This window comes from Lysobacter sp., from assembly GCF_035655815.1.
Lineage (GTDB): Bacteria > Pseudomonadota > Gammaproteobacteria > Xanthomonadales > Xanthomonadaceae > Lysobacter_J.
This window is the reverse complement of record NZ_DASRTS010000007.1, coordinates 56,186-108,460: the sequence shown is the minus strand read 5'-3', so window position 1 is coordinate 108,460 and position 52,275 is coordinate 56,186. Positions and strand designations below refer to the sequence as shown.

Annotated in this window: 51 protein-coding genes, 1 tRNA gene, 2 pseudogenes and 1 riboswitch (1 of these 55 running past the window's edge); of the genes and pseudogenes, 25 read left to right on the top strand and 29 right to left on the bottom strand. The window is 67.4% G+C overall.

Annotated elements, in window-relative coordinates; genetic code table 11:
• The 3 genes from VFE83_RS01445 to VFE83_RS01435 form a co-directional block, all read left to right on the top strand.
• Positions 1 to 400: demethoxyubiquinone hydroxylase family protein (locus tag VFE83_RS01445; protein WP_324903080.1), on the top strand; the 400-nt coding region annotated here is incomplete at its 5' end.
• A 149-nt stretch (positions 401 to 549) separates the two neighbouring features.
• On the top strand, positions 550 to 990 hold the full coding sequence (locus VFE83_RS01440) for a hypothetical protein (protein WP_324903079.1): 441 nt from the start codon (positions 550 to 552) through the stop codon (positions 988 to 990).
• 664 nt (positions 991 to 1,654) lie between these two features.
• Positions 1,655 to 2,140, top strand: coding sequence for a hypothetical protein (locus tag VFE83_RS01435; RefSeq protein WP_324903078.1), 486 nt, complete (start codon positions 1,655 to 1,657; stop codon positions 2,138 to 2,140).
• A 75-nt stretch (positions 2,141 to 2,215) separates the two neighbouring features.
• On the opposite strand, the gene VFE83_RS01430 is transcribed toward VFE83_RS01435, so the two are convergent.
• From VFE83_RS01430 to VFE83_RS01405, 6 genes and pseudogenes are all read right to left on the bottom strand, one after another.
• A complete protein-coding gene (locus VFE83_RS01430) occupies positions 2,216 to 3,805 on the bottom strand; it encodes a PepSY-associated TM helix domain-containing protein (RefSeq protein ID WP_324903077.1) in 1,590 nt (529 codons plus the stop codon).
• A 10-nt stretch (positions 3,806 to 3,815) separates the two neighbouring features.
• Positions 3,816 to 4,115, bottom strand: coding sequence for a hypothetical protein (locus VFE83_RS01425; RefSeq protein ID WP_324903076.1), 300 nt, complete (start codon positions 4,113 to 4,115; stop codon positions 3,816 to 3,818).
• Positions 4,112 to 4,393 carry a hypothetical protein gene (locus VFE83_RS01420; RefSeq protein ID WP_324903075.1) on the bottom strand — a complete coding sequence of 94 codons (282 nt, stop codon included), beginning with the start codon at positions 4,391 to 4,393 and terminating at the stop codon, positions 4,112 to 4,114. The genes VFE83_RS01425 and VFE83_RS01420 overlap by 4 nt, the downstream gene beginning before the upstream one ends.
• Entirely contained in the window at positions 4,390 to 5,346 is a 957-nt protein-coding gene (locus VFE83_RS01415) for an alpha/beta hydrolase (RefSeq protein WP_324903074.1), read from the bottom strand. The genes VFE83_RS01420 and VFE83_RS01415 overlap by 4 nt, the downstream gene beginning before the upstream one ends.
• Positions 5,346 to 7,532 (bottom strand): TonB-dependent siderophore receptor, encoded by a 2,187-nt coding sequence (locus tag VFE83_RS01410; protein ID WP_324903086.1) that lies wholly within the window; start codon positions 7,530 to 7,532, stop codon positions 5,346 to 5,348. Before VFE83_RS01410 ends, VFE83_RS01415 begins: the two co-directional genes overlap by 1 nt.
• A 225-nt stretch (positions 7,533 to 7,757) precedes the next feature.
• Positions 7,758 to 8,508: pseudogene (locus tag VFE83_RS01405) on the bottom strand (TSUP family transporter).
• A gap of 753 nt (positions 8,509 to 9,261) precedes the next feature.
• Between VFE83_RS01405 and VFE83_RS01400 the strand changes: the two are divergent.
• The 3 genes from VFE83_RS01400 (at position 9,262) to VFE83_RS01390 (ending at position 12,057) form a co-directional block, all read left to right on the top strand.
• Positions 9,262 to 11,163, top strand: a complete 1,902-nt coding sequence (locus VFE83_RS01400) for an MFS transporter (protein WP_324903073.1) — start codon at positions 9,262 to 9,264, stop codon at positions 11,161 to 11,163.
• Between the two features lie 94 nt (positions 11,164 to 11,257).
• Entirely contained in the window at positions 11,258 to 11,608 is a 351-nt protein-coding gene (locus tag VFE83_RS01395) for a CD225/dispanin family protein (protein ID WP_324903072.1), read from the top strand.
• Entirely contained in the window at positions 11,605 to 12,057 is a 453-nt protein-coding gene (locus tag VFE83_RS01390) for a DUF2752 domain-containing protein (protein ID WP_324903071.1), read from the top strand. The genes VFE83_RS01395 and VFE83_RS01390 overlap by 4 nt, the downstream gene beginning before the upstream one ends.
• 22 nt (positions 12,058 to 12,079) lie before the next feature.
• Here the strand turns inward: VFE83_RS01390 and VFE83_RS01385 are convergent, their stop codons facing one another.
• The 6 genes and pseudogenes from VFE83_RS01385 to VFE83_RS01360 form a co-directional block, all read right to left on the bottom strand.
• Positions 12,080 to 13,018 carry a hypothetical protein gene (locus VFE83_RS01385; RefSeq protein WP_324903070.1) on the bottom strand — a complete coding sequence of 313 codons (939 nt, stop codon included), beginning with the start codon at positions 13,016 to 13,018 and terminating at the stop codon, positions 12,080 to 12,082.
• A 268-nt stretch (positions 13,019 to 13,286) separates the two neighbouring features.
• Complete coding sequence (nudC, locus tag VFE83_RS01380) at positions 13,287 to 14,228, bottom strand: NAD(+) diphosphatase (protein WP_414674669.1); 942 nt, start codon at positions 14,226 to 14,228, stop codon at positions 13,287 to 13,289.
• The gene (erpA, locus tag VFE83_RS01375) at positions 14,225 to 14,602 is read right to left on the bottom strand and encodes an iron-sulfur cluster insertion protein ErpA (protein WP_324903069.1); all 378 of its coding nucleotides are present in this window, start codon (positions 14,600 to 14,602) and stop codon (positions 14,225 to 14,227) included. Before erpA ends, nudC begins: the two co-directional genes overlap by 4 nt.
• Before the next feature lie 51 nt (positions 14,603 to 14,653).
• Positions 14,654 to 15,421: a DUF6776 family protein gene (locus VFE83_RS01370; RefSeq protein WP_324903068.1), complete on the bottom strand. Its 768-nt coding sequence runs from the start codon at positions 15,419 to 15,421 to the stop codon at positions 14,654 to 14,656.
• 113 nt (positions 15,422 to 15,534) lie between these two features.
• Positions 15,535 to 15,888, bottom strand: a pseudogene (locus tag VFE83_RS01365) (bactofilin family protein); the annotation flags it as partial.
• A 60-nt stretch (positions 15,889 to 15,948) separates the two neighbouring features.
• Positions 15,949 to 16,683 (bottom strand): DUF6776 family protein, encoded by a 735-nt coding sequence (locus VFE83_RS01360; RefSeq protein WP_324903066.1) that lies wholly within the window; start codon positions 16,681 to 16,683, stop codon positions 15,949 to 15,951.
• Between the two features lie 80 nt (positions 16,684 to 16,763).
• On the opposite strand from VFE83_RS01360, the gene VFE83_RS01355 reads away from it, so the two are divergent.
• Positions 16,764 to 17,345, top strand: a complete 582-nt coding sequence (locus tag VFE83_RS01355) for a DUF4126 domain-containing protein (protein WP_324903065.1) — start codon at positions 16,764 to 16,766, stop codon at positions 17,343 to 17,345.
• Between the two features lie 65 nt (positions 17,346 to 17,410).
• Here the strand turns inward: VFE83_RS01355 and bfr are convergent, their stop codons facing one another.
• The 3 genes from bfr to VFE83_RS01340 form a co-directional block, all read right to left on the bottom strand.
• Complete coding sequence (gene bfr / locus VFE83_RS01350; protein WP_324903064.1) at positions 17,411 to 17,881, bottom strand: bacterioferritin; 471 nt, start codon at positions 17,879 to 17,881, stop codon at positions 17,411 to 17,413.
• Positions 17,882 to 17,999: 118 nt separating this feature from the next.
• On the bottom strand, positions 18,000 to 18,203 hold the full coding sequence (locus tag VFE83_RS01345; RefSeq protein ID WP_324903063.1) for a (2Fe-2S)-binding protein: 204 nt from the start codon (positions 18,201 to 18,203) through the stop codon (positions 18,000 to 18,002).
• 67 nt (positions 18,204 to 18,270) lie between these two features.
• Entirely contained in the window at positions 18,271 to 18,867 is a 597-nt protein-coding gene (locus VFE83_RS01340; protein ID WP_414674670.1) for an RNA pyrophosphohydrolase, read from the bottom strand.
• A 119-nt stretch (positions 18,868 to 18,986) separates the two neighbouring features.
• Between VFE83_RS01340 and VFE83_RS01335 the strand changes: the two genes are divergently transcribed.
• The 7 genes from VFE83_RS01335 to VFE83_RS01305 all read left to right on the top strand — a co-directional run bounded on the left by VFE83_RS01335 (position 18,987) and on the right by VFE83_RS01305 (position 26,605).
• Positions 18,987 to 19,063, top strand: a tRNA-Met gene (locus VFE83_RS01335).
• A 514-nt stretch (positions 19,064 to 19,577) separates the two neighbouring features.
• Entirely contained in the window at positions 19,578 to 20,381 is an 804-nt protein-coding gene (locus VFE83_RS01330; protein ID WP_324903061.1) for a DUF2092 domain-containing protein, read from the top strand.
• Positions 20,378 to 20,923 carry a hypothetical protein gene (locus VFE83_RS01325; RefSeq protein ID WP_324903060.1) on the top strand — a complete coding sequence of 182 codons (546 nt, stop codon included), beginning with the start codon at positions 20,378 to 20,380 and terminating at the stop codon, positions 20,921 to 20,923. The genes VFE83_RS01330 and VFE83_RS01325 overlap by 4 nt, the downstream gene beginning before the upstream one ends.
• A 31-nt stretch (positions 20,924 to 20,954) precedes the next feature.
• Positions 20,955 to 23,576, top strand: a complete 2,622-nt coding sequence (locus tag VFE83_RS01320) for a hypothetical protein (protein WP_324903059.1) — start codon at positions 20,955 to 20,957, stop codon at positions 23,574 to 23,576.
• A gap of 26 nt (positions 23,577 to 23,602) precedes the next feature.
• A complete protein-coding gene (locus tag VFE83_RS01315) occupies positions 23,603 to 24,556 on the top strand; it encodes a SphA family protein (protein WP_324903058.1) in 954 nt (317 codons plus the stop codon).
• Positions 24,557 to 24,584: 28 nt separating this feature from the next.
• Entirely contained in the window at positions 24,585 to 25,385 is an 801-nt protein-coding gene (locus VFE83_RS01310; RefSeq protein WP_324903057.1) for a transporter, read from the top strand.
• Between the two features lie 2 nt (positions 25,386 to 25,387).
• Entirely contained in the window at positions 25,388 to 26,605 is a 1,218-nt protein-coding gene (locus VFE83_RS01305; RefSeq protein ID WP_324903056.1) for a BamA/TamA family outer membrane protein, read from the top strand.
• Between the two features lie 3 nt (positions 26,606 to 26,608).
• On the opposite strand, the gene VFE83_RS01300 is transcribed toward VFE83_RS01305, so the two are convergent.
• Positions 26,609 to 27,019: a low affinity iron permease family protein gene (locus VFE83_RS01300; RefSeq protein ID WP_324903055.1), complete on the bottom strand. Its 411-nt coding sequence runs from the start codon at positions 27,017 to 27,019 to the stop codon at positions 26,609 to 26,611.
• A gap of 59 nt (positions 27,020 to 27,078) precedes the next feature.
• Between VFE83_RS01300 and VFE83_RS01295 the strand changes: the two genes are divergently transcribed.
• Genes VFE83_RS01295 through VFE83_RS01285 form a run of 3 tightly spaced genes read left to right on the top strand, consistent with a single transcriptional unit; the run spans position 27,079 to position 29,337 of the window.
• Positions 27,079 to 27,375 (top strand): hypothetical protein, encoded by a 297-nt coding sequence (locus VFE83_RS01295; protein ID WP_324903054.1) that lies wholly within the window; start codon positions 27,079 to 27,081, stop codon positions 27,373 to 27,375.
• An 8-nt stretch (positions 27,376 to 27,383) separates the two neighbouring features.
• Complete coding sequence (locus VFE83_RS01290) at positions 27,384 to 28,550, top strand: DUF3182 family protein (RefSeq protein WP_324903053.1); 1,167 nt, start codon at positions 27,384 to 27,386, stop codon at positions 28,548 to 28,550.
• The gene (locus tag VFE83_RS01285) at positions 28,540 to 29,337 is read left to right on the top strand and encodes an alpha/beta hydrolase family protein (protein WP_324903052.1); all 798 of its coding nucleotides are present in this window, start codon (positions 28,540 to 28,542) and stop codon (positions 29,335 to 29,337) included. Before VFE83_RS01290 ends, VFE83_RS01285 begins: the two co-directional genes overlap by 11 nt.
• 197 nt (positions 29,338 to 29,534) lie before the next feature.
• On the opposite strand, the gene VFE83_RS01280 is transcribed toward VFE83_RS01285, so the two are convergent.
• Positions 29,535 to 30,521 carry an SDR family oxidoreductase gene (locus VFE83_RS01280; RefSeq protein WP_324903051.1) on the bottom strand — a complete coding sequence of 329 codons (987 nt, stop codon included), beginning with the start codon at positions 30,519 to 30,521 and terminating at the stop codon, positions 29,535 to 29,537.
• A 64-nt stretch (positions 30,522 to 30,585) separates the two neighbouring features.
• Positions 30,586 to 30,954 (bottom strand): BON domain-containing protein, encoded by a 369-nt coding sequence (locus tag VFE83_RS01275; RefSeq protein WP_414674668.1) that lies wholly within the window; start codon positions 30,952 to 30,954, stop codon positions 30,586 to 30,588.
• A gap of 265 nt (positions 30,955 to 31,219) precedes the next feature.
• Here VFE83_RS01275 and queD point away from each other — a divergent pair, with 265 nt between their 5' ends.
• Entirely contained in the window at positions 31,220 to 31,573 is a 354-nt protein-coding gene (gene queD / locus VFE83_RS01270; RefSeq protein ID WP_324903050.1) for a 6-carboxytetrahydropterin synthase QueD, read from the top strand.
• Positions 31,574 to 31,920: 347 nt separating this feature from the next.
• Here queD and VFE83_RS01265 read toward each other — a convergent pair whose 3' ends face one another.
• Positions 31,921 to 34,098 (bottom strand): patatin-like phospholipase family protein, encoded by a 2,178-nt coding sequence (locus VFE83_RS01265; RefSeq protein ID WP_324903049.1) that lies wholly within the window; start codon positions 34,096 to 34,098, stop codon positions 31,921 to 31,923.
• 306 nt (positions 34,099 to 34,404) lie between these two features.
• On the opposite strand from VFE83_RS01265, the gene VFE83_RS01260 reads away from it, so the two are divergent.
• The 4 genes from VFE83_RS01260 to VFE83_RS01245 all read left to right on the top strand — a co-directional run bounded on the left by VFE83_RS01260 (position 34,405) and on the right by VFE83_RS01245 (position 37,019).
• Complete coding sequence (locus VFE83_RS01260; protein ID WP_324903048.1) at positions 34,405 to 34,809, top strand: phasin family protein; 405 nt, start codon at positions 34,405 to 34,407, stop codon at positions 34,807 to 34,809.
• Between the two features lie 313 nt (positions 34,810 to 35,122).
• Entirely contained in the window at positions 35,123 to 35,986 is an 864-nt protein-coding gene (locus VFE83_RS01255) for a DUF2167 domain-containing protein (protein ID WP_324903047.1), read from the top strand.
• A complete protein-coding gene (locus VFE83_RS01250) occupies positions 35,983 to 36,678 on the top strand; it encodes a hypothetical protein (protein WP_324903046.1) in 696 nt (231 codons plus the stop codon). Before VFE83_RS01255 ends, VFE83_RS01250 begins: the two co-directional genes overlap by 4 nt.
• A complete protein-coding gene (locus VFE83_RS01245) occupies positions 36,675 to 37,019 on the top strand; it encodes a J domain-containing protein (protein ID WP_324903045.1) in 345 nt (114 codons plus the stop codon). The genes VFE83_RS01250 and VFE83_RS01245 overlap by 4 nt, the downstream gene beginning before the upstream one ends.
• Positions 37,020 to 37,091: 72 nt before the next feature.
• Here the strand turns inward: VFE83_RS01245 and VFE83_RS01240 are convergent, their stop codons facing one another.
• The 3 genes from VFE83_RS01240 to bioD form a co-directional block, all read right to left on the bottom strand.
• Positions 37,092 to 40,259, bottom strand: coding sequence for an efflux RND transporter permease subunit (locus VFE83_RS01240; protein ID WP_324903044.1), 3,168 nt, complete (start codon positions 40,257 to 40,259; stop codon positions 37,092 to 37,094).
• Positions 40,260 to 40,268: 9 nt separating this feature from the next.
• The gene (locus tag VFE83_RS01235; RefSeq protein WP_324903043.1) at positions 40,269 to 41,462 is read right to left on the bottom strand and encodes an efflux RND transporter periplasmic adaptor subunit; all 1,194 of its coding nucleotides are present in this window, start codon (positions 41,460 to 41,462) and stop codon (positions 40,269 to 40,271) included.
• A gap of 123 nt (positions 41,463 to 41,585) precedes the next feature.
• A complete protein-coding gene (bioD, locus tag VFE83_RS01230; protein WP_324903042.1) occupies positions 41,586 to 42,254 on the bottom strand; it encodes a dethiobiotin synthase in 669 nt (222 codons plus the stop codon).
• A gap of 54 nt (positions 42,255 to 42,308) precedes the next feature.
• Between bioD and VFE83_RS01225 the strand changes: the two genes are divergently transcribed.
• From VFE83_RS01225 to btuB, 3 genes are all read left to right on the top strand, one after another.
• On the top strand, positions 42,309 to 42,794 hold the full coding sequence (locus tag VFE83_RS01225; protein ID WP_324903041.1) for a GAF domain-containing protein: 486 nt from the start codon (positions 42,309 to 42,311) through the stop codon (positions 42,792 to 42,794).
• On the top strand, positions 42,791 to 43,162 hold the full coding sequence (locus tag VFE83_RS01220) for a TfoX/Sxy family protein (RefSeq protein WP_324903040.1): 372 nt from the start codon (positions 42,791 to 42,793) through the stop codon (positions 43,160 to 43,162). The genes VFE83_RS01225 and VFE83_RS01220 overlap by 4 nt, the downstream gene beginning before the upstream one ends.
• Positions 43,163 to 43,218: 56 nt before the next feature.
• Positions 43,219 to 43,437: riboswitch (cobalamin riboswitch) on the top strand.
• 146 nt (positions 43,438 to 43,583) lie between these two features.
• Entirely contained in the window at positions 43,584 to 45,455 is a 1,872-nt protein-coding gene (gene btuB / locus VFE83_RS01215) for a TonB-dependent vitamin B12 receptor (protein ID WP_324903039.1), read from the top strand.
• A 53-nt stretch (positions 45,456 to 45,508) separates the two neighbouring features.
• On the opposite strand, the gene VFE83_RS01210 is transcribed toward btuB, so the two are convergent.
• The 7 genes from VFE83_RS01210 to VFE83_RS01180 all read right to left on the bottom strand — a co-directional run.
• Positions 45,509 to 46,804 carry an alginate export family protein gene (locus VFE83_RS01210; protein ID WP_324903038.1) on the bottom strand — a complete coding sequence of 432 codons (1,296 nt, stop codon included), beginning with the start codon at positions 46,802 to 46,804 and terminating at the stop codon, positions 45,509 to 45,511.
• Positions 46,805 to 46,886: 82 nt separating this feature from the next.
• Positions 46,887 to 48,209 carry a nitrate/nitrite transporter gene (locus VFE83_RS01205; protein ID WP_324903083.1) on the bottom strand — a complete coding sequence of 441 codons (1,323 nt, stop codon included), beginning with the start codon at positions 48,207 to 48,209 and terminating at the stop codon, positions 46,887 to 46,889.
• Positions 48,210 to 48,312: 103 nt separating this feature from the next.
• Complete coding sequence (locus tag VFE83_RS01200; RefSeq protein WP_324903037.1) at positions 48,313 to 49,176, bottom strand: peptidylprolyl isomerase; 864 nt, start codon at positions 49,174 to 49,176, stop codon at positions 48,313 to 48,315.
• Entirely contained in the window at positions 49,176 to 49,874 is a 699-nt protein-coding gene (gene narI, locus VFE83_RS01195) for a respiratory nitrate reductase subunit gamma (protein ID WP_324903036.1), read from the bottom strand. Before narI ends, VFE83_RS01200 begins: the two co-directional genes overlap by 1 nt.
• Positions 49,871 to 50,551, bottom strand: coding sequence for a nitrate reductase molybdenum cofactor assembly chaperone (narJ, locus tag VFE83_RS01190; protein ID WP_324903035.1), 681 nt, complete (start codon positions 50,549 to 50,551; stop codon positions 49,871 to 49,873). The genes narI and narJ overlap by 4 nt, the downstream gene beginning before the upstream one ends.
• The gene (narH, locus tag VFE83_RS01185; protein WP_324903034.1) at positions 50,548 to 52,095 is read right to left on the bottom strand and encodes a nitrate reductase subunit beta; all 1,548 of its coding nucleotides are present in this window, start codon (positions 52,093 to 52,095) and stop codon (positions 50,548 to 50,550) included. The genes narJ and narH overlap by 4 nt, the downstream gene beginning before the upstream one ends.
• Positions 52,092 to 52,275: the end of a nitrate reductase subunit alpha gene (locus VFE83_RS01180; RefSeq protein WP_324903033.1), read on the bottom strand. The gene runs 3,572 nt beyond the window's last position; the window shows 184 of its 3,756 coding nt (coding positions 3,573-3,756); the start codon falls outside the window, past its right edge — the gene reads right to left on this strand; its stop codon occupies positions 52,092 to 52,094. Before VFE83_RS01180 ends, narH begins: the two co-directional genes overlap by 4 nt.

Below are 52,275 nucleotides of genomic sequence, written 5' to 3'. Positions count from 1 at the left end.
GAAGCTTGAGGAGTTTCGCTCGCACGAACGTGGGCACAGAGAAGTCTTCAGGGCAGAGCTGGAAAGAAGGGGAAGGGCTCGCTGCAAGAGCTATTGGCTATGCGGTTTTGGCGGTCTCGTCCTTGGATTGCTGACTGGCCTGCTAGGACGCTCCGGCATTTCGGCAACCACGGTTGCGGTTGAAAGCGTCGTTCTTCGCCACTTGGAGAGGCAACTCGTCGAGCTTCAAGGCGTGGATGAGCCTGCCGTGTCGGCGATATCGTCCATCGTCGCCGAGGAACGCGGGCATCACGACCAGGCTGCGTCACATGTCAGTGAGAACAGTCGGCTTCGCCGGGTTCTTGAACCGCTCGTTTCGGCAGCGACCGAGTCTGTGATCTGGCTCGGCATGAAACTTTAGGCCGCGCTGCCAACGTCCGCTTCTGGCCGATAGTGGACATCGGGGCGCGGGCCAAGGCACGCGTGGGTGCTAATGTGAGCTTCCGACGGGGGATCGGGGACATGAGTATGGGGCTCAGCACTTCCGTCAGGCCGAAGCGGCTTCGAGTCATGGCACTCGGCATGGCCGCACTCCTCTCGGGATGCGCGGTTTTCGTTCCTGAGCACCTGTGGGGGATCGATCCGAACCTCTACGTGACGTCGGTGACGCCCGGCAGAGGAAGCAGCGTTGCTTACGGGACGCCCATCAGCGTCAAGCTCAAGTACCGCATCGACCCATTTCAAGAAGGTCGGCGGCACTACATCCTGTTGTGCGGTCAGGACACCCTCAAGTGGGAGTCGACCTGTGGCACGACTCACGAACACGTGTTCGAGGTCGTGAAACCACGAGGAACCGTGAGCCTTTCGTTTCCGTTCTCCGAATCGACTCGATGGGCCGTGCTCGTCGCGCGGCAACCCAAGGTCGTCCAGTGCGCGCCGAACAATGCGTGGTGCACGCATCAGGGCACGCTCGGTGCGGCCGATCTTTATCTCTTCCCGCTCGCCCATTAGCTGAGGCGGACGGCGCCTGCCGGACCTGGGCCCGCATGTCCGCTTTTGGCCGATAGCAGACATTGGCTGGGGTAAATCCGGTACGAGCCACCCGGGTGCTCTCGCAAACCCACTAGGTGCCTGCGCGCACCCATTCGGATGCCCTTGCGCACCCATCAGGGTGCCTGCGCGAACCCATCCTGCTGGCCTCGCGACCCCACGGACGCGCCTGCGCGAACCCATCCGGCTGCCCTCGCGAACCCACCGAAGTGCCTGCGCGGACCCATCCGGATCCCCTCGCGAACCAATCGGGGTGCCTGCTCAAACCCACCCTGATGCCCTCGCGAACCCACCGAAGTGCCCTCGCGGACCCACCAAGATGCCCGCTCGACCCCATCCGTGTGCCCTCGCGAACCCGCGCAGGTGCCTACTCGAACCCATCCGTGTGCCTCGCGGACCCACCAAGATGCCCGCTCGAACCCATCCCGGTGCCCTCTCGAACCCACCGACGTGCCCGCTCGAACCCGTCCGCGTGCTTGCGCGAACCCGTCGCGACGCCCTCGGTCCTGCGTCCCGTGCCCCATCCACTGCGAATCATTCGCCTCGGCCGCAGCGCGCGCGTGGCTTAGCTTGCGCGGGCCGGCGATCGGCCGGTTTCGCAAGCAATCCTTGAAGGAGTAAGGCAATGGGTCAGAACCTTGTGGCGAACCACCTCACGCAGGAGCAGTGGCACGAGCTGGACTCGCTGATCGGCAAGGCACAGTCGGTGCTGCAGCCGCTGCTGGTGGGCGTGACGCCGACCACCAAGAAGGTGATGGTGAAGATGGGCGACGGGTCGGAGGCGTTCTGCCGCAAGGCGCTGGAGGTGATGGAGGAAAACCTGTCGCTGATGCCGCGCGGGTTCGATCTGGGCGAGATGAAGCGCGACCTGGCCGAGCGCGATGCGATCGATGCACGCGTGGTCAAGCTGACCCGCCTGCTGGAGCAACTGCGCAACGCGCAGATGGCGGTGGGCAGCGACGTGATGGTGTCCGCACTGGAGGGTTACGCGGTGCTCAAGGCGGTGGGCCGCGGCGAGGGCGTGCAGGAGCTGCGCAAGCTGCTGGGCCGGCGCTTCGAACGGGCGCCGGCGTCACCAAAGGATCCGGCGAAGACCACGCCGGATGCATGACCGAAGGCCCCGCGATGCGGGGCTTTCTCTTTCGAGCTCCATGCCTGTACTTGATCGCGCGGCGTGCAGGCGTCGCTATTGCGCCTGCGCTGCCAGCTGGCCCGACCACACGCTGTCCGCGTGGCCATGTTGCAGCCGCCTGCGGCTGTGGCGTGCGATCAACAGGAACACCGGCACCGCCGCCAGAGCGCTGAGGTCGATCACCCAGCCGGCGCCGGCGTGGTTCCATGTGCCGCCGAGGCCCCACACGCCCGCCAGGCTGGAAAGCGGAATGGCCAGCGTCAGCGCGGCGCAGACCCACAGCAGTTCGCCGGCACTGCGCGCGGCGCCGCGTGCGAACGCCCATGCCACGGCAGCGGCAAACACGGCGAAGTAGAGGCCTTCGTGCCACGCGGCCAGGTTGTCCACCCGCGCGGGCAGCCACTTGGCGGCGGCAATCGTCGCGGACATGCCCGCCACGCAACCCAGCGACACGCCCACGGTGAGGTTGGCCATCACGCGGGTCGAGCGTTTCTGCGCCACGGGCACGGCGCTGCCGCGTTCCTTCCTGCGCCGCGATTCCACCCACAGCAGGTTGCCGGTGTAGAACAGCATCGCGCCGGCCAGGCCCAGCAGCAGGTACATCCACCGCACCGTGTTGCCGCCGAAGCTGCCGAAGTGGAGCATGAAGAACGCATTGACGGACGTATCCCAGGCGTCCATGTGACCCGGCAGGTCGTGCGGGTCCACCTGCCCGGTGTACGGGTCCAGGTGCGTGGTGGAGTACGTGCGTGCACGCGTGCCGTAACGGATGTCCAGGCCGGTGACGTGACCTTCCAGCCGGCCTTCGTGCTCCTCGAAGCTGAAGCCGTACACGTGGAAGCCGGGCAGTTGCTCGTTGACCCGGCGCAGCAGTTCGGTCGCGGGCAGCGGCTGCGTGCCCGGCGGCGGTGGCGGCGCGTGTGCCTCCTCGCCCCACTGGATGCCGTTGGGATACACGGCCTTGTCCTGCACGTCGTAGATCGGATCGTGGAAGGCGAAGATCACGCAGGTCAGCGCCATCACCAGGTGGAACGGCAGGCTGACGATGCCCAGCGCGTTGTGCACGTCCAGCCACATGCGCTTGATGTTCTTGCCGATGCGCAGCGCGAGCAGGTCCTTGACCAGCGTGGGCAGCAGCACGATCACGCCCGACACCAGCGCCACCGCGTACAGCAGCGCGACCACGCCCATGACATTGCGCGAGACCACTTCCGGAAACGGCAGGCCGACGTGCTGGTGCAGCGTGTCGACGAGCTGCGCCACCGGCGTCTTGCGCACCTTCTCCACCTGCAACTCGCCATCCGGCCCGAAACTGGCGGCGTACTCGGTGAACTGGCGCCGGGTTTCGCCACGCACGCGCCACAGCACGCGCGCGGGAGCGTCGGGCGCGGTTTCCACCATCACCAGATAGTGCTGGCGCGCTTCAGGATGCGCGGCCAGCACGGCCTGCACCAGCTCGGGCGCGCGTTCCAGCGGTGGTGGCGCAGCCAGCGAAGACGGCGGCGTGGCCCAGCGTTCCAGCGGCTTTTCGAACATGGTGATGGCGCCGCCGTAGAAGGCGACGAACAGCATCAGCCCGGCGACGATGCCCACCCAGATGTGGACGTCCTTGTAGACCCTGACGATGTCGCTGCGGATCTTCATGGCGCGCTTCTCACGACATCGCGCTGCGGGCCAGCCACAGCACTGCGAACGCCACGATGTTCGCCGCGCCCAGCCACAGCCATGCGCGCAGGCTGTCGCGGAACAGGAACACGAACGACAGCACGCCGCACCACAGCGGCGCGATCAGCCACATGTTGAACTGGATCTTGCCGGCGCCCGCGTCGATGCCGCCCGGCCCGAGCCAGGCGAACCATCCGCTCAACGCCAGCGACAGGCCGGCGCCCAGGATCAGGCCGGCCATGCTCTTGCCGAACCAGTGCCGGCTTTCCAGGCGTGGACGCGCGCTCATGCGGCGCGCCTGGTGCGCGCGCGCCACGCGCCCAGAAACGGCGCGACCGTCCACACCAGCATCAGCAGCGTCAGCCACGTCGCCACCGCGGCGGCCGCGCCCATGTGCGGCCACAGCAGCGCCAGCGAAAGCAGCGCGCACAGCGATCCCGGCCACACACCCCCGCGCTCGGGCCAGGGACCGCGTGGGCGCCATTGCTGTTGCGGCGACACCAGGTACATGAGCATCGCGCCCACGATGGCGAGCACGGCAGAGGCGACGAGCGCCAGCACGGTCATCGATGTGTCTCCGTCAGGCCGGACAGGTCTTCGAGCAACGGCGGCAGGCTCGCGCCGAGCGTCTGCCCGTGCGACAGACCCGGCAGGGTCGTGAACGTCACTGGCAGGCCGCGTTCGCGCAGCCGATCGGCCATGCGAGCGGTCGCATCCGGCGGCACGCTGCGCCGCGCATCGCGCATCGCCTGCACGTCGGCGGGATCGCGTCCGGGCGGCGGCTTGCGCGCATCGTCGCGCGGCGCGCCCTCGCCCACCCACAACTGCACGCGCGGACGCTGCGCGACGTCGAGCGTCATCGCCACTTCTTCCTGCAGCAGGCGGCCGTTGCCCCACCACAGCGAGGGATCGGCCGCGGCGTAGACGTCGAACGCCTGCGGCCGCGCGAACAGTGCGTGCAGCACGAACACGCCACCGTACGAATGTCCCCACAGCGCGCGCGTGGATGGATCGATCCTGGCCATTGCTTCCACGCGCGGTGCGATGTGGCCTTCGACCAGCGCGAGGAAGGCGTCCGCGCCGCCATTGCGGCGCCCGCCCGCTGCGTCGCGTTGCCCGTCGTCGCCACCGGGCCGGCGCGGCGTGTAGTCGAACGCACGCTTGTCGGGATCGATGCGCAGGTCGTTGTCGTACGCGATGTAGGCGATCACCGGCGGACGCGGCGCGTCGGCCAGGCGGGCCAGCAGCGCGGCGTCGGTTTCCATCAGCGCCGCGTTGCCGTCCAGCAGGTACGCCACCGGGAATCCCTGCGCCGGCGCCTCGCGCGTGGGCAACGCCACGCGCACGCGGTACTGGCGCTGTCCGTCGGCCGACGACAGGCGGAACTGCTCGAACCGGTAGCCCGGCGCGCCGGTGTCCGCCACGGTATTGACGGCGCGGCGCGACAGGTCCGGCTGGGCGACGGCGGGCGGGGACAGCCAGGCCAGGGCGAGCGCAAGCCACACGAGTGCGGTGCGCATCACCAGGCGAACCGCAACGTGGCGGTGATGGTGCGTCCCGAGCCGAAGTAGCACGAGGACACGCCGCCGCAGGTGGACACGTAGGTCTTGTCGGTGAGGTTGCTGACGTTGAGCGCGAGCTGCGCGGCGCCTGCACCGATCTCGCCCAGGTCGTAGCGCAGCGCGGCGTCGAACAGCGTGTACGACGGGATCAGATAGAGGTTGGAGCTGTCGCCGTAGCTCTCGCCGTTGTAGCGCACGCCTGCGGCGATACCGAGCCCCGCCAGCGCGCCGCCCTGGAAGGTGTAGTCGGCCCACAGCGACGCGGTGTAGTCCGGCACCATCGCCAGCTGCTTGCCCTGCACCGCCGCGGCGCCGCGCGTGACTTCCGAATCCATCCACGTGGCCGCGCCGATCACGCTGAAGCCGGTGAGCGGGGTGATGCGGCCTTCGACCTCCAGGCCGCGCACGCGGCCTTCGCCGCTCTGCACCTGGCACTGGCTGGCGCCTGTGGCACCGCAGGTGTCGTGGGTGGGGTCGGGATCGTCTGTGAGGATGTTCTGCTGGCGCAGGTCGTAGGCGGCGAAGGTGACCAGCCCGTCGACGGCGGTGGGCTCGTACTTCACGCCGGTTTCCCACTGCTTGCCGGTGATGGGATCGAACGGCGTGCGCGTGTAGCTCTGGTTGACGTCGGTGGTCGAGGGCTGGAACGACTCGGCGTAGCTGACGTACGGCGACCAGCCGCTGTCGCTGGCGTACAGCACGCCGGCGCGGCCGGTGAACGCCTCGTTCTTCAGGTGCGTACGCACCCACGGCGTGGTGGCGCCGGTGGCCACGGTATGCGTCGCGGTGGCGGTGTCGTCGTCGGTCCAGTCGTAACGGCCGCCCAGCAGGAAGCGCCAGTTGCCCCAGGCGATCTGGTCCTGCAGGTACGCGCCGGTCTGTTCGTTGACCCCGCGCGACAGGCCGACCGTGCGCGTGACCGGTACGTAGCCGGTGTAGACCGGGTTGAAGATGTCGATGGGCGCCGGGTTGGTCATGGCACCGCGGCCGGCTTCCCAGTCGGCCTTCTGCCAGTCCACGCCGAACAGCAGCGTGTGCTCGAGCGCGCCGGTGGTGAAGTGGCCCTGCACGCGCGTGTCGAGCGTGTCGCCGTCGGAGTCGCCCTCGCCCCAGGTGGCGCGGCGGTTCTGCGTGCGGCCGTCGGCATTGAGTGCGCCGCTGGTGACGACCGTCTGGTACAGCGAATCGACGTGCGTGCGGCGCCCGCTCTGGCTGAGCGTCCAGTCGGCGTTGAAGCCGTGTTCGAACAGCCAGCCGGCGGTCCACACGGTGCGGTCGAAGGTGTTCCAGTCGGGCTCGCCGATGAAGGTGGTGTTCTTCATGCGGCCGTACTGCGTGGGCCGCAGCGTGCCGTCCATCGGCAGGAACTGGTATGTCGACCCGCCGTCGTCGCGCTGGTACAGGCCCAGCAGCGTCAGGCGCGTGCGCTCGCCCATCTGCCAGGTGTAGCTGGGCGCGAGGAACCAGTGCTCCTGCTGCGTGTGGTCGATCTGCGTGTCGCCGTCGCGGTACAGGCCGACCAGGCGCACCAGGTGGGCGTCGTCACCGGTGCCGGTACCCACGTCGAACGCGGCGCTGTACTGGCCGTGTGCGTCCAGGCCCAGGCGCACGATCTGCTCCTGCCCCGGCGTGGGCGTCTTGCTGACCTGATTGACCAAGCCGCCCGGAGCGACCTGGCCGTACATCACCGCCGACGGACCCTTGAGCACTTCCACGCGCTCCAGGTTCCAGCTGTCGAACATGGTGCGGTTCCACTGGCCGCCCTGCGGCGCGCGCATGCCGTCCAGCGTGACGTTGTTGCTCCAGCTGCCGGCGTCGTAACCGCGGATGCGGAAGTCGTCGACGCGGTTGTCGATGCCGGTGCTCTCCAGCGAGACGCCGGCGACGTAGCGCATGGCTTCGTTGAGGTTCTGCACGCCGCGTGCGTCGAGTTCCTCGCGCGCGATCACCGACACCGACTGCGGCGTCTCGGCGATCTGCGTGTCGGTCTTCGTCGCGCCCTGCGTGTGCGTGGTGGTGCGGTACGCGTTGACCTGCACGGTGTCCAGCGTGGTGGCATCGGCGAAGGCGCCATCGGGCGATTCCACCGGTACGGACTGGGCGAATGCGGCCGGCGGAAGCGCCAGGGCCAGAGCAAGGGACACGGTCAAGCGGCGGCGCGAATGGCCGCGGAGGGAGTTGGGGAACACGGAACCCGCCAGCGATGAAGAGATTTGGCTGACTGCTTTGCGCAGCGGCTGACGGGAAGAAGTCTACCAGATGGGAATCATTCCCATTTGACCGGGATCAAGTCGAAACCCGCTTGCGGCGGCGATCGGCAAAGTGCGCTGCCGATTCGATCAGTCGCTTGCGCGACGCATGCGCGGCAATCAGATGGAGCGCAGGACGAACGCCGTCAGCGGGTTTTCCGGATCGGACAGCAGCCGCGCAGTGAGCAGCAGCGACATGGTGACCAGCAGCGGGCGGATGACCTTGCCGCCCACGCGCATGGCCAGGTGTGCGCCGACCTGTCCGCCGAGGATGCTCGACAGCGCCATCAGCAGGCCCAGCGTCCACAGCACCTTGCCGCCGACGATCAGGGCTAGCAGCGCGGCCACGTTGCTGGCCAGGTTGAGGAACTTGGTGTGCGCGGTCGCCGACACCAGCCCCATGCCGAACAGCGCGACCAGTGCCGTGGCGAGGAACGAGCCGGTGCCCGGACCGAAGAATCCGTCGTAGAAGCCGATGCCCGACACGATGAGCAGCAGCGCGGTCTTGCCGAGTCGGCTGTGCCGGTCCTCCTCGCTGGCCTTGGGCGCCAGCAGGAAGTACACCGCCATCAGCACCAGCAACACCGGGATCAGGGCGGACAGGAAGGCCGGATCCAACCGCTGCAGCGTCCACGCGCCCAGCGCGGACCCGATGAAGGCCCCGAGCGCGGGCCAGCGGAACCGGTGGAAGTCGATGCGGCCCTTGCGCGAAGGCCACCACGGCGCTGGCCGTGCCGAAGGTGCTCTGCAGCTTGTTGGTGGCGATGGCGTGCACGGGCGGAATGCCCGCGGCCATCAGCGCCGGAATGGTGAGCAGCCCGCCGCCGCCGGCCAGCGCATCGATGAGTCCCGCCACGAACGCCACGACCATGAGCAGGACAATGACCTCGGTGGCGAATTCCATCGTGTTCCTTGTGGCCGGTGCGGGCGGAAGAGCGCGCAAGCGTAAGGGGTTGTGGCGGCGTGGGGTAGAGCTGGGCGTGGCGGTTTCGTATGTCCGCGTGGACTGCAGGAACGAATTGACGGAGACACACGCGATGGCGTCCCCGGAGCGGTGCACCGCGCTCGCGATGTAGGAGCCAGCTTGCTGGCGACGCGATAGTGGATGGAGGTGAGGCTGTGTCGTCGTGAGCAAGCTCGCTCTCACGGCCCTACCTCGCGCACACGTGGCGCGGACGGCTTGACGGCACTGGAAGATGGATTCCCGCCTTCGCGGGAATGACGGCTGAGGGTGGCATGCGTTTGCGTGCGGCTTGGTCGATGCTTGGCACATGCGATGTAGGAGCCAGCTTGCTGGCGACGTGACGTGGATCGACGCGTCGGTAAAGGGTCGCGAGCAAGCTCGCTCCTACGGCTCGACCTCGAACGCACGCGGCGCGAACGGCCTGACGGTGCTGGAAGATGGATTCCCGCTTTCGCGGGAATGACGGCTGGGGGATGGCATGTCCCCGGGTGCGGTTTAGACGATGCCCCGCATCTCCGATGTAGGAGCCAGCTTGCTGGCGGTGAAACGGCGATCAATCGAGCGCGAGCGACGTGCCGAAGCAACCCGGCTGGCCCTGCCGCTTTCCTTTCCATGACCATTTGCTAGGCTCGCGCGAATTCTCCCGGACCGCCCTGGCGCATGGCCTACAGTCAGTTCGATCTCCTGCGGCAGCGGCGTTTCCTGCCGTTCTTCGTCACCCAGTGCCTGGGCGCCTTCAACGACAACGTGTATCGGCAGGCGATCATCGGCCTGCTGTTCTGGCTGGGCGTGTCGCCGGAGCAGCGCACGCTGTACACCAACATCGCGCCGGCGCTGTTCATCCTGCCCTACTTCCTGTTCTCGGCCACGGCCGGACAGATCGCGGAGAAGCTGGAGAAGTCGCTGCTGATCCGCATCACCACCACGATGGAGATCGTGATCATGACGCTGGCCGCGGTCGGCTTCGTGATGCAGAACATGACGGTGCTGCTGGTGGCGTTGTTCTGCACCGGCGTGCAGTCGACGTTGTTCGGCCCGGTGAAGTATTCGATCCTGCCGTCGGTGCTCAAGCCGGAGGAACTCACCGGCGGCAACGGACTGGTGGAAATGGGCACGTCCATCTCGATCCTGGTGGGCATGATCTTCGGCGGACTGATCTTCAAGCTCGCCGGCGATCATGGACCGGTCGTTGCCGCCACCGCGATCATCCTGCTGGCGACGACAGGCAACATCGTCAGTCGCTTCATCCCCAAAGCCGATGCCGGCGCGCCGGACCTCAGGATCAACTGGAACCCGATTCCCGAATCCGTCGCCGTGATGCGCCTGGCCCGGCGGCAACTGGCCGTGCGCAATTCAGTGCTGGGCGTGTCGTGGTTCTGGTTCGTCGGCACGGTACTCACGTCGCAACTGCCGACCTACGCCGAGGTGAACCTGGGCGGCAGCGAGACGCTCTACATCTTCGCGCTCGCGCTGTTCTCGGTGGGTACGGGACTGGGTTCGATCCTGTGCGAGAAGCTGTCGGCGCGCACGGTGGAAATCGGCCTGGTCCCGCTGGGTGCGTTCGGCATGACGGCCTTCCTGCTGGACCTGTACTTCGCGCGCAGCGGCGCGGCGCCGGCAACGGGGCTGGACGTGTCGGCGTTCCTGCAGCAGCCGGGCAGCTGGCGCATCGTGATGGACCTGGTCGGCATCGGCCTGTTCGCCGGCTTCTTCATCGTGCCGCTGTTCGCGCTGATCCAGAGCCGCACGCCGCGCAACGAACTGTCGCGCGTGATTGCGGGGATGAACATCCAGAACGCCGGCTTCATCGTGCTGGCGGCGGTGCTGGGCATCGTGGTGCAGCGTTTCCTCGGCTGGACGATCCCGCAGGTATTCCTGGCCTTGGCCATCGCCAATGCGCTCGTTGCGATCTGGATATTCACGATCGTGCCCGAGTTCCTGATGCGCTTCCTCAGCTGGTTGCTGGTGCGCGCGCTGTACCGGCTCCGCCTGCACGGCGTGGAGCAGAACGTGCCCGACGAAGGTGCGGCGCTGATCGTGTGCAACCACGTCAGCTACATGGACGCGCTGATCCTGTCGGCCAGCATTCCGCGGCCGGTCCGCTTCGTCATGTATTACAGAATCTTCAACATCCCGGTGATGAGCTGGATCTTCCGTACCGCCAAGGCCATCCCGATTGCCGGCGCCAAGGAGGATCCCGCATTGATGCAGCGCGCATTCGACGAAATCGATGCCGCGCTGGCCGAAGGCGAACTGGTCGGCATCTTCCCGGAAGGCGCGCTCACCAAGGATGGCGAGATCGCGGCGTTCAAGTCCGGCGTGGAGCGCATCCTGGAGCGCGCCGCCGAACGCGGCCAGGTGGTGCCGGTGGTGCCGATGGCGCTGCGCAACATGTGGAGCAGCATGTGGAGCCGCCGCGACGGCCGCATGCGCCGCATGCGCGTGCCGCGGCGCTTCCGCGCGCCGGTGGAGGTGGTGGTGGACCCGCCGATGGACGGCTCGCAGGTGGACGCGCCGATGCTCGAGGCCCGGGTGCGCGAGATGCGTGGCGCGGCGGCCTGACACACCGCGCGAGGCGCCACGCTGCTAGCATCGGCGCCGAGCCGCCGCGTCCGGCGGCCAAGCGCCGTCATCCACACGCATCAAGGGGAATGTCATGAACGTGCCACCGCCGTTGCCGCCGCAGTCGCCGCCCGCATCGATTCCGAACTACCTGGTCTGGGCGATTCTCATCACCATCGCCTCGCTGTTCTTCTGCTGCATCGTCGGCACCATCCCCGGCATCGTCGCCATCGTCTTCGCCGCGCAGGTCAACAGCAAGTTGAACGCCGGCGACACGGCCGGTGCGCAGCGTGCGTCCGGCACCGCCAAGCTGTGGTGCTGGATCACCACCGGCCTGTGCGCGCTCGGCCTGCTGTGGACGGTGTACTTCGTCAGCACCGGCGGCATGGCGCGTTACCAGGAAATGCTGCAGCAGATCGAGCAGTCGCGCGAACTGCAGCAGTGAGTACGACGCGGCCGCTGCCGGTGTCGCAGACGCAGGCGCTGCACGCGCCTGCATTGCGCGCGGCCGTGGTCGCCGGCGCGCTGCTGGCAGGAGCCGGCGGCGCGTGGGTCCTGCGCACCTTCGATCCGACTGCGGCGGGCAGCCTGTTCCCGCCGTGCGTGTTCCATCTGTTCACCGGGCTGTGGTGCCCGGGTTGCGGCATCACGCGCGCACTGCACGCGCTCGCGCATGGCGACGTGCTGCGCGCCTGGGCGATGAATCCGCTAGTGGTGATCGCGCTGCCGCTGCTCGGCCTGATGCTGTGGCAGTGGGCGGTGGATCGGCGCGTGCTGCCCAGGCCGCTGCACCGCGTCGCGCACGATGGATGGGTGTGGATCGGCGTGTTGCTGGTGTTCGGCGTGCTGCGCAACCTGCCGTGGTGGCCGTTTGCGTGGATGGCGCCCGGTTAGGCGCAACCGTTACGCACGCCGGTCAACTCACCCAGCCGGCAATCACGAACAACGCCAGCACCGCCAGCCACACCAGCAGGCTGCGCCACACCAGGCTCATCGCATCGCGCAGCTCGGGGATCTCGCCGGAAAACGCCGGCACCGGCGGCGGCGGTATGAGCCCCGCATCGCCTGCTTCGACACCGCCGCCGTCCGCATAGTCGGACGCCTCTTCGGCCAGCTCGCACCTCACGCTGGCACGCGCGACTGCGCCGAGGAACGGCCTGCGCGGATCGAACGAGGCGCCACCGGATTCGCGCCACGCGCCCAGCACGGTGTCGAAGTTGCCGACCAGCGCCACCGACAGGGTCATCAGCTGTGCGACCGGCCAGTCGAGCCAGGCCATCAGCGTGCGCGCACCTTCGCGTGTTTCCGGCGGCAATGCGGTGGAGGCTTCGCCCTCGGCAGCCACTGCGGTCAGGCGATACAACAGCGCGCCGACCGGTCCCAGCAGCAGGAACCAGAACAGCACGCCAAACCAGCGATGCTGCGCATTGCGGAACACCGCTTCGATCAGGCTGCCGCCGTCGAGCACGGCGGGCATGCCGCCTTCGGGCCACAGGCGTGCGGCGGCGGCGCGGCGCGAGACCGCGTCCGGCGCATCCGCCACGGCATCGACGTCGAGGTCGAGATCGCGCGGGCCCCAGGTGTAGAACAACACGATTACCGCGAACGCCAGCGCCATCAATCCGAAGAATGCGTCGCGCAGTGCCAACTGGAACAGCGCTACCGCCAGCAATGGTGGCAACAGCGCGATCGCAATACCCCACCGGGCGCGCCAGAGGCCACCTTCCGGGAAACGCGTGCCCAGCCAGCGCGCCCAGTCGCCGAACCAGCCGTACTGGCGCACCGACTGAGCCAGCGATTGCGCCAGATGCCCCAGCACCAGTGCGACGACAACGGCGATCAGGGTGACGGACATTGCGCGGACGACTCCGGCAGCAGGGCTGGATCGATTCTAGCCTGCCGTTCTAGTGCGGAAGATGGCGGTGGAGCGATCCGCTGATCGGGTCGCGCGCAGGGGAGTGCGTGCGCACGGCTCGCGCGGTGCGTGCTGAGAGCGACTGCGCGGTGACTCCCGGCAAGCCTTCCCGTCGATTCCAGTTGGATTCCCGCTTTCGCGGGAATGACGTCAGAAGCGAAAGGACTTCGGCGACGCCTGGTTGCCCAGGTGCGGCGTTCGCGGTGTGTCAGCCCTGCGCCGCCAGCCACTGGTCGATCAGCCAGCGCGAGATCGAAATGCTCGGCGACAGCACCGGGCCTTCGCCGTCATCGGCGTTGCTGCCCCATTCGCCACGCGCGCTGGCGGCGCGCACGTCGTCCGCGGTGAACCAGCGCGCGTGTTCGAGTTCGTCGCCGGTCTGCGGTTCGTCGGGTTCGGCCTCCGCGCTGAAGCCCAGCATCAGCGCGCCGGGGAACGGCCACGGTTGCGAGGCCAGATAGCGGCAGCGGCGCACGCGCACGCCGGTTTCCTCCAGCACTTCACGGGCGACGGTCTGCTCGAGCGATTCGCCGGGCTCGACGAAACCCGCGATCACCGAGTAACGGCGCGCCGGCCATGTCGCCTGGCGGCCCAGCAGCAGGCGCGAGCCGTCGCTCACCGCCACGATTACCGCCGGATCGGTGCGCGGGTAATGTTCGACGCCGCATTGCGTGCACCTGCCCTGCCAGCCCGCGCGCGACAGCGCCACTTCGCCGCCGCACACGCCGCAATGGCGGTGACGGCTGCGCCAGTGCTGCAGCGCGCGCGCCTGTGCGAACACGCTTGCATCGAATGCAGGCCACAGCGCGGCGGCACTGCGCAGGTCGACACGACGCGGCGCGACGAACGCGGTCAACGAGCCCTCGAGCGCGAACCAGCCGGTGCCCTGCCCGTCCAGTCCCAGGAACACGGCGGCGCCCACGCCGCCCGGCCCTTCGCTGATCTCGTGTCCGGACGGGGCACGCAGATGGCCTTCCTCGTCCGCATAGGCGTGGCCGCTGTCGTCCAGCAGGATCACGCGGCCCTGAGGCCACAGCGCCTTCAGTGCGTCCGGATCGTCACGCAGACGGTCGGCGCGGTCCAGCGCTGCGCGGCAGGCCGCATCGATGCCGGCCTCGACGAAGGCGAATGGCGCCGCCGCGTCGCTCACACCGCGAAGGACGAACCGCAGCCGCAGGTGGTCTTGGCGTTCGGATTGCGGATCACGAACTGCGCCCCGTGCAGGCTTTCGGTGTAGTCGACCTCGGCGCCCATCAGGTACTGCAGGCTCAGCGGGTCGACCAGCAGCGTGACGCCATCGGTCTGGATGGCCAGGTCATCCTCGGCCTGCTGCTCGTCGAACTCGAATCCGTACTGGAACCCCGAGCAGCCGCCGCCCTGGATGTACACGCGCAGCTTGAGCGCATGGTTGCCCTCCTCGGCGATCAGCTCGCGCACCTTCGCGGCGGCCGCGGAGGAGAACTGAAGGGGGCGTTCGAGCGACTGGTAATCCGGCGTCGCGGCGGAAAGAGTGGGCAATTCCATGCGGAAAGGATGGGGGGCGAAGAGGCCCGGTTCAAGCGCGGAGGCGGAACTCTACGGTGCCGTGGCCGGCGCCACGTCGCGCGTGGCGTCCGCCCATGTGAAGGACTGCTCGATCGGCGCGCCCGAACGCGGCGCTAGGCGCACCGTCACGCGCACCGGGGTGAAGCCCTCCGGCAGGAACACGTCGCCTTCGACCTGCTGGAAGTACTTGAACGAATACGGCACGCCCGGCGCGTTGGGCTGCTGGCGCAGGTCGGTCCAGGCCAGTTTCTCCAGCTTGCCGGCGCGCGTGCCTTCGATGGTCAGGTTCAGCTGGCCGGTGCTCACCGCGCCGCGGTTGAGGTTCTGGGTCAGCGTGGTGGTGAAGTGCCAGGCGGTGTTGTTCTGCGGCTGCAGCTTGAGCGCATGCACAGTCAGGCCGCGGCGCTGCGCCGTGCTGCCGACCAGGCGTTCGTAGAAGGCCACGTCGGCGCGCAGGGCGGCGATTTCCTCGTCGCGCTCGGCCAGCGTGCTCTGCAGATCGCGGTTGGCTTCGCGGCTGATCTGGTCCGAACGGGTCAGCGTCGCCACGCGCTGCTGCAGTTGTTCGAGATCGCGCTGCTGGCCACGGTTCCCGGGTTGGGTGTCTTCCGGCTGCGCACGCGAGTCGCCGCGCCCGGGCGACAGCACGCGCCAGACGCCCCACATGCCGAAGAGCATCGCCAAGGCCACCAGGGCCGCCAGGACCGCCGTCCGGTCGGGCACACGGGTCCGTTGTGTCGCCTGTGGCGCATCGGCAGGCTGCGCAGGGGCAGGCTGCTCGGGTCCGGGGTTGCTCATGCCAGTCGCCGCTTGGAAGCCGGCGCCCAGCCTACCGCGACAGGATGTGACGGTCAGCCCAGAACGGGCTGGGCGTCCAGATGGCCTTCAGCCAGCGCGTGCTCGTGGGCGCCGGCGTGGATCAGGCGACCGGTCAGCACCGAACCGGCCAGCATCTCGACCACCTGGTAATGCACGTTGCCCTGCACGCGCGCCTTGGCGGCTAGTTCGACCCGCTCGCCGGCATAGACGTCGCCATCGAGGCGGCCGTTGATCACCACCACCGGCGCACGCACCTCGCCCTCGATGCTGCCGTTCTCGGCCAGCGTGAGGGTGGCGCGCTGGCCCTCCTCGGCGATCACCTTGCCGACGATGCGGCCCTCGACATATAGCCCGCCGCTGAACTGCAGGTCGCCACGGATGACCACCTGCGGACCGATGAGGGTGTCGACCTGGCCGTCGAGCTGCGTGGGTTTGTTCTTGAACATCAGGGTACTTCCGGTTGCTCCGCCGGCCGGCGGGTGATGAAAGGGATCAGGTGGCGCAAATCAGGTGGCGACGCCGCTTTCCCAGCCGAGCGTCTGGTCGATCGCCACGTCGCCGCCGTCGAGCCTGACGCGCACGCGCTGCGGGGTGAAATCCGGCGGCAGCATCACGCTGCCGTCCAGCTGCTGGAAATAGCGGAACGAGTACTCCTGCGGCGCCACGCCGGCGCGCTGGTGCAGTTCGTCCCAGCTGACCGTGGCCAGCTTGCCGTCGCGCACGCCCTCGACGGTGAAGCGCAGGCGGCCGCGGCTGATCGCGCCCTTGTTGAGGCTCTGGGTCAGCACGATCTGGTAACGCCAGGTACCGCCGGCCTCGGCGGCGAAGCGCGCCGAATGCACGCTCAGGCCCTTCTGCTGCCCGGTCGCACCGACCAGGCGTTCATAGAAGGCCAGGTTGGCGCGAAGGTCGGAGATTTCCTCCTCGCGTTCGGCCAGGGCGCTCTGGATTTCCTTGTTGGCGGCGCGGCTGATCTGGTCCGAGCGCGACAACGTTGCCTCGCGCTGGGCCAGGCTCTCGGCCTGCGAACGCCAGCGATGCAGTTCGGCCCGGGCATCGTCCAGTTCCGCGGTGATCGCCGGCAATCGCGGGGCCGCGTGGCGCTCCGCGCCGATCCACACACCCAGCAGCGACGCGATCCACAGCACCGACAGTACGGCCACGATCAGCGGCCGGCGGTCGGGCCGTTGCTGGACGATCGTGAAACGCGGCGGCGGCGCCTTGCGCGGCGGTCTGTTCATTTCGCGTGTGACCGCGGGCGCGACGCCCCGCGGTTTCCCCTACCCCTATACTCAGGCCGACAGTCTAGCGAGGGAGCGACATGACGGATGCGCACCTGTTCGCAATTGGCGTGGTTCTGGCCTGGCTGGCCGGCATCCGCGTCTACCTGACCGTGTTCGGCGTGGGCGTGGCCGGCTTCTTCGGCTGGCTCGACCTGCCGCAGGCGCTGGAGGTCACCGCCTCGCCCTGGGTGCTGGGTGTCTCGGGCGTGCTGGCCGCGGCGGAGTTCTTCGCCGACAAGATCCCGGGCGTCGATTCGGGCTGGGACCTGCTGCACACGCTGCTGCGCATCCCGGCCGGCGCGTTCCTGGCGGCGGCCACGCTGTCGCCGGACGGCCAGCTGGGCGCCGGCGCCCTGGCGGCCGGCGCCGGAGTCGCGCTGACCAGCCACGTGCTGAAGTCCGGGTCACGTGCCCTGCTCAACACCTCGCCCGAGCCGGTCAGCAACTGGACGGCCTCGATCACCGAGGACGTCGCGACCGTGGGCGGACTCGCCCTGGTGTTCGCACACCCGTGGATCGCGCTGACCCTCGTGTTGCTGATCAGCCTGAGCCTGGCGCTGATCCTGTGGTGGGTCTGGCGGATGCTGTTCCGGCGGGCGCCCAGGCCCGGCGCCGTGTAGCCACGCGCAAACGAAAAACGCCGCCGGAATCCGGCGGCGTTTCTGCATTGTCGTGCGCGGCGACGTCAGTCTTCGAGCTTGGTCAGCAGGTAGTTCTGCTCGCCCAGGCGATCGATCAGCGACAGCTGGGTCTCGATCCAGTCGATGTGCTCTTCCTCGGAATCGAGGATGTCGGCGAACAGCTTGCGGCTGACGAAGTCGCCGACGCTCTCGCAATGGCGGATGGCATCGCGCAGCAGCGGCAGGCCTTCCATCTCCAGCGCCAGGTCGCAGGCGAGCAGCTCGCGCGGGTTCTCGCCGATGCGCAGCTTGCCCAGCGCCTGGAAGTTCGGCAGCCCGTCGAGGAACAGGATGCGCTCGGACAGCTTGTCCGCGTGCTTCATCTCGTCGATGGACTCTTTGTACTCGTGCTCGGCCAGTTCCTTCAGGCCCCAGTTCTTCAGCATCTTGGCGTGCAGGAAGTACTGGTTGATCGCGGTCAGCTCGTTGTAGAGCGCCTTGTTGAGGAATTCGATGACCCTGGGTTCGCCTTTCATGGCCGTGTTCCGAAGCAGCAAGAGCGGCCACTCTAGCCAGTTCAGGCGCGACGTGACGGAACGCGAATCGACTGCAACCGCGTCCGAGAATCAGTGCTGATTGAGGTGTTGGGCGGACTCAGGCCGCCTGCTGCATCACCGGGAACGGGAGCTCGCGCACGGCGTGTGCGGCATCCAGCAGCGACGCGGCCATGTCCAGGCAGCTGCCGCAGTTGGCGCCGGCGCCGGTCCGCATCGTCAGTTCCGCCACACTGCGGCAGCCGGCTTCGGCGGCCTGGCGGATCTCGTGGTCGGTGACCCCATTGCAGATGCAGACGTACACGGCGGAAGTATCTGGCTGGGCAGCCGGATCGGCTGCAGCGCCATTCCGCCACGGATGAGAATGATTGTCAATTAACGGGATCCTGCCCGCGGACCGGATTGACGCAGTGCCAGCGTGGACGGCGGTTGCGGCCGCTGCGCTCGGGCGGTCGGCTGTCCGGGGCCGGGTGCGGGACCGCCTGGGGCCCGGCGACCTGCCGGGCCACCGGGGCCAGATGCCGCAGCGCGCGGGCATAGACGCCCCGCTTGAACATGACCACGTGCTCGACCGGATACCAGAAGTCCACCCAGCGCCAGTGGTCGAATTCGGGCTTGTCGGTCAGGTCCAGGCGCAGGTCGGACTCCTGCCCGGTCAGCCGCAGCAGGAACCACACCTGCTTCTGGCCGATGCAGACCAGGCGGTCGTTGCGGCGGATCGCCCGCTGCGGCAGGCGGTAGCGCAGCCATCCGGGCGTCGCGCCCAGGACTTCGACGTGTTCGGGGAGCAGGCCCGTTTCCTCGCGGAGCTCGCGATACATGGCCTCCAGCGGCGTCTCGTCGCTGTTCATCCCGCCCTGCGGGAACTGCCAGCCGTCGCGGTGCACCCGTCGCGCCCAGAACAGGCGCCCGTCGGGATGCATCAGGACGATGCCGACGTTGGGCCGGTAGCCGTCCGGATCGATCACGATGCGGACTCCAGAATTCACTGCGTCCGACTCTGCCACGCCCGCGGTCGCAACGACAAGCCGGCGCCGGACGATTGACGCACACCCCTCCGGCATGAATAATTCGCGGTTCTTCGCGCGGCTATGTAGCTCAGCCGGTTAGAGCACAGCACTCATAATGCTGGGGTCGGTGGTTCGAGTCCACCCATAGCCACCACCGCGCGAATCGCAGAAACCCCGCCACTGTGCGGGGTTTTTTGTTCCGCTCGGCTGAGCGTCGGACGGAATTCCGTTCATCAGCGCGGCCGTTTGGCTGGCGTTCCGCCGCCGTGCCTGTCCATCACTGCTCTTTCACGTCGATCCGGCAGAAATGTACCGGCGATGAATCATCCGCCGCGCGTCGATGCCGACGCGTGGCCCGCACTCCAAGGGGAGCGCCTCGCAAGAGCGGCATTGGATTCTTCGTCGCCACATGTTCGCTACCAGGGATGAGGGTGGAGGCGATGCCGGAGGAGAATCGGATGCTGCTGTTGCAGCCGCATCGCAGGCGGTTTCAAGGGGCACGCGCGGCCGGAGCCGCACGTATTTCGCGGCCGTGTGAGCACACCTCGCCAGCCCGGCGCCGGCGTTCCAACGTTCCACGTCCGACCAGCTGACCGCCATGCGCCGTGCGCTGGCGCACGGCACCCGTACCGCGTCCGGTTCGCCGGACATTCCGGAGGAGGTGCGAAATGCGTCGTACACCGTCACTCGTGGCCGCACTGGCCGTGTCCGGCCTTCCGTCCATCGCGTTGGCCGCGTCGGACCAGGCGGGCTCGCCGCCGCCGGCCGCGACCCGGGCGGTAGCGGCCGTGCAGCCGCAAGCCGTCGCCGCGCTGGAAAAGATGGGCCGCCACCTGCGGGGCCTGAAGAACTTCACGGTGCAGGGCGACTCCACGTTCGAGCTGGTGACCGAGGACGGCCAGAAGCTGCAGTTCCCGGGCACCGTGCAATACAAGGTGCGCGCACCAAACGGGCTGCAGCTGGACGTGCGCAGCGACCGCAAGGAGCGGCAGCTCTTCTACGACGGCAAGACGCTGACCGTGTACGGCCCGCGCAACAAGTACTACGCAAGCGTCGACGCGCCGCCGACCATCACGGAGCTGCTGTCCAACGCCACCGATCGTTACGGCATCGAACTGCCGCTGGCGGACCTGTTCCTGTGGGGTACGGGCCAGGCGCCGGTCTCGGCGCTGACGTCCGCCGTGTTCGTCGGGCCCGCGCGCATCGACGGCACGGTGACCGAGCATTACGCGTTCCGCCAGCCGGGTGTGGACTGGCAGGTCTGGATCGAAACCGGCGCCAAGCCGCTGCCCCGCCGGCTGGTGATCACCACCACCGATGATCCCGCGCAGCCGCAGTACGCGAGCACGTTGAAGTGGAACACCGACGCGAAGCTAGGCGACTCGACCTTCACCTTTACTCCGCCGAAGGATGCGCATCGCATCGAACTGGTCGAAGTGGACGTGGTCGCCGTCGGGGAGGATTCGCCATGAGCATCCGTCATGCCACGTTGGGTGTTTGCCTCGGCCTGTTCGGCGGCGCGGCCGCATTGCTTGCAACGAGCTTCGATGCCGACGCGGGCCCGCGTGCACGCGGCGCCGCGCGTACCAGCATCAATCACGGCGGCGGCGCGGCGCATGCGAGTGCAGCAAATCGCGGCGCGCACACGGCGAACGTCAATCGCAGCGCGGCGGCCAACCGCACCGCGAACGTGAATCGCAACACCAACGTCAACCGCAATACCAACATCAACCACAACACCAACATCGATGTGCACAACGACATCGACATCGATGTGGACGACCACTGGCACAACGACTGGTACGACGACCATCCGGTCGCGACCGCGGCGGCCGTGACCGGTGCGGTGGCGCTGACCGCCGCCGCAGTGGGCTCCATCGTCAACTCCGTACCGCCCAGCTGCGTGACCACGGTCGTCAACGGCATCGCCTACCAGCAATGCGGCAGCACCTGGTACCAGCCCCAGTACGCGGGCACGCAGGTGCAGTACGTCGTCGTCAATCCGCCCAACTGATCCAGCACCGTCGTCGACCGGAGGATCCCCCATGCGTGCGTTTCCGGTGTTGTCTGCAGGTCTCGTGATCGCCCTGGCCGGATCCTCGGCGTTGTCGCTGCATGCACGAGTCACCGTGCCGGCCGTGGCACTCGCGCAGGCCGCCAATGCGGCCGCATCCGATGCCCGCATCGATGCGCGCCCGTTCCCGCGCGATTTCACGGTGCGGGGAACGTCTTTCAGCGTGCACCAGCCGCAGTTCGACAGCTGGCAGGGCAATCTGCTGAAGGGCCGTTTCGCGATGTCGGTGAAGACCGGCACGCGCAGCGGCCCCGACGGCAAGTCGCAGGACACGTCCGATTACGGCGTGGTGCAGTTTCAGGCGCGCACGCAGGTGGACAAGGATGCGCGCGCGGTGGTGCTGACCGACCTGCAGCTCACCGGCGCGAGCTTCCCGACCGCCAGCGACAAGCAGGCGCATTACCTGGAACTGGCACGCGAGCAGCTCAAGCAGCGTTCGACGTTGACCATCTCGCTGGACCATCTGGAATCGGCGATGGCCATTGCCGCCGTCGATGCGAAGCAACCTCCATCACTGCCGGTGCGCAACGATCCGCCGGAAATCCTGTTCGCCACGCAGCCCGCCGTGCTGGTCGTCGTCGACGGCCAGCCGGCGATCAAGCCCAGCGGCGTGGCCGGCGTGCAGCGCGTGATCAACAGCCGCTCGCTGCTGCTGCAGCAGGGCAACAGTTTCTATACGTACATCGGCGGCCATTGGGCGAAGGCGCCGACGCTCAACGGCCCGTGGAGTCCGGCCGCGAGCGTGGACGCATCGCTGACCAGTGCGATGAAGCAGGCCGTGCAGGCCAAGCAGGTCGATACGCTCGACAACCCGCCACCGGCTCTGCAGCAGGCCTTCGCCGGCGGCAAGCTGCCCGACATCTTCGTGCGCACGCATCCGGCCGAACTGATCTCGGTGCAGGGCGAGCCGCAGTTCGTCGCCATTCCCGGCACGAAGTTGAGCTACATCGACAACACCGGCGCGGACGTCTTCATCGACGCCGCTGCGGACAACGCATGGTACGTGCTGGTGTCCGGACGCTGGTTCACCGCACCGGGCAGCAAGGGACCGTGGACGTACGTGGCGCCGTCGAAGCTGCCGGCGGAGTTCGCGAAGATTCCGCCGGACAGCCCCAAGAGCGGCGTGCTGGCGTCGATTCCAGGCACGCCGGAAGCGAAGGAGTCGCTGATCGCCAACGACATCCCGCAGACGGCGACGGTGCGCAAGGACCAGGCGAAGCTGACGGTCACCTACGACGGCGCGCCGCAGTTCGCGCCGATCGCGGGCACTTCGCTGCAGTACGCGCGCAACACGCCCGTGCCGGTGATCCACGCCGGGAACGCGTATTACGCGGTGGACAAGGGCGTGTGGTTCACCGCGACCTCGCCCACGGGGCCGTGGTCGGTCGCCACTTCCGTGCCGGCCGAGATTTACGGCATACCGACCAGCTCGCCGCTGCATTACGTGACCTACGTGCGCGTGTACGGCAGCAACGGCGACGAAGTGTATGTCGGTTACACGCCGGGCTATTACGGCACCGTGGTCACCGACAACGTCGTCGTGTACGGCACGGGCTATGCGTGCGACCCGTGGGTCGGCGCGTACTGGTATGGCTGCCCGGCCACGTACGGCATGGGCGCGTATTTCGGCTGGAACCCCTGGGTGGGATGGACCTTCGGTCTGGGCTGGGGCTGGTACGACGGCTGGTACGGCCCGTACAGCCCCTGGTGGGGCCCGTGGTACGGCCCGGTCTATCCGTACGGCTGGTGGGGCGGCGGTGCCGCGGCCTGGAACGTCTACGGGCACTGGGGCAATGCGGCGGTGCGCGGCACTGCGGCGGCGTGGGCCGATCCGTGGACGGGCAACGTGGGACGCGGCGCGCGTGGCGGCTATTACAACGAAGCCACCGGCGGTCGCGGCATGGGCCGCGCCGGCGTCAACACCAACGTCTATACCGGCACGACCACGGCCGGCGCGCAGGGCATCCGCTATAACCCGCAGACCGGGCGCGTCATCGCCGGCGGTGGTGCGGCCGCGGTGAATCCGTACACCGGGCAGGCCGCGCGCGCCGGCGAGCGCACCGTGGTCAACACCAACACCGGACGCGTGACGCAGGCCGCCGGTGGCGCCGCGGTCGGCCCGAACGGCGCGGCCGGCGCGGGCGCATTCAACAGCCAGGGCGAGCGCGTCGATGCGAAGGGCGCCGGCGGCTTCCACTACAACGCCGACACCGGAACGCTGCACCGCGGCGGCGTGGTCGACGTCAACGACAACGTGTACGCCGGGCACGACGGCAACGTCTACAGGCACGACGAGAACGGATGGACGCAGGTCGAGCGGCCAGATCGCTCGCAAAACCTGGCCGGACAGACGCGGCAGAACGTGCCGTCGGATCTCGATCGTGATCGCTTCGCACGCGAACGCGGCGACGAGCGCATCCACGGCGGAAGCGGCGCGATGAATCCCGCCGCGTTCCAGCGGCAGGGCGGCGGCATGGAGCGTCCGGCCGGCGGCTTCAACCGTCCCGCGGGCGGCTACCAGCGACCGGTTGGCGGCTTCCGCCCCGGCCTGGGCGGTGGCGGCTTCCGCGGTGGCGGCTTCCGTCGCCGGTGACCTTCGAAAGGATGAGGAGCGATTCGATGAAGATGGGTCTGTTCGTCTGCGTGGGCGTGGCCGTGACGGCCATGTTCGCGGCCGCACCCGCGCATGCCACCGAAGGCGCGCTGGGACGCACGATCACCGGTACCAACATCACGTCCTTCGCGGGCGTCGTGCCGCCGACGCCGGGCTTCAACCTGCTGGTCGGCTACGCGCATTACGCGGGCGAGATCAGTGGCGAGCGCCAGGCGCCGGTCGGCAACCTGCTCACCGTCGGCATGGATGCGACGTTCGACATGCTCTCCTTCACCGGCATGTACGTGTGGGATACAGGCGAAGGACGATGGAACTTCGCGTCGATGGCGACGCTGCCCGTTGCACAGCTGGCCGTGGAGGCGGACGTGGCGCTCGGTCCCATCAGCGGATCGCGCAGCGACAAGGCGGACTGGGACATCTTCGATCCGTTCTTCGCGCCGATCATCGCCGGCTACCACTTCGACCAGACGCACCACATTACGCTGGCGCTCTACGTGTACAGCGACTGGGGCAGCTACGACCCGAATCGCCTGGCCAACCTCAGTCTCAACAACTGGACGTTCTCGCCGACGGTGGGCTACACGGCGCTGATGCAGAAGGGCACGCTGGAGTTCAGCACGCTCGCCGCGGTCGACTTCTACACCGAGAACGACGCCACCGATTACCAGAACGGAGCGGTGTTCCGGCTCGACACGCTGCTCATCAAGCGCTTCGCGAACGGCTGGGGCGTCGGCGGTGCCGGCGGCTGGATCTACCAGCTGGAAAAGGACGAAGGCCCCACTGCCGACCGGCTCGACGGCTTCAAGGGCCACGCGCTCGCGCTCGGTCCCATCGTCACCTACAGCCACAAGTGGGACGGCGGGCAGGTGGAGTTCTCGGCGCGCTGGATGGCGGAGTTCGACGTGCGGCGACGCCTCGACGGCGATCCGCTGATGGTGACCGCGACGGTGACGTTCTGACGGCATCTTCCCTACGGATGGAATCCAGATGAAGCGACATGCACGACAGGCCATCGGCGCCCTGGCACTGGCGACGTTCGCGTCCCCGCTCTGCGCGCAGGAGAGCGCGGACGAGGTGGCGAAGAAGCTCTCCAACCCGGTCGCCGCGATGATCAGCATTCCGCTGCAGTACAACGCGGACTTCGGTTACGCGAACGACGGCAGCAAGCACACGCTCAACATCCAGCCGGTCATTCCCGCGTCCATTTCGGAGGACTGGAACCTGATCACGCGCGTCATCGTGCCGGTGATCTACCAGGACGACGTGTTCGGCGAATCCGGCAGCCAGTTCGGGTTCGGCAACGTCACGCCCACCTTCTTCTTCTCGCCGAAGCAACCGACCTCCGGCGGCGTGACCTGGGGCCTGGGACCGGTCTTGCTGCTGCCCACCGCGAGCGACGACCTGCTCGGCGTGGACGAATGGGGCGCCGGTCCCAGCGTGCTGGTGCTCAGGCAGTCTGCGCACTGGACGGTCGGCATGCTGGCCAACCACATCTGGTCCTTCGGCGGTTCGGCCAACGATCCGGACATCAGCAACACGTTCCTGCAGCCGTTCTTCGCACGCCAGTTGCCGGGCGGGCGCACGCTGACCTTCAACTCCGAGTCGACGTATGACTGGGAAAACCAGCAATGGACCGCGCCCGTCAACGTCGTGTACTCGAAGGTGACGCGCATCGGAGGCCAGACCATGAGCTTTGCCGGCGGCGTGCGCGGTTACCTGGACTCGCCGCGCGGCGGCCCGGACTGGGGCGTGCGCCTGGTGGTGACCTTCCTGGTGCCGGAGAAATGAGCATGCGGAGGTGGTCGCGCTGGCTCGCGGGAACCATGTCATGCATCGCGCTCACCGCCGCTTCGGCGAACGCTCAGGAACCCGCATCGGCGCAGACGAACCCACCGGCAGCACAACAAGACGCACCCGCCAGGGAAAGCCTGGGCAGCCTGCTGCACGACCCGAAGGACCACAAGTTCGACATGTCGCGGTGGCTGCTGGAACACAAAGGCTTCCTGCCGGTGCCCATCGTCATCAGCGACCCTGCGGTGGGTTACGGCGGCGGTCTGGCGCTGGCGTTTTTCCATCGGCCCGAGGGCGCGGCCACCACGCGTACCACGGCCGACGGCCGCCAGCAGATGGTGCCGCCCAACATCTTCGGCGGCATGGCGATGAAGACCGAGAACGGCAGCCACGCGTATGGCGCCGGCGCGATGCTGCACTTCAAGGACGACCGCTGGCGCTACACCGGCGGCATCGCCAAGGCGTCGATGAACCTCGACTTCTACACGCCGGGCCGGCTCTTCGAACCGGTGGCGATCGGCTACAACACCGACGGCATCATGTCGTTCCAAAAGGTGTCGCGACGGCTGGGCGAACAGGAGTTGTTCCTCGGCGTGTCGTGGATCTACATGGACCTGGACCTGTCGTTCGACGTGGAGTCGGACCGCGGCCTGTTCACCGACAAGGAAGTAACCGAGACCTCGTCTGGTCTCGGGCTCTCGCTGCAGTACGACCAGCGCGACAACTCGTTCACGCCCAACAGCGGCTGGCTGGGGATGATCGAGGGCAACTTCTACGACGACGTCATCGGCAGCGATACCACGTTCCAGAGCTATCGCAGCCACGCCTACGGCTACCTGCCACTGGCAAGCCAGCGCTTCGTGCTGGCCGGACGCGTCGACGCTCGCTGGGCCAATGGCGACATTCCGTTCTACCGGCTGCCGTACATCGATCTGCGCGGCATCGGCTCGGCACGCTACCAGGACACGCGCGCGGCGACGGTGGAAAGCGAGCTGCGCTGGAACGTGACGCCGCGCTGGGCGCTGATCGGATTCGCCGGCGCGGGCCGCACCTGGGGCCGCCACAACAGTTTTGGCGATGCGCAGAGCCAGGTCGCCAAGGGCGTGGGCGTGCGCTACCTGATCGCCAGCATGCTGGGCCTGTATACGGGCGTGGATTACGCCTTCGGGCCGGAGGACGACACCGTCTACATCCAGGTCGGCAGCGCCTGGCGTTGAGCGTCATTGCGCCCGGCGCGGGCCGTCGGGCCGCTTCCCGGCCTCACCGCCACGACGTTCGCGTGCGGCACGGGCCAGCTCCTCGTATTCGCGCCGCAGCTTGTCCAGGTCTTCCTGGTCCAGTTCTTCCAGATCCAGCAGCGTGTTCTGCGCGCGCTTCGTCGCGCGGATCAGCTCGTCGAGCTTGATCTGGATCGCCTCGGTGTCGCGGTTCTGCGTGTTCTGGATCAGGAACACCATCAGGAACGTGACGATGGTCGTGCCGGTGTTGATGACCAGCTGCCAGGTGTCGCTGAAGCCGAACAGCGGTCCCGACACCAGCCACACCAGGACCACGCCGGCCGCCAGTCCAAAGCACGACGCACGCCCGGTCCATCGCGCCGCGTGCTTGGCCAGATTGCTGTGCCAGTCCATACATGGATCACCGTGTGAATTGCACGCAACATCCGTTGCCGGGCCGAAATTCCACGTGAATGCGCGATGTGCCGGGCACCGTCGTTGCGACGGCGCCATCACGCCGCGTTACGAGGGCGACGTCTTATCGTCCGCGCATCGGCAACAACGCGCAGGAGCACGCCATGCTTCCTCAGGACAGAAAAGATCCGCCGCTGGACGACGAAGGCAACAAGGGCCAGCCGGAAACCGAAGATCCCCGCGAGCGTGAGAAGCGCAAGCAACACGAAAGCGAGAACCAGGACCAGGCGCTGGAGGAAACCTTCCCCGCCAGCGATCCGGTGTCGCCGTTCGTACCCGCCAAGGCCCCGGACTGAACGGCACGATGCCGGCACCGTCCGCGCAGTCCACGAGGCCGGCGTCCCAGTCGGGCACGCGGCACGATCCGGGCGGCTGCGTTCTGGAACTGCTGCGTCGCACCTCGCGCAGCGAACATGAAGCCGCCACGGGCCGCTGGGTGGGCGAACGCCTGGCGACCCTGCTGGGCTTCCGTTACGCCGGCCTGTACTCGCCCGAGAACGCGGTGTGCGGACCGATCTACCTGATCCCCGACCGCACCTTGCTGGTGGACGAAGCCCGCGCGCTCGGCATCGCGACGGCGCGCGACCTGCTGGGCGGCGTGGTGCCGCACGACTTCGTCGGCACCAAGGCAATCACGCATCCGCTGCTCGACGATGCGCGTGCGATTCCACCGGGCTGGTCGCATGGACTGGCACGCGCGATCGCGGACGTCACCCTGCCCGGCTGGTCCGCGTTCGACCTGGACGACGCGGCGCAAGCCGGTCGTGCGCTGCTGGCGCAGGGCCTGCCCGTGCGCATCAAGCCGGGCGACGTGATGGGCGGTCATGGCCAGTCGGTGGCAAAGAACGAGAAGGAACTCGATGTCGCAATCGCCGGGCTCGATCGCGCGGCGATCGGCCGCGCCGGCGTGGTGCTGGAGCTGAACCTCAAACCGGTGAAGACCTACAGCGTAGGCGTGCTCGAAGTCGGGCCGCATCGCATGGCGTACTTCGGCACGCAGCGCCTGGTGCAGAACCACGAGGGCGCGGCCGTATACGGTGGTTCGTCGCTGGCATGCCTGCGCGGTGGCCTGGACGAGCTGACGCACGCGCTGTCCGAAGAGGCCGAGCGCCGCGTCCTGCAATGCGCCATGCGCTACGACGAGGAAGTGCAGCGCGCGTATCCGCAGGTGTTCGCCTCGCGCCGCAATTACGACGTCGCGCTCGGCGTGGACCCTTCCGGCATGCCGCGTTGCGGCGTGCTGGAGCAGTCCTGGCGCATCGGGGGCGCGACGCCGGCGGAATTGCTCGCGCTGGAAGCGATGCACCTGGACAACCGCCTGCAGCGCATCCAGGTGTCGACGCACGAGGTGTACGACATCGTGGATCCGCCGCTGGGCGCGCAGGTGTCGTTCCGCGGCGACGATCCGGCAGCGGGCCGCATGACCAAGTACGCCATCGTGGACACGCAGGACGATCCGCATGGACGTTAGGCTGGAAACGGTGGAACTGTCCGTCGACGACGACCGCATCGGGGGCACCGTGCTTTCGCCTCCGCCGCGACTGCCGGGTGTGCTGTTCGTGCACGGCTGGGGCGGCAGCCAGGATCACGACCTCGTGCGTGCGCGCGAGGCCGCCGGCATCGGCTGCGTCTGCCTGACGTTCGACCTGCGCGGCCACGAAAGCACGGCGCGGCAGTGGGAACACGTGAACCGCCCGCAGAACCTGGCCGACCTCAAGGCAGCCTACGACTGGCTTTCCGCACGACCCGACGTCGATCCGTCGGCCATCGCGGTGATCGGCATCAGCTATGGCGGCTACCTTGCCGCACTGCTCACCTCCGAGCGGCCGGTGCGCTGGCTCGCCCTGCGTTCGCCGGCCATCTACCGGGACGAAGGCTGGGAGCTGCCCAAGCTGCAGCTGCACATCGACACCAACCTGCCCGATTACCGCCAGCGCAAGCTGCGCTGGCAAGACAACCGCGTGCTGCGCGCCTGCGCCGCCTATCGCGGCGACGTGCTGCTGGTCGCGGCCGAGAACGACACCATCGTGCCGCACCCCGTAGTGGAGAACTACGCCGCGGCGTTCATGCATGTGCGATCGCTCACGCGCCGCGTGATCGAGGATGCCGACCACGCGTTCTCGCAGAAGCCGGCGCAGAAGGCCTACACGACGCTGCTGATCAAGTGGCTGGCCGAGATGATCATGGGCGCGCGCGAGGAAGCGGCGGGGGTGAAAGTGCGCGAGCGGAAGCAGCAGCCGTCCGGGGCTACGGTGTAGGCCGGATTCGGATGGCCGTGGGGTTCCCGTTTCCGTGTCGGCCGGACGAGCGACAAGACAATGGCTGCGTAACATATCGCTATGTGCGCGGCATTGCGGCCTTACTGGCGCGACGCGACTGGCTCCGGATCGCCCTGCCCGGCCGTCCTTGGCCGGGCGTTCGCCAGACGCGCGGCAGTGCCGCGCAGCGGTCTGGCTTACCCGTACGGTCCGCCCATCACGGGAAGCACGATGCCGTTGACGTACGACGCGCACACCGGCGCAGCCAGGAACACGTATGCCGGCGAAATCTCTTCCGGCTGCGCCGGTCGGCGCATGTCGCTGGATTGGCCGAACTTCGCGACGTCTTTCGCAGGCCGGTCTGCAGGATTCAGCGGTGTCCACACCGGTCCCGGCGCAACGGCGTTCACACGGATGCCGCGATCGAGCAGATTGCTCGCCAGCGATTTGGTGAAGGCATGGATCGCGCCCTTGGTGGCGGAGTAGTCCAGCAGTTCCTTGCTGCCGAACAGCCCCGTCTCGGATCCGGAGTTGATGATGCAGGCACCGCCCTGCATGTGCGGCAGCGCCGCGCGCGCCATGTGGAAGTAGCCGGCGATGTTGGTCTGCAGGGTTTCCTGCAGGTGTTCCTCGCTCAGCTCCTCCAGCGATTTCGTGTGCAGCTGGAAGGCCGCGTTGTTGACCAGCACGTGCAGCCCGCCGAAGGCTTCGACGGTGGCCGCCACCGCGCGTTCGCAGAAGCGTGGATCCTTCACGTCGCCGGGAATCAGCAGGCAGCGCTGGCCTTCCTTCTGCACGGCCTTGCTCGTTTCCTCCGCGTCCTCGTGCTCGCTGAGGTACACGATCGCCACGTCCGCGCCCTCGCGCGCGAACAGCACCGCCACCGCGCGGCCAATTCCAGAGTCGCCACCCGTCACCAGCGCGACGCGTCCTTCCAGTTTGCCGCTGCCGCGGTAATCCGGCGCCAGATAGCGCGGACGCGGATCGAGTTCGTGCTCGTGCCCCGGTTTGTCCAGGTGCTGCGGCGGCAGTGGATTCTCCGGCTGGCGGCGTTCGCCGGCCTGCACCGCGCTCTTCTTCGCCGCCTTCTTCGCCTTGTCGCGTGCGTCGACCTGTGTCTGGATGGAACGCTGCCGCGCCGCGGTGGCTTCCGCGCCGGACGCGGGTTTCTTTTCCTTTGCCATCTCGTCTCCCGCTCACACAAGCGCCCGGGCGAAGCCGCCCGGGCGCATTTACCGGACCACGGTGTTACTTCGTGCCGCCCTTGGCGACCTTCAGTCCGCTGGAGTCGACGCTCTTCACGCCCTTGATGTTCTTCGCCACGGACACGGCCTTGTCGGCCTCGGCCTTGCTGGAAACGGTACCGCTGAGCTTCACTGTGCCGTTGGTGGTATCCACGTCGATGGTCGTACCGGGCACGTCGGACGTGGCCATCAGGTCGGCCTTCACCTTGGTGGTGATCCAGGTGTCGTTGACGGGCTGCGCGGAATCGCCCTCTTCCTCGGCTTCGGTCGTCTGCGGACGGTCCTGCGCGCTGGCAAGCATCGGCACGGACGCCATCAGCGCAGTTGCGCCAAACAGGGCAGCAAACACTTTCGCATTCGCACGGATCTTCATACGCATCCTCCCATTAAGGTGCCGCCAGTTTGTGCACGCTTGCGTATCGCGACGTGAAAACACCGATAGCCGCCTGTTCCGCAACAGGTGGCGTTCACCGAGGCGAAACCGATGTGACGCGGCGAGGGGGAGGCACTCGCCGTCGTACGACGCGCGCGCATCAGCATCGGACCGGCAGGAGCCCACGGATGGCCGCCCCACCCGCCGCCCGGCACGAATGAGCCGGCCCCACGGGGCAGATCGCCCGGCGCGGTAAACTGCCCGCATGAAGATTTTCAAGGTATTCACCCTGGAAGCCGCACACCGGCTTCCCAACGTGCCGCCGGGGCACAAGTGCGCGCGCCTGCACGGCCACAGCTTCCGCGTCGAGATCCACGTGGAGGGCGACATCGATCCGGACGCCGGCTGGGTGATGGACTTCGCCGACGTGAAGACGGCCTTCCAGCCGCTCTACGACCGGCTCGACCATCACTACCTCAACGACATCGAAGGCCTCGAGAACCCCACCAGCGAACGCCTGGCGGTGTGGATCTGGGAGCGCCTGAAGCCCGAGCTTCCGCTGCTGTCGGAAGTCGTCGTGCACGAGACGTGCACCTCGGGATGCAGTTATCGGGGGTGAGCGACCGCGCGCCACTGGCGCGCGGTCGCGAACGCCCGTCCATGGATGGACGGGCCGGGCGCTCCGAAGCCCGCTGCGCAACGCCATGGATGGCGGCGGTTGCTCCACCGCAGGCGAGCTTGCCTTTGCCTCTGCTCGTCATTCCCGCGAAGGCGGGAATCCCCCTAGGCCCGCTGCAAGGCTGAGGGACAGGTCCTGAGCCGGGAGTGGGAGTGCGCTCGCGTTACGGGCCTGGATCCCGGCCTTCCCCGGATGACGGTGGGAGGATGAGTGTCTCGCCGACCACTACTCACCTTGTGGCAACAACGCCGCCACCCACTTCAGCTTGCGGCAGCAACAACACCTGCTCACTTCACCTCCGGCCGCAGCAGCGAGCCGAACGTCAGGTACCACGAGCTCTCGCCCTCGTCGTTGCCGCCGTAGGCCAGGAACATCGGCCCCAGCGGCGTGCTGAAGCCGACGAAAAGGCTGCCCGCGACGATCAGGTCGTCCGTGTTCACCTCCTCCCGTAACGGCCACACGTTGCCGGTCTCCAGGCTGGCACCGACGTACATCGGCAGCGAGAACAACCGGCTGGTGTTGCCCGTGCGGCGGTACATCACGGCGCGGGCCAGTACCGTCTGGCTGCCGAACAGCGCGCGCTCGTCGAAACCGGAGAGGTTGAGGAACCCGCCCAGGAATCCCTGCGTCTGGAAGAAGTTGTCGTCTTCCAGCGCGCTGTGCAGGTGCGCGCCAAGCAACAGGTGGTAGCGGCCCCACGCCTGCGCCCAGTCCGCGGTGACGCTGGCCACGTTGCCTTCGACGTTGGCTCCCATCGTTTCGTAGTAGGTCTCCAGGTCCGCGCTCACGCGCAATCCCTGCGTGGGGAAGTTCACGTTGTCCAGCGTGTCCCACGTGGCGTTGTAGAACACGCCGGCGTACTCCTCCTTGGTGCCGGTGAAATCGCTGGGGTTGCCGATGAGCAGGTCGCCGCGATCGCGGCCGCGCACCAGCGCCGCACTGACGCGCCACTCCGGTTGCGGCGTCAGCCCCGCCTCGATCGATACCTGCCGCCGATTGATGCGAAACTCGGCCAGCTGGTCGCCATCAATCCATAGCGGCAACGACTCGTTGCGCAGTTCCAGCGACGGCTGCAGGTAAAATGCCCCGGTCTGGCCGAACGGCTGGTAGTACTCCGACAACAGTCCGGTTATGCGGCCCAGTCGCAGTACGTTGCGCCACTCAGCGCCCAGGTCGTTGATGTCGTTGAAGGTCAGTTCGGCCGAGACCATGTAGTTGTTGCGGCCGTTGAAGTTGTCGTCCAGCTGGAAACCCAGCTTGCCGAAGGCGGACCACGGCTTCTCCGCCGGGATGATCTCCAGACCGTGTTCTCCGTCGCGCTCGACCAGGCGGTAGTCAATCTGCTGGAAGCGGCCATCGCCGTAGGCCGTGCCGATGGTCTTCTCGACGCGCTCGGATTCGTACGGCTTGCCCAGGTTGTCGGCGACGGCGCGTTCGACCTGGCGCATGGCCGAGGGCGAACGCCCGTGCACGACTTCCAGGAACGACACGAGCTTGGGATCGAATTCGCGCCGCTGCTGGCGTGCGCGGTGCGCGGCATACGTCGCCTCGTCCACCGAGAACCTGCGCAGTTGCGGCAATGCCGCCTCCGCTGCGCGCTCGCCAATCGCGATGGCCTCTTCGCCACGGTCGAACTGCGCGGCGGTGATGTCGCCGAGTTCGGGGCGGATGAGCACGTCGTCCTCGTCCAGCGAATCCAGCATGCGCCGCGTCTTCTCGGTCATCAGCGCCGAGATCATCTGGTCCATGATCACCAGCGGATTGGTCAGCGCTTCCTCCTTGTGCAGCGGCGAGCCGACGTCGACCACGATCAGGTGCTGCGCGCCCATCTCGCGCACCACGTCCACCGGCACGTTGTCGACCATGCCGCCGTCCACCAGCAGGCGGTCGCCCACCCGCACCGGCGCGAACGCGCCCGGCACCGACATGCTCGAGCGGATCGCCAGCGCCAGGTCGCCGTCGGAGAACACCACCTTCTCGCCGGTCACGATGTCGGCTGCGACGGCTCGGAAAGGAATGGGCAGCTGGTCGAAATCCTGCACGTCCCACGTCGACACCGTGAGGCGGCGCATCAGCATCAGCAGCTTCTGTCCCTGCACGATGCCCACCGGCAGCACGACGCGGCCGTCGACGTAGCCGATCTCCAGGTTGAGCAGGTAGCGGAAGTCGCTGTCCTTGCGCCGCATCGGCTGGCCCGGCCGCGGCGGGTCGTCGACGAACATGTCCGCCCAGTCGATGGTGCGGATCAGGTCCTCCATCTCCGCCGGCGTGAACCCGGTGGCATAGAGCCCGCCGACGATCGATCCCATGCTGGTGCCGGCGACGTGGCACACCGGGATGCGCTCGCGTTCGAGCACCTTGAGCACGCCCACGTGCGCGGACCCGCGCGCTCCGCCGCCGCCCAGCACCAGACCGACACATCCAGGCTCGGCCGCGACGGGCGCGGGTGCCGTCTGCTGCGCCATGGACGGCATCCAATACCCGGCAAGGAGCAGGCCTGCAAGGAACAGGAAGGCCCGGCTGAGCCATCTCCGGGCTGGAGGAGACGGCATAGCAGGTCGGAAACAGGCGTCGTCGGGCGGAATCATCGTCTCGTCATCCTTTTGCGTGATTCTCCGGCCGGCCGGCGCGGCGGCTCGATTCTGCCATCCGCCCGTGACTCCCCCAACGGGACCTGAGCCGCATTCCCGTCTTGTTGCACCGCAACAAAACGTGGGTTATGCTGCACCGCACAATCCGACCTCCCTCCCGGATTGCCCCAGGAGTCCGCCATGTACCAGCCGTTCAACGAACAGTTCGCCGCCGCGACGCGTCAGTTCGCGGACACGGCCGCACAGGTCAACCGCCTGGCGCTGGACAACGCCGAGGCCGTGTTCGGCCTGCAGCTGTCGGCCATCGAGGATCGCGTCAACGCGACCTTCGCCTTCCTCGGCGAAGCCGCCGAAGCCCGCGATTTCGATTCCCTCAAGACGCTGTGGCCGAAGGGCGCGCAGATCGCCCGCGAGAACCTCGAGCGCGGCATCGCCACCGGCCAGGAAGTATTCGGCCGCAACCTCAAGACCCACGGTGCGATCACCGAACTGGCCAAGTCGCAGTTCGAAGCCGCCGCCCGCGGCGTGCAGGCCGGCGTCGAGACGACCGTCAAGAACGCCACCAAGCCGGCGGCCGCCAAGTAACGATTTCGATTTCTCTCTTCTAATTTCCGTCTCTCTCCCGCCACCCCTCCCGGCGGTACTGGAAAGCCCGGCAGCGATCCTGCCGGGTTTTTTGTTGCCTGCGCGAAGCCGCAGTACGCAAGCCGAACAAGGCGCATCGCCGCGCCCGCGCCGCTCGCCTTCAATTCCCTCCCGGACATCCACCGGCCCCGCGAGTTGCGCCGTGGTCGCGCCGCACCTAGGCTTCGGCTGGCCGCGCACGTCCGCGATGGCGCGGTGAACGATGGGGATCGTTCGGGGCTCCGCAGAGCTTCATCACAATCAGGGGAGAAGCATGGGAAAGCCTTGGATGTTCCTGTTGGCCGCGTGCGTGCTCGCGTTGACGACGGCCCTGCCCGTCGCGGCGCAGGGGAGCGACGCGGATCCGTTGGCCAAGTTGCCGTGGCAGGTGGGTCCGACCAAGGGCCAGGTGGGCAACCGCGCCACGATCGACGTGCCGGACGGTTACGTGTTCCTGGGCGCGGACGGCACGCGCAAGCTCAATGACCTGATGGAGAACCCGCCCACCGGCGCGGACGAGTACACGATCGCACCGCAGGACCTGCGGTGGTTCGCCTATTTCACCTTCGATGAAGTGGGCTACGTGAAGGACGACGACTCGCTCGATGCCGAGGACCTTCTTTCATCGATCAAGAAAGGCACCGAACAGTCGAACGAGGAACGTCGCAGCCGCGGCTGGGACACGATGACCATCGACGGCTGGAGCTTCAAGCCGCAATACGACAAGCAGCTCAACTCGCTGGAGTGGGCCATCCTCGCCCACGCCGACCAGTCCAAGCACAAGATCGTGAACTACAACACGCGGCTGCTCGGTCGCCGCGGCGTGATGCAGGTGATCGTGGTGTCCGATCCGGAAGGGCTGGACAAGGCGGTCGCGCAGTTCAAGTCGCTGATGCCCGGCTACGCCTACAACGACGGCGAGAAGTACGCCCAGTTCAAGGAAGGCGACCATATCGCCGAGTACGGCCTGGCGGCGCTGGTCACCGGTGGTGCGGCGGCCGTGGCGTCCAAGAAGGGCTTCTTCGCCGCGATCGCAGTCTTCCTGGCCAAGATGTGGAAGCTGTTGTTGATCGGCCTGGTCGCGGTCGGCGCGGCCATCCGCAAGCTGTTCAGCGGAAAGGACTCGTCCGCACGATGAACCTGCCGATGGAGGTCCTGTTGGTGGCGGGTGTGTACGCCCTCTACCTGCAGGACTCCGCGCTGCTGCTGCATTACGACGAGGTCGTGCTGACGCACGGCCGACGGTGGACGGCATCCGTCGGCGGACCGCTGGAGTTCCGCGGCCGCCGACTGCATCTGCCCGATCCGTGGACACCCACCCGGGCTATCTTCCGCGCCAGCTGGCTGGGCGAGCCGACCGGCGGGCGGCGAACACAGCGGCCGCATTTCCTCGCCGCCTTGCGCGCCGTGCATCCCGGTTGTCGCGCGTTGTGGGCCCTGATGCTGGTCGGACTGCCGCTGCTGCTGTGGGCATTCCCGCATCCGCTGGCGCTGCTTGCGCTGGCGGTGTCGATCTATGCGGTCACGCTGGGGCTCGCGATCCAGGTCTGGCGCTATCGGCGCGCGTTCGAACTGTCAGGGCGCGACGCGCTGTCGATGGGCTTCGAACTGCTGTGTTGCCCGCCGCATGCCATCAACGTGGTGCGGCGGCTATCGCTGCGGCGCGGGCTGGGCGAGGACGCGATGCACGTGGTGCGGCGCAGCCTCGACGACGACGACGCGCGCGAGGCCTGCCGGCAGATCCGCGAGCGCCTGTCGTACGCGTTCGATTTCCATGGGGAACGGCCCGATCTGGTGGCGGCGCGCCAGCGACTGGAGGAACAGGCATGAACTTCAACGAATGGGCTGTCGTCATCGGCGGCGGCGCTTTGGGTTACTGGCTCGTGGCGGTCATGTGGCCGCACCTGCGCGGCGGCCGCACCATGTCGGCGCCACTGCCCGCACTGGTCCAGGCACGGTTGTGGCACGACGAGCTGGGCGTATCGCGCGACGCCGACCGCGACACCATCGAGGCGGCGTATCGCGCGCGGCTCGACGAGCACCGGCCCGAACGCATCGCACAGCTCCCGGCGGAGCTGCAGGAGCAGGCGCATGCGCGCAGGATGAAACTGGAGCTTGCTTACGACGCGGCCCTTCGCGATCTGGAATGGCTGCGGCCGCGCACGGACTGAACGCTGCGCGATCGACTGCAACAAAAAAGCCCGCCATCACGGCGGGCTTCTTCGTTGCGGCGCGAGCGACGGTCAGGTCGCAGGTCGCGGCGCGGGTTCTTCCTCGTCGCGTTCGATCACCGGCTTCTCGTCCATCTTGTCGCCCAGCAGACGACGCACCGCGACGTAGAACACCGGAATCAGCAGCAGGCCCAGGAAGGTCGCGAAGATCATGCCGCCGATCACGCCGGTGCCGATCGCGTGACGCGAGTTGGCGCCGGCGCCGGTCGAGATGGCCAGCGGGAACACGCCCATGATGAAGGCGAACGAGGTCATCAGGATCGGGCGGAAGCGCAGGTGCGCGGCCTCGATCGTCGCCTCCCGCAGCGTCTTGCCGTGCTGGCGCTGCTCGATGGCGAACTCCACGATCAGGATCGCGTTCTTGGCCGCCAGACCGATCACGGTGATCAGGCCGATCTTGAAGTAGATGTCGTTGGGCAGGCCGCGCATCAGCGAGAACAGCACCGCGCCCAGCGCACCCAGCGGCACCACCAGCAGCACCGCCACCGGCACCGACCAGCTCTCGTACAGCGCCGCAAGGCACAGGAACACCACCAGGATCGACAGCGCGAGCAGCGCCGGCGCCTGGTTGCCGGACAGGATTTCCTGGTACGACTGGCCGGTCCAGTCGTAGCCGAAGCCTTCCGGCAGGTCGTTGTCGACGATGTTCTGCATGGCCGTCATCGCTTCGCCCGAGCTGTGGCCCGGGGCCTGCGAACCGACGATCTCCACCGCGGCGTAGCCGTTGTAACGGGTCAGCGATGGCGAGGCCATGATCCAGTGCGGCTTGACCACGTTCGACAACGGGATCATCGAACTGGTCTCGTCCTCGGCGTTGGTGGTCAGCGGGCTGGGCGTGTAGAAGCGCGTCAGCGATTCCGGACCGGTGCGGTACGGCGCGTCGGCCTGCATGGTCACGCGCTTCACGCGGCCGGCATCGACGAAGTCGTTGACGTACACCGGCGCCAGCATCAGCTGGATGGCGCTGTAGATGTCGCCCACCGACAGGCCCATCGACTGCGCCTGCACGCGATCGACGTCCAGGCGCAGCTGCGGCGATTCCTCCAGCGCGTTGGGACGCACCGCGGTCAGCGCCGGGTTCTGGCCCGCCTTGCCCAGCAGGATGTTGCGCGCGTCGGTCAGGGCCTCGCGGCCCTGGCCGGTGCGATCCTGCAGGTACATATCGAAGCCGCCGAACTGGCCGAGGCCGCTCACGGTCGGCAGGTTGATCACGAAGATCTGCGCATCACGGATGCCGAACAGCGCCATGTTTGCGCCCTGGATGAACTCCGAGGCGGTGACGTCGCGGTCGTCCCACGGCTTGAGGCGGATGAAGGCGATACCGACGTTCTCGCCCTGGCCGACGAAGCTGAAGCCGGCCACGGTGAAGATGCCGTCGAAGCCGTCCTGCTTCTGCATCGTCTCGCGCACCTGGTCCAGCACGGCGTTGGTGCGGTTGATCGTCGCACCCGGCGGCAGGTTGATCAGGGCGATGGCATAGCCCTGGTCTTCTTCCGGCAGGAAGCTGCCGGGCATGCGCGTGAACAGGAAGCCGCACAGCACCACCAGCAGGCCGAACACCATCATCCAGCGCGGCGTGTGCTTGATCGCGCTGCCGATGTGCCCGACGTAGGTCTTGGCGACCTTGTCGTAGTACTTGTTGAAGGTGCGGAAGACGAAGTTGTCGCGATGGTGGTCGGCCGTCGGCTTCAGCAGCGTCGCGCACAGCGCGGGCGTGAAGCCGAGCGCGAGGAACGCCGAGAAGAACATCGCCATGGCGATGGTGATGGCGAACTGCTTGTAGATCTCGCCGGCCGAACCGCCCTGGAACGCCGACGGGATGAACACCGCCGCCAGCACGACTGTGATCGCCACGACCGCGCCGCTGATCTGCGTCATCGACTTGCGCGTGGCCGCCTTTGGCGACAACCCTTCCTCGGTCATGATGCGTTCGACGTTCTCGATCACCACGATCGCGTCGTCCACCACGATGCCGATGGCCAGCACCATGCCGAACAGGCTGAGCTGGTTGATGGTGAAGCCGATGAAGTACATGCCCAGGAACGTGCCGAGCAGCGCGATCGGGATCACCAGCGTGGGGATCAGCGTGGCCCGGAAGTTCTGCAGGAAGATCAGCATCACCAGGAACACCAGCACGATCGCCTCGAACAGCGTCTTGATCACTTCCTTGATCGAGACGGCGACGAAGGTCGAGCTGTCGTACGGCGAGAACCACGTCACCCCGTTGGGGAACGTGGCCTGCAGTTCGTTCATGCGCGCGGTGACGGCTTCGGCCACGCCCAGCGCGTTGGCGCCCGGCGCCAGCTGGATCGCGAAACCGGCTGCGGGCTTGCCGTCCCAGCGGCTGTCGAAGCCGTAGGACGTCGCGCCCAGCCCCACACGCGCCACGTCGCGCAGGCGCACGGTGGTGCCGTCGGTGTTGGTGCGCAGGATGATGTTGCCGAACTGCTCGGGCGTGCTGAAGCGGCCTTCGGCCGACACGGTGGCGGTGAAGCCCTGGCCTTCCGGTGCCGGATCGGCGCCGATCTTGCCCGCCGCGAACTGCACGTTCTGCCCACGCACCGCCGCCAGCACCTGGCTGGCCGACAGGCCGAAGCCGCGCAGCTGGTCGGGGTTCAACCAGATGTTCATCGCGTATTCGCTGCCGAACAGCTGGGTGCTGCCCACGCCCGGCACGCGCGCGATCTGGTCCAGCACGCGCGAGGCGATGATGTCGCTGAGCGCGTCGCGGTCCATCGTGCCGTCTTCGGAACGCAGCGCGACCACCTTCAGGAAGCCGGCGTTGGCCTTGGCCACGACGACACCCTGCTGCGTCACTTCGGTCGGCAGGCGCGGGGTCGCCAGCGCGACCTTGTTCTGCACCTGCACCTGCGCGATGTCGGGGTCGGTGCCCGGCTCGAAGGTCAGCGTGATGTTGCTGCCGCCGCTGGAGCTGGACGAGGAGCTGAAGTAGACGAGGTTGTCGATGCCCGTCAGCTGCTGCTCGATGACCTGCGTGACCGCGCTCTCAGCCGTCTCGGCGCTCGCGCCGGGATACGAGGCCGACACCGTCACCTGCGGCGGCGCGATGCTCGGATAGGACTCCACGCCGAGGTTCAGGATCGCGAGCACGCCGCATAGCGAGATCAGGATCGCGATGACCCAGGCGAAGACCGGGTGGTTGATGAAGAATCTGGACATGGCGGGGGATTAGTCCTTCGAACCCTGGTCCTTGGCGGCCTGGTCCTTGCCGGCTTCGGCCTTCGCGGCCGCGGGTTGTGCCTGGCCGGCGGCATTCGCCGGGGTCGCCTTGGCAGGCTGGCCCGGCTGTGCGCGCTGCACGCCCGAGACGACCACCTGGTCGCCCGCGGTCAGGCCACTGGTCACGACCCAGTTGCCGCCCTGCTGGCGATCGACGGCCACGTCCTTGCGCGCCACCTTGCCGTCCGCGCCCACCACGAGCACATAAGCGCCCTTGGCATCGCGCAGCACGCCGGTCTGCGGCACCAGGAACGCGTTAGGCTGCAGGCCGAGCGTGGCCTTCAGCGTCACGAACGTGCCGGGCAGCAGGGTCTTGTCCGGGTTGGGGATGCGCGCACGCAGCGCGATCGCGCCGGTGGCCGGATCGACGATGTCGCCGGAGAAGTCCAGCGTGCCCTGGTGCTCGAACGGCGTGCCGTCCGGCAGCAGCACCTGCACCTTCGCTTCGCCCGCGCCGGTCTGGGCACGGCGGACGCGCTCCAGCTCGGAGACGCTGAGCGAGAAGTTCACGTACAGCTGGTCGATCTGGTCGACCGTGGTCAGCAGCGTCGCGGTGCCCTGGCCGACCAGCGCGCCTTCGGTCACCTGCTGCTTGCCGGCGCGGCCGCTGATTGGCGCCGTGACGGTGGCGTAGCCCAGGTTGATGCGGGCATTGGCCAGCGCGGCCTCGGCCTGCTTCACCGACGCGCCGGCACTGCGCTCGGCGGCCAGCGCGTTGTCCAGGTCCGACTGCGAGACGAACTTGTCCGGCGCCAGGCGACGCGCGCGATCGGCGGCGGCCTTCGCATTGGCGTAGTTGGCCTGCGCCGAGGCCAGCGAGGCCTGCGCCTGGCCGACCTCGGCCTGCAGCGGCGCCGGATCGATGATGAAGAGCACCTGCCCGGCCTTGACGTCGCTGCCTTCCTCATAGACGCGGCGCTGCAGCACGCCCGGCACGCGCGCGCGGACGTCGGCGCTGCGGAACGCGGCCACGCGGCCAACCAGATCCTTCTGCAGCGGGATGTCGGCCGGCTGGACCTTCACCACGCCGACTTCCGGCGGGGGCATGCCACCGCCCTGCTGGGCGTCATCCTTGCCGCCGCAGGCGGACAACACGAGGGCCAACGCGGCGGCCAACGCCACCGTGCGCAGGTTCTTGACCATGGGGGAAGACTCCGATTCCGTCATGTACGAGCGTTGCAGCTCAGATTGGTTCTAATTCCTATACCGATCAGTCTAACATTACGGATGAACGGCCCATCCCCCATTGGTCACGGGGGCAAGCGATCAGGCCGGTTCAAGCAAACCTGCAAGCCCAACGGGGTCGGGTGTATCACGGAATGGCAACCGGCCCCAGCACGGTACCGGCAGCCTGGACTTCAACAGCGTGAAGTTGTCGTCCGCCCGTTCCATGGCCGGGTCGATGTCGTTGGCGATCCAGCCCGCCAGAGGCAGCCCGTCGGCCTCGATGGCGCGGGCGGTCAGCCGCGCATGGTTGATGCAGCCCAGCCGCAGGCCCACCACCATCACCACCGGCAGACCCAGGGCGCGCACCAGATCGGCCTGTTCCAGCTTGGGGCCGAGCGGCGCCGCCCAGCCGCCCACGCCCTCGACCACCACGGCATCGGTCTGCGCGCGCAGGCGCGCGAAGGCCTGCAGCATCGGCTCCAGCCGCACCTCCACGCCTGCATCGCGCGCGGCCAGTTCCGGCGCCAGCGGCTGCGGCAAGGCGTATGGATTGACGTCCTCGTAGCGCGGTCGTGGATCGCTGGCCGCCTGCAGGGCCAGTGCATCCTCGTTGCGCCAGCCGTCGGCCGTCGCCTCGCAGCCGCTTGCCAGCGGCTTCATGCCGACCGCACGCAGCCCGCGATTGCGTAATGCGTGCACAAGCGTGGCGCTGGCGACCGACTTGCCGATGCCGGTGTCGGTGCCGGTCACGAACCAGCCACGGCTCACGGGCCGCCTCCGGGCGCCGCGTGCGCACTGTTAGACTGCGGGAAAGAGGCGCTCATGTTCACCAGCGAAAGTCTAAGCGGCACCAAGCCGGAACAGTACGAACAGCTGCTCGCGCAGGCGCGCGCGCTCGTCCATGGCGAGCGCGACCGCATCGCCAATGCGGCCAACCTGTCGGCCCTGGTCTACCACGCGCTGCCGGGCCTCAACTGGGCCGGTTTCTATTTCTTCGACGGCACCGAGCTGGTCGTCGGCCCCTTCCAGGGCCTGCCCGCTTGCGTGCGCATCCCGCTGGACAAGGGCGTGTGCGGTGCGGCAGCGTCGAGCCGGCAGACGCAGCGCATCCGCGACGTGCACGAATTCCCCGGCCACATCGCCTGCGATTCGGCCTCCAATTCCGAGCTGGTCGTACCGCTGGTGGCGGGCAATGGCGACCTGGTCGGCGTGTTCGACCTGGACAGCCCGCAGTTCGACCGCTTCGATGCCGACGACCAGGCCGGGCTCGAAGCGATCGCGCGCGTCTTCGTGGAGTCACTGGAATGACCAGCACCGACAAGCTGCGCAACATCGGTCCGAAATCCGCGGCCTGGCTGCGCCAGGTCGGCCTGCGCACGCGCGAGGACCTGGCCGCGGTGGGCACGGTCGAGGCCTTCATGCGCGTCAAGCGCGCCGGCTTCAAGCCCACGCTCAACCTGCTCTACGCCATCGAGGGCGCCCTGCAGGACTGCCACTGGCAGGAGATCCCCGACACCCGTCGCAGCGAACTGATCATCGCTGCCGACGCCGCCATCGCGCAGTTGCCGCCACCGCGCTACAAGCCCGCTGCGGCGCCGGTCACCACGACCCAGATGAGCGAAGACTCGTCGATGGCCATGCCAACGCTGTTCGACGAGCCAGGCGAGCGCGACTGAGCGCTCCGGCACTTCATCCACTCACGAACGCTTAGCCCACGCGCCGGCGATCGCGTAGACTGCGCGCGCTTTCAGGTGATCCGCCGGCTCCGGCCGTCGGGTTGAAACGGGAAGCCGGTGACGTCCCGCATCGCGCGACCATTCCGGCACTGCCCCCGCAACGGTAAGCGAGCAGGTCGCGGTACAGGCCACTGTGCATGTGCATGGGAAGGCGCCGCGACCGGAGCATGCCTCCACTCGCGAGTCCGGAGACCGGCCTGCCAGCAGGGTCATTCGACCCGCCACTGGTTGCGATGCGGAGGGCGTCGCGGCGGCGTCGCCTTCGCGATCCTTGCATCGGCCCGCAGCCCACTCTTCCTCGCAGCCTCCCGCATGCACCGCGGCGATCCGGGGACGGCTTGCCGCGCGATGGAGACCATTGATGCCGATCCGCCGCCTCACCTTCACCGCCGCCTGCGCGAGCGCCCTTTTCCTGCCGGTTGTCGCCTTGGCCCAGTCCGCGGGCGATGCGACCGATCTCGACCAGGTCGTCGTCACGTCCAACCGCACCGCGATCAGCGTCAACGATGCGTTGGCGCCGGTGGAAGTCATCGACGCCGAACAGATCCGCCGCAGCCAGGCGCGTTCGCTCCCCGACCTGCTGCGTGGCCGCGCCGGCATCTCGATGACCAGCCAGGGCGGCCAGGGCAAGCTGACCACGCTGTTCCTGCGCGGCGCCGAATCCGACCACGTGCTGGTGCTGGTGGACGGCATCCGCATCGGTTCGTCCACGTCCGGACTGGCTTCGTTCCAGGACCTGCCGATCGAGATGATCGAACGCGTGGAGATCGTGCGCGGCCCGCGCGCCAGCCTGTACGGAAGCGACGCGATCGGCGGCGTCATCCAGGTGTTCACCCGGCGCGATCGCGGCGCGTTCGTGCCGCGCGTACGCTTCGACGTCGGCAGCAACGACAGTCTCGGCTATGGCATGGGCTTTGGCGGTGCGAGCGAGCGCGCGTGGTTCGGCGCGGACTTCCAGCACACCCGGACCGACGGCATCAACTCCTGCAACGGCTATTTCGATCCGATCACGTTCGAAGGCGCCGGCTGCTTCATCGCACCGGGTTCGCAGCCCGACCGCGACGGCTACGAGAAGGACGCGCTGTCGCTGCGCGGTGGTGTCGCCTTCAACGAACAATGGACGCTCGAAGGTCACGCCCTGCGCAACGAGGGCGACAACGAGTTCGACGGCGATTTCACGAACCGTTCCGAGACCGTGCAGCAGGTCATTGGCGGCAAGCTGCGCTGGCGTCCGAGCGAGCACGTCGACCTGCACCTCACCGCGGGCCGCAACGTCGACTCCTCCGACAACTTCCTCGACGACACGTTCGTCGATTTCTTCAGCACCGACCGCGACAGCGCCACGCTGCAGGGCGACTTCGGCATCGCCGGCGACCAGTTGATCAGCGTGGGCCTGGACTGGCTGCGCGACCGCGTCGAGGCGACCACGCAGTACGACGAGACCGAGCGCGACAACAAGGCGGCCTTCGTGCAGTACCAGGCGCGTTTCGGCGCGCAGTCGCTGGAAGCCAGCGTCCGTCGCGACGACAACGAGCAGTTCGGCGGCCATACCACCGGCAGCGCGGCATGGGGCCTCAACTTCGCCGACGCTTGGCGCGTCACCGCCGGCTACGGCACCGCGTTCAAGGCACCGACGTTCAACGAGTTGTATTTCCCGTTCTTCAGCAACCCGAACCTCGCTCCCGAGGAATCGGACACCTGGGAGCTTGGCCTGGCGTGGCAGGGCGACGCCCTGACCTTGCGTGCCGATGCGTTCAGTACGGAGGTCGACGACCTGATCGCCTTCGATGCCAGCCAGAACCGGCCCAACAACGTCGAAAGCGCCCGCATGCGTGGCGTGGAGCTGGGCGCGGACGCGAGCTTCGCGGGCTTCGACCTGTCCGGCGCCATCAGCTATCTCGACACCGATAACCGCAGCGGCGACTACCGCGGCAATGAGCTGGCGCGCCGCGCGCGCAACAGCGCACGCCTCGACGTCGACCGTTCGTTCGGCGCGTTCCGGTTCGGCATCACCGCGGTCGGCGAAGGCCCGCGCTACGACGACGTCGCCAACACGCGTCGCCTCGGCGGGTACGGCACCCTCGACCTGCGTGCGGAGTACGCCTTCACGCAATCGCTGACCCTGCAGGCCCGTCTGGCCAATGCCTTCGACCGCGAGTACGAAACGGTGGGCTACTACAACCAGCCCGGTCGCGAGTGGTACCTGACGCTGCGCTACGCGCCGGCACAGTAAGCGCAGGTAGGCTCTCGACGAAGAAGCCCCTGCAGACGGAGGGGCTTCTGCTTTCACGTACCGCTATCGGCGATCATTCGATCCCGAAGCACTAGTACGTGTACTGCACCTGCGCCCCAGAGCTTGTCGGTATCGACGGTGCGTGAGCGGTCATCCGATGCGTACCGGGCGTACTTCAGCAATCCGGTCAGGCCCTTCAGGCTGAACAACGCGCGCGAGTAGGAGACGTCGAACTCGTTGCCGAAGTCGACGCTGCCGCGCTCGCTGCGGAAGTCGTGATACCACAGCTGCACGGTTCCGCCGGCCAGCGGCGCACTCGCCCCGACATAGACGTCTTCCAGTCCGTCCGCGGGCGTGGTCAGGAACACGTCGGCCCAGCCGTTGAAGACGTGCTTGGTGGCCAGCGGTGTCTGGAACGCACGATTGCCGCTACCCTCGCCCGCGCCCAGTGACTCGAAGCCACCCTTGAGCTGCACGCCCTTCACCTTGTAACCCGCCTCCGCGAACAGGTACTCGCTGTCCAGCCGCCACGGGTTGTGGTCGTAGTCCTTCTGCTGCGCGTACTCCAGCGCATAGCTGAAGGCATCGATGTCGCCATTGAGCCGCAGGCCCGTGGTCGTGCTCGACAAGGTGCCGAGCGGAGCACCCACCGCGACCGCGATGTTGTCCAGCCCGAGCCGGTACTGGTAGGCCGTCGCGACGAGTTCGGGCATTAGCCGGTACTGCAGGTTCAGCAGATGGCTGTGCCCTTCGATGTTCGCGGGGTTGGTGGCCGCGGCGTAAGGGCCGTTGTCGGGCCCGAAGACGGTGTTCACCTGGTCGACGTAGGCATAGGTGAAGGTCAGTGCATTGATGGGCCTGAACTGCACCAGCGCCGCATCGAAGGTCTGCTCGTTCTGCCGCCACGCGACACCACCCACGAAGCGCTGGTTGTCCAGGTTGATGCGCTGCCGCCCGGCGACCACGCTTCCCTGTTCGGCGTCATAGCGGATCAGGACCTGATTGACCTCACTGCCTTTCGGGTCGGGCACGGCCGAGTAGCCGGTCTGCCCATTGCGCGTGTCGTTGAAGTGATCGCCATCGAGGTGGCTCACCGCATCGAACTCGACCAGCCCGGAAAAGCCATTCCATGCCCCGGTCTGATAGCCCACGCGGGCTCGCAGCGTATTCGCCCTTGCGTCACGCAAGGCGTTGTCCTGATCGACCTGTTCGAACCGGTATCGCAGGTCGAGGATCGGCTTGCCGCTCTCGAAGAGGTCCGACGGCCGGTCCGCCGCTGGCGCGGACCAGGGCAGCGCGAGCAGCGCCAGCAGGGCGCTGGCGCCGGGGGGGAGGTGATTCGCTTTCATGTGTACTTCCAGGTGGGTAGAAGAGTTGAATGCAGGCATCGCGGGCACAGTGGCCCGCGTCCCGGGAACCTGTGGTGAGGTGTCAGCCCGCTCTGCGGTGCTCGGCGGCGCCGACGATCTCCGGCAAGTCGGTCTGGTCGCGGATCTGCGGAAAGCGCTCGCGCTCCATCCGGCGGATCGACACATGCATCCATGCGAGCGAGACGGCCACCAGCACGAACAGCAACATGAAGCAGCCGGTCCAGATCCCCAGTACGTCATTGAGGAAGCCGAAGGCGATCGGCAGCACGAAGCCGCCCAGGCCGCCGATCATCCCCACGACACCGCCGACCGAGCCCACGTGCTCCGGGTAATACACGGGCACGTGCTTGTAGACCGCCGCCTTGCCCAGCGACATGAAGAACCCGAGCACGAACACCAGCACGGTGAAGGGCCCAATCCCGATTGCCAGGTGGAATGCGACGTCGCCCTTGATGCCCTTGATTACGTACTGGGTATCGGGATACGCCAGCAGGAACGCGCACAGCAGCGACACGATGAACGTCCAGTACATCACCAGCCGCGCGCCGAACCGGTCCGAGAGCCAGCCGCCAACGATGCGGAACAGGCTGCCCGGGATCGAATAGCACGCCGCAATCAGCCCGGCGGTGCGCACGTCCAGGCCATAGGCGCCTATCAGGTATCGCGGCAACCACAGCGCCAGCGCGACGAAGCCGCCGAATACGAAGAAGTAGTAAAGCGAGAAGCGCCACACCTGCTGCTTCGCCAGCGGCTTCATCTGCTCGGCGAACGACATCGGCTTCACCTTCTGCCTGGCGCGATGCGCCTGGGATGGGTCCTCCCTCGTGCAGACGAAGAAGATCACGGCGGCCACGGCAATCGCGACCGCCCATACCTTGGCCACCATGGTCCAGCCGTACGCGACCATCACCATAGGAGCGAGCAGCTTGGTGACCGCGGAGCCCACGTTCCCCGCGCCAAAGATGCCCAGCGCCATGCCCTGCCTGTCGGCCGGGAACCATTTGGAGACGTACGCGATTCCCACCGAGAACGATCCACCTGCGATTCCCACCAGCAACGCGGCGAACAGGAATTGCCAATAGGTGTGCGCGTAGATCAGCAGCCAGGTGGCGGCGGCGCTGCACAGCATCACGATGGTCAGGACGCGGCGGCCACCGATCTGGTCCGTGAGCACGCCCAGGTTGACGCGGATGAGCGAGCCGCTCAGCACCGGCATCGCGATCAGCAGGCCGAAGCGCGTGTCGTCGAGTCCGAGTTGCTGCTTTATCTGGATGCCGATGATCGAGAAGATCATCCACACGGCGAAGCAGACGGTGAAGGCAAAGGCACTGAGCCACAAGGCCCGTTGCTGTTGGCCGGGTGTCACATGATCGAGTTCCTGCATGATCGGCCTTCCGGTACTGATTGTGAAACTTGCCGCCGATCGCCGGACGCGCTCTGCGGTCGCGCCTGGCAACCGGGCTCCTGCGACTGGCTTAGGAGCAGCGTCACGCAGGCGCTCCCCGATGTTCCAGGCCACGTACGCCATGGCGTTCGAACAGCGTGGCCACGTAGCGGTGCAGCGCGGCCTGCGCTGCGGTCTTTTCGAGGTGGGAGCGGATCAGCGGATGCGCGTCCTCGAACGTCAACGCTTCGCCATGCAGGAGCTCTTCGACCAGAACCACGTGGAATCCGTAGCGGGACTCGATGGCGTCTTGCGCCAGCCCGGGTGCAAGACTGAACACACGCCGTTCGAACTCCGGCGTCGTGGAGCCCCTGGTGATCCATCCGAGATCGCCTCCGTTCTCGCGGGAGGGACACGCCGAGTGGTGTCGCGCCAGTCCGGAAAACGCCGCCGGCGTGCAGCGAAGTTCTTCCAGCAACGTCCCAGCGAGGCACCGCGCGCCCTCCCGGTCGCGCGGATCGTCGGGCTGGGCAGCCAGCAGGATGTGGCGCAGGCGGGCACGATCCGGGCGGCGCAGCGCGCCGCGATTGCGCTCGTAATAGTTCCGGCACGTAGCGTCATCGGGCGGCGGTACGGACTCGAGCTGTCGTTGCACGAGCGCGCGGATGCATGCTTCCTCTGGCGTCTCTCCCGCGTGCAGCCGAACGCTGGAAGCCAATTCGTCCGCTTCGGCCTCCCGTTGCAACAGCCGCCGTACGACCAGTGCCCGCGCCGCTTCCGAGCGCGCGTGGTGGGGATCGGCTGACGGATGGTGCTGCATCTCGCGCGCGATCTCTGCCTCCCTGATGGCTTCCTCGCCCACCCATACCGTTGCAGCCGCGGCTGAGGCATCGGCCAGCGCGCTCACCGCGGCCGTGGTGGCGTCGGGAGCGCCCATCATCGACAACGGGATCGCGCGCGGAGCCATCAGCGAACGTTCCTGGAGGCCAGCTGGCGCCGGCGCACGCGCTGATATGGACGCGACAGGTACCCCAGCGGGATCGACCAGACGTGCACGAGACGTGTGAACGGGAACACGAGCAGCAGCGTCAGGCCAAGCAGCACGTGCGTCTTGTAGATCCAGTGCGCGTCCGCGATATGGGCCGCTGCATCGCCGCGGAAGGTGACGATGCGCTGGGCCCACTCGCCGAGCTTCATCATCTGCATCCCGTCCATGTGGTCTGAGGACACGATGATGGATGCCAGACCCAGCAACAGCTGGGCATACAGGAGCAGCAGCACGAGCAGGTCGCGACGGCTTCCGGTGGTGCGGATGCGCGCATCGAACAGCCTGCGCCACAGCAGGATGGTCATTCCGGCCAGGCACATCACGCCGAACGATCCACCGATGGCCATCGCCAGGAGTTGTTTGGTCCCTGCGCCCAGGAACCGCTCGTAGGCCCAGTGCGGCGTCAGCAGGCCCACGAAATGCCCACACAGGATCGCGATGACGCCGAGGTGGAACCAGTTGCTTCCCAAGCGCATTCCGCGACCCGAAAGCAGTAGGCTGGAACCGGTCCGCCACGTGTAGGCGTCTAGGTCGTAGCGGGCCCAGCTGCCGAGCAGGAACACCGCGAGGGCGACGTACGGATACACCTGGAACAGGAGGATATCGAGCTTGCTCATGCAGGCCTCGCGACGGTGGAAGGCTCAGGAACTCCATGGCTTGGCGAAGGCGCGCAGGTGGCCGTGGTCTCGTCGGCGAAGCGGACCATCTCTTCCTCCCAGACCCGGTCCATGGCTTCGGGTGTGTCATCGGGAACTTCCCGTTCCACGCGACGACGCATCAGATCCAGGTCGACGTGCCCCTGGCCCAGTTCTGCGAGCATCTCGAACAGCACGGCGTATGCGCTTCCCCGCTGGTGTGCACGTGCTGCGAGCAGCTCCAGGATGTGGCCGATATGGCCCAGCCAGTCACGCACCTCGCCATCGGACCTTCGAGACAGATGCTCCAGCACGACGGGGAGATAGTCCGGGAGCTCGCGCGTAGCCAGCTCCTCGCCGTTGCGGCGGTAGGTGTCGATGAGATCGACCATGGCCTGGCCGCGATCCCGCGACTCCCCGTGGATGTGTTCGAACAGCAGCAGGCTCATCGCACGGCCCCGGTCGAACACCTCCAGCCAGCGCTCCTGCGCATCGATGACATCCCGGTCCAGCAACGAGGTTAAGAACGCGACGAGTTGCGCACGACGCGCGTCGGGCAGCTCCGCATGCCGGGCCGCTTCCAGCAGTTCCCCGCAATGCGACCACAGCTCCTCGCGCGGGTAGTCCATCACCGCGGCGATGACGCGGAGCGCCTTCATGCGCGTTCCCTCCCAACGGACTGGCGGGCCTGCGGAACCTGGTAGGCGCGGCTGCTCCTGCCTCCGAATAACGTTTCGGCCTGGCTCGGAGGCGCGCAACCCTGGCCGAAGGAGAAGCCACACCCTCCACGTTCGCCGAAGGCATCGTCCGCGTACTCACGATGGCCGCTCGGCACGACGAACCGGTCCTCGTAGTCGGCGATGGCGAGATAGCGGTACATGGACTCGGCTTGCGCGACGCTCAGGCCAACCTGATCGAGCACGGCCGTGTCCTCCACCCCGTCCACGTTCAGTGCGCGACGCCACGCGCGCATGGCCAGCATGCGTTCCATCGCGGCGACCACTGGGGCTTCGTCACCTGCCGTGAGCAGGTTCGCGAGATAGCGAACCGGAATTCGCAACGAACGCACGTCGGGGATTTCGCCGCTCATGCCCACCGTGCCGGCATCGGCAGCGGACTGGATCGGGGAAAGGGGCGGCACGTACCAAACCATTGGCAGCGTCCGGTACTCGGGGTGCAGCGGCAGCGCGAGCTTCCAGTCCACCGCCAGCTTGTAGACCGGCGACCGCTGCGCCGCTTCGAGCCAGTCTTCCGCGATGCTTTCGGCGCGCGCGGCCTCGATCACCTTCGGGTCGCTTGGATCGAGGAACAGGTCGAGGTGCGCCTGGTAGATTCCCTTCTCTTCGGGCGTCGCCGCGGCCTGTTCGATGTGATCGGCGTCGTAGAGCATCACGCCCAGATACCTGATGCGGCCGACGCATGTCTCCGAGCAGACGGTTGGCTCGCCCATCTCGATGCGCGGGTAGCAGAAGATGCACTTCTCGGACTTCCCGCTTTTCCAGTTGTAGTAGATCTTCTTGTACGGACAGGCCGAGACGCACATGCGCCAGCCGCGGCACTTGTCCTGGTCGATCAGGACGATGCCGTCCTCCTCTCGCTTGTAAATGGATCCGCTCGGGCAGGAGGCCACGCATGCCGGGTTGAGGCAGTGCTCGCACAAGCGTGGCAGGTACATCATGAAGGTCTTCTCGAACGCGCCGTAGATCTCGCGCTGCACCTGCTCGAAGTTCGTGTCCCTGGACCGCTTGGCGAACTCGGTGCCGAGGATCTCCTCCCAGTTGGGCCCCCACTTGATCGCCTGCATGCGTTCGCCCGTGATCAGCGAGCGGGGACGCGCGGTGGGCTGGTGCGCGCCTTCCGGGGCTTCATGGAGGTGCTGGTACTCGAAGTCGAACGGCTCGTAGTAGTCGTCGATCTGCGGCAGATCGGGGTTGGCGAAGATCTTCGACAGCAACCGCCAGCGCGCGCCAGCCTTCAGTTGCAGGCGGCCGTGCGCGTCACGCACCCAGCCGCCGTTCCACCGGTCCTGGTTCTCCCATTCCATCGGATAGCCGACGCCCGGCTTGGTCTCGACGTTGTTGAACCATGCGTATTCGACGCCTTCGCGCGAGGTCCACACGTTCTTGCAGGTGACCGAACAGGTGTGGCAGCCGATGCACTTGTCCAGGTTGAGCACCATCGCGATCTGTGCGCGGACTTTCATCGGGACGCGACCTCCTGCATCGATGCGTGCTGGACCGGCTCTCCGTCCAGCCAGTCGACGCGGCTCATCTTCCGGACGATGACGAACTCGTCGCGATTGGTGCCGGTCGTACCGTAGTAGTTGAAGCCGTATGCGAACTGCGCGTAGCCGCCGATCATGTGCGTGGGCTTGACCACCGCG

Coding starts and splice junctions, on each gene's coding strand:
- VFE83_RS01440 (WP_324903079.1), top strand. CDS start 550: ATGGCACTCGGCATGGCCGCACTCCTCTCGGGATGCGCGGTTTTCGTT.
- VFE83_RS01435 (WP_324903078.1), top strand. CDS start 1,655: ATGGGTCAGAACCTTGTGGCGAACCACCTCACGCAGGAGCAGTGGCAC.
- VFE83_RS01430 (WP_324903077.1), bottom strand. CDS start 3,805: ATGAAGATCCGCAGCGACATCGTCAGGGTCTACAAGGACGTCCACATC.
- VFE83_RS01425 (WP_324903076.1), bottom strand. CDS start 4,115: ATGAGCGCGCGTCCACGCCTGGAAAGCCGGCACTGGTTCGGCAAGAGC.
- VFE83_RS01420 (WP_324903075.1), bottom strand. CDS start 4,393: ATGACCGTGCTGGCGCTCGTCGCCTCTGCCGTGCTCGCCATCGTGGGC.
- VFE83_RS01415 (WP_324903074.1), bottom strand. CDS start 5,346: ATGCGCACCGCACTCGTGTGGCTTGCGCTCGCCCTGGCCTGGCTGTCC.
- VFE83_RS01400 (WP_324903073.1), top strand. CDS start 9,262: ATGGCCTACAGTCAGTTCGATCTCCTGCGGCAGCGGCGTTTCCTGCCG.
- VFE83_RS01395 (WP_324903072.1), top strand. CDS start 11,258: ATGAACGTGCCACCGCCGTTGCCGCCGCAGTCGCCGCCCGCATCGATT.
- VFE83_RS01385 (WP_324903070.1), bottom strand. CDS start 13,018: ATGTCCGTCACCCTGATCGCCGTTGTCGTCGCACTGGTGCTGGGGCAT.
- erpA (WP_324903069.1), bottom strand. CDS start 14,602: ATGGAATTGCCCACTCTTTCCGCCGCGACGCCGGATTACCAGTCGCTC.
- VFE83_RS01370 (WP_324903068.1), bottom strand. CDS start 15,421: ATGAGCAACCCCGGACCCGAGCAGCCTGCCCCTGCGCAGCCTGCCGAT.
- VFE83_RS01360 (WP_324903066.1), bottom strand. CDS start 16,683: ATGAACAGACCGCCGCGCAAGGCGCCGCCGCCGCGTTTCACGATCGTC.
- VFE83_RS01355 (WP_324903065.1), top strand. CDS start 16,764: ATGACGGATGCGCACCTGTTCGCAATTGGCGTGGTTCTGGCCTGGCTG.
- bfr (WP_324903064.1), bottom strand. CDS start 17,881: ATGAAAGGCGAACCCAGGGTCATCGAATTCCTCAACAAGGCGCTCTAC.
- VFE83_RS01330 (WP_324903061.1), top strand. CDS start 19,578: ATGCGTCGTACACCGTCACTCGTGGCCGCACTGGCCGTGTCCGGCCTT.
- VFE83_RS01325 (WP_324903060.1), top strand. CDS start 20,378: ATGAGCATCCGTCATGCCACGTTGGGTGTTTGCCTCGGCCTGTTCGGC.
- VFE83_RS01320 (WP_324903059.1), top strand. CDS start 20,955: ATGCGTGCGTTTCCGGTGTTGTCTGCAGGTCTCGTGATCGCCCTGGCC.
- VFE83_RS01315 (WP_324903058.1), top strand. CDS start 23,603: ATGAAGATGGGTCTGTTCGTCTGCGTGGGCGTGGCCGTGACGGCCATG.
- VFE83_RS01310 (WP_324903057.1), top strand. CDS start 24,585: ATGAAGCGACATGCACGACAGGCCATCGGCGCCCTGGCACTGGCGACG.
- VFE83_RS01305 (WP_324903056.1), top strand. CDS start 25,388: ATGCGGAGGTGGTCGCGCTGGCTCGCGGGAACCATGTCATGCATCGCG.
- VFE83_RS01300 (WP_324903055.1), bottom strand. CDS start 27,019: ATGGACTGGCACAGCAATCTGGCCAAGCACGCGGCGCGATGGACCGGG.
- VFE83_RS01295 (WP_324903054.1), top strand. CDS start 27,079: ATGCGCGATGTGCCGGGCACCGTCGTTGCGACGGCGCCATCACGCCGC.
- VFE83_RS01290 (WP_324903053.1), top strand. CDS start 27,384: ATGCCGGCACCGTCCGCGCAGTCCACGAGGCCGGCGTCCCAGTCGGGC.
- VFE83_RS01285 (WP_324903052.1), top strand. CDS start 28,540: ATGGACGTTAGGCTGGAAACGGTGGAACTGTCCGTCGACGACGACCGC.
- VFE83_RS01280 (WP_324903051.1), bottom strand. CDS start 30,521: ATGGCAAAGGAAAAGAAACCCGCGTCCGGCGCGGAAGCCACCGCGGCG.
- VFE83_RS01275 (WP_414674668.1), bottom strand. CDS start 30,954: ATGAAGATCCGTGCGAATGCGAAAGTGTTTGCTGCCCTGTTTGGCGCA.
- queD (WP_324903050.1), top strand. CDS start 31,220: ATGAAGATTTTCAAGGTATTCACCCTGGAAGCCGCACACCGGCTTCCC.
- VFE83_RS01265 (WP_324903049.1), bottom strand. CDS start 34,098: ATGGCGCAGCAGACGGCACCCGCGCCCGTCGCGGCCGAGCCTGGATGT.
- VFE83_RS01260 (WP_324903048.1), top strand. CDS start 34,405: ATGTACCAGCCGTTCAACGAACAGTTCGCCGCCGCGACGCGTCAGTTC.
- VFE83_RS01255 (WP_324903047.1), top strand. CDS start 35,123: ATGGGAAAGCCTTGGATGTTCCTGTTGGCCGCGTGCGTGCTCGCGTTG.
- VFE83_RS01250 (WP_324903046.1), top strand. CDS start 35,983: ATGAACCTGCCGATGGAGGTCCTGTTGGTGGCGGGTGTGTACGCCCTC.
- VFE83_RS01245 (WP_324903045.1), top strand. CDS start 36,675: ATGAACTTCAACGAATGGGCTGTCGTCATCGGCGGCGGCGCTTTGGGT.
- VFE83_RS01240 (WP_324903044.1), bottom strand. CDS start 40,259: ATGTCCAGATTCTTCATCAACCACCCGGTCTTCGCCTGGGTCATCGCG.
- VFE83_RS01235 (WP_324903043.1), bottom strand. CDS start 41,462: ATGGTCAAGAACCTGCGCACGGTGGCGTTGGCCGCCGCGTTGGCCCTC.
- VFE83_RS01225 (WP_324903041.1), top strand. CDS start 42,309: ATGTTCACCAGCGAAAGTCTAAGCGGCACCAAGCCGGAACAGTACGAA.
- VFE83_RS01220 (WP_324903040.1), top strand. CDS start 42,791: ATGACCAGCACCGACAAGCTGCGCAACATCGGTCCGAAATCCGCGGCC.
- btuB (WP_324903039.1), top strand. CDS start 43,584: ATGCCGATCCGCCGCCTCACCTTCACCGCCGCCTGCGCGAGCGCCCTT.
- VFE83_RS01210 (WP_324903038.1), bottom strand. CDS start 46,804: ATGAAAGCGAATCACCTCCCCCCCGGCGCCAGCGCCCTGCTGGCGCTG.
- VFE83_RS01205 (WP_324903083.1), bottom strand. CDS start 48,209: ATGCAGGAACTCGATCATGTGACACCCGGCCAACAGCAACGGGCCTTG.
- VFE83_RS01200 (WP_324903037.1), bottom strand. CDS start 49,176: ATGGCTCCGCGCGCGATCCCGTTGTCGATGATGGGCGCTCCCGACGCC.
- narI (WP_324903036.1), bottom strand. CDS start 49,874: ATGAGCAAGCTCGATATCCTCCTGTTCCAGGTGTATCCGTACGTCGCC.
- narJ (WP_324903035.1), bottom strand. CDS start 50,551: ATGAAGGCGCTCCGCGTCATCGCCGCGGTGATGGACTACCCGCGCGAG.
- narH (WP_324903034.1), bottom strand. CDS start 52,095: ATGAAAGTCCGCGCACAGATCGCGATGGTGCTCAACCTGGACAAGTGC.